The organism is Pseudoalteromonas sp. 19-MNA-CIBAN-0066, assembly GCF_040308705.1.
In the GTDB taxonomy this organism is placed as follows: domain Bacteria; phylum Pseudomonadota; class Gammaproteobacteria; order Enterobacterales; family Alteromonadaceae; genus Pseudoalteromonas; species Pseudoalteromonas nigrifaciens.
The window spans coordinates 1-57,671 of record NZ_JBEONZ010000017.1; the positions used below are offsets into that span (position 1 = coordinate 1).

Genomic DNA, 57,671 nt, shown 5'->3' on the forward strand with positions numbered 1-57,671 from the left:
CCCTTGCGACGATCCCAGCCGCAATCAAATCTAATTCACCTGTTTTTGCTATGCTTTTAGCCGCTGACAAGTCTCGGTTTTGGTAAGTTTCACAAGCCGTACATATAAAAATTAAAAACTGCTTACAAACCAAGTAATAACGCAAACTTAAATAAGAATCAAAACCAATAGTAACATAATGATTTTTATAGAGAAAACTTGCAATAGCTGCAGTTTGCACTACACTGGTCGCAATTGAACTTGTTAAGGTGATCTATCATGAAAGGTAATCAAAAAGTAATCGACGCATTTAATACATTGTTAGCCAACGAATTAGCAGCAATTGACCAGTATTTTATTCATTCGCGCATGTACGATGACTGGGGATTAGCTAAACTTTATGAGCGCCTTAACCACGAAATGGAAGAAGAGAAAGATCATTGTGACTGGTTAATAAAACGCATTCTATTTTTAGAAGGTGTGCCTAACATGACTAAACGTCGTGATTTATTAATTGGCACCGATGTTAAAAGCATGATGCAAAACGACTTAACACTTGAGCTTGAAGTAGTAGCTAGCGTAAAAGACGTAATCGCAATATGCGAAGAACAACAAGACTATCAATCTCGTGCCATTTTAGAAAAACTATTATTTGATACCGAAGAAGATCATGTTTACTGGTTAGAACAGCAACTTGGTTTAATTGATAAGATTGGAACGCAAAATTATCATCAAGCACAAATGGCTTAGTAGGAGTATATAGTATGAAAGGCGATAAAGACGTTATTGCAGCACTAAATAAAGTACTCGCTAACGAGCTTGTTGGTATTAACCAATACTTTTTACACGCACGTATGTTTAAAGATTTTGGCTTTAGTAAATTAGATAAAGCAGACTACAAAGTATCAATTCAAAAAATGAAAAACGCCGATCGTTTAATTGAGCGTATTTTGTTTTTAGAAGGCTTACCAAATTTACAAGATTTAGGCCGTTTACGTATTGGTGAAAACAGCGAAGAAATGATTGCTGCCAATATGAGCTTTGAACTTGATACAATTGATGAGTTACGTAGCGCAGTTAAACTGGCTGAAAGTAAAAAAGATTATATTACTCGTGAAGCCCTTGATCACATTTTAAATGAACAAGAAGAGCAAATTGATTGGTTAGAAACTCAGCAATTACTGATTGAAAATACCGGCTTAGAAAACTACCTACAGTCGCAGCTGTAATAGTAATTAACACGCATAAAAAAAGCAGCTTAAAGCTGCTTTTTTTATATCTAAATTTTGTAATGTAATTTTTAACTAAATTAAGCCACTTGATCCGTTATATCGGCAATTTGAATAAGCTTACGATTAAGGATCTTTTTAGTACAACCACAACACTTACCGCATTGGCTGCCCACTTTAAGCTCTTTAGTTAACTCACGCATGGTTGTTGCACCATCGTCAATTGTTTGTTCAATTTTTTTATCGGTCACACCGTGACATAGACAAATATACATGAATACAAACCACTCTCAATTACATTTAGTAGGTGCATACTAATCTAAATGGTAATGGTTATCAAACACTTTTTGCAGTTAATTATGTTATTTTTTGATCTTATTTTAAGCAGTGCTACACAGGTTAAAATAATCAGCGACTGTTTAAAAAAGTATATGTTCCAAAATTGTATGTCCGTTGAGGCCCTGTATTCAATTTTTAAAACAACCACTGAGCACCTGTACGCTTAAGCTATTCGTTTTAATTACTTATAGCGCTTAATCTATGGTTCAAGATTTACTATCTAAAAGGTTTGTGGGATAATGCGCGTCTCTTAGGGGAGTAGCCCGCTTAGTAATATCAATCGTGTTGGAAAAGTGAGTAATTATAGCCTTGTATATCGCTACAATAACCACGCTTTAATATTATTGGTGTCACAAGTAAACTTATCAACATAATTGCACCTCACGTGCGTGGTAAGTTTGTAATGTTGTAGCAAGCATTATCGGCGAGACCTAGGTAGATAACTATCCTCAAGGCGGGAGATAGCTATTTGCCTTGGTTTAGTGCTCCCGCCTGTAAGTAGTTGTAATGGAAATATTTTTAACCTCAACCGTCACTGTTGCCCTTGCGGAAATAGGCGATAAAACTCAGCTTTTATCGTTACTGCTCGCTGCTCGTTTTCATAATAAAATTGCACTCATTTTAGGTGTATTAGTCGCAACTATTATTAATCATGGCTTATCTGCTTGGTTTGGAGATTGGCTTAGTGGTAATTTTGCTATTGAGTACCTACCTTGGGTTGTGAATATTAGTTTTATTGTGGTTGGCCTTTGGCTGCTGATCCCTGATAAAGATGAAGCCGTGAGCCATAAATACGATCGCTATGGCGCATTTTTAGTCGCTTTTGTATTGTTTTTTATTGCTGAAATTGGCGATAAAACACAAATAGCCACTGTGCTACTTGGCGCACAATATCAATCAGTATTGTGGGTTACTATTGGTACAACTGTGGGCATGTTAATTGCCAACGTACCGGTTATTTATGCAGGTAATGCGCTACTAAAACGCATTCCTTTAAATAAAGTACGAATTATTGCAGCCAGTGTTTTTGTGCTGTTAGGGCTATATGGCATAGCAACTATTTAGGCTCAATACTTTTATTATTAAAAGCCCTCTGCTCATTATCCATAAACGAGGGCTTTTAATTTCACATCAGCTTAAGTATTAAAACTGATATTTAGCCGATAAGTAAACACGTCTTGGCTCACCCGGAAAATGCCCAGTGCGATTTATAAAGCCGCTTGATGCGTACTCTTTATCAAACACATTTTTAATTGATACTTGCCACGTCCAGTTTTCTAACTGAGTTTTCCAGGCCATATTGTAAATAGTATAGGGCTTTACATGGGTGCCATCTAAACTTACTTGCTGATCAACATAATCAAGGCCAGCAGCAATAGATGAGTTAATGCTGGGTAGGTCATAGCGAGTCCATACTCCGGCAGTATTTTGGGGGGCATTGGCAAACTTATCAGAACCAGCAGCTTGCGCTGAAAAGCCTTCGCTTTGCTCGTTTATACGGGTATCGTTATACGCGTAACTGGCCGTTACTACCCAGCTATCGGTTATGTCGCCAACCACCTCTAGCTCAAAGCCATCGCTTTGCACTTCACCTAGCGATTCTAGCTGGTCAATACCCGAATCATTTTGTAGTAAGCTTGTTTGCAAAATATTTTTACGCACAATTTGATAGGTCGCGATATTAATCGCCAAGGAGTCATCAAATAATTTAGTGCGCAAGCCTAACTCTGTAATATAGCTATTTTCTGGGGAGAATGGCCCACCTACTAACTCAGATTGGCTTGCCGCATCTTGCGGCAAAAAGCCTGTACCATAAAGCGCATATGGAAAAAACGTATCGTTAATATTATAACTGGTGCCAATACGCACCGTAAAATCACTATCTGAAAACTCAGTATTGCTGATCTGATCAGTATCTTCAAAGTGATCGTAGCGTAGCCCCGCTGTTATATTCCACTTTTCGGTAATATCTAGTTGATCTTGCAAATAAACCCCGAGCCTTTTAGATTCAGTACTAACAAATCGTGGGGTTATACTTTGTAAGTCGTAATCGGCGCCCGATGTTAAACCATATTGCGGATTGATTAACGATAGTCCAGGTACTGGTCCGCCTTTACTTGCTTGTTTGGCGGTGCGGTATATAGCATCAAATTTAGCAGCATAATAATCTGCGCCTACTAAAAACACATGCTCCATATTCGCAATCGTTGTTTGTGCTATTAAATTAGCAGTTAAACTCAAACCTTGGTTTTCGCGCGCTTGATCTCTAAATTCACGTTCACTCCAATCAACTACACCGTCATTATCGGTATCTAACAAGCCCCACGGTTCGTGATAGTTTTGCTGTTCGGTATTAGTAAAGTAACGCGCTGTTACATCTGTACTAAATATATCATTTAACTCATTTTTATAGGTTGCCTGATACACATCAGCTGACACTTTTTGATAATCGCTTGCTTCGTTATGGTTCCACTCACGATTAGCAATAAAGTCGCCGTTATCATCTACAGGTACGCCACGTAAACGGGCTCCTGCTAAGTCTTGATCTATATTAGTGTATTGCAGCACTAAATTTGACGCATTATCAAAGTCAAAGCGATAACCTAAATCGATAATGGTGTTGTCTTCGCCGGTGTTATACCTAAACGGATTTTGGCTTTCTTTATACACGCCCACTCTGTAGGCTTGTGTTTGCTCGTTGTTTACACTGCCTGTAGATTCAAAAGCACCACTAAAAAAGTCATCATTGCCAAGCTCTAGTTCTACTGTAGTTTTAGCAATATATTGTGGTTTTTTAGTCATGTAGTTAATAATGCCACCTGGATTACCACTACCATAAACCGCGCCACTTGGGCCTTTAAGCACTGCTACTTGCTCAATATTAAATAACTGCGGTACGGCAAAACCATTAAAAGGGTCACCTTTTACACCATCGTATAAAATTTCGTCTTGACGAAAGCCTCTAAATGTTACGCCCGAATAGCTAAAGCCATTAACGCCTGCAATGTTACTATATAAATCAGTAATTTGACGTGCTGCTTGGTCACTAATTAACGCTTGCGGTAATATTTGAATCGATTGAGGTATTTTTTCTAAGGGGGTATCTGTACGGGTACCAAATGCTGACTCGGTTGGCCTATATAACGAAAAAGCACGGCCTACTACTTCTATTTTTTCAATATTATTCTGAGCCGTTACGCTATTGAGCGGTATTGTTGAGGGCGGTGCTGTTGTTGATTGTTCAGCTTCTTCGGCGGCAAATACACTGGCAGAATTAAATATAATTGATGAGATTGCGATAGATAAAAGAGTAAATTTCATGAGAGATAACTAACAATAATACAGTGAACGCATGCTAATGCTAACCACTCTCATTTGCAATTGATTATTCTATATAAATAAAAGCTTTGCCTATGTACTCGTAACGCAATAGCAGCCTTTAGTGTCAGCAATTAATAACTGTGAATTAAACCCAGCTGTTAAGTTACTAATAACAGTTTCTACAAAACCGCTTCCTTGCGAGCACGCTAGTCCTTCGGATAGCGGCCCGGCATAAACAAAGTCCCCATTTTTATCAATAATTACAGCAGCAGGGGTTGCTGGAATGGCTTGCTTAAGTTGTTGTGTAAGTTGCAACTCTTGCACGGCAAGTCCTTTACTTTTTGCAAATGCTTGCAACGTCGTAATGTGCGCTTGTGCTTGCTTAGTACAACCGCAATTTTGCTCTGTAATAATAACAAGCGATGCCACGGTATTACTAACCACTAACTGTTGTTTAAATTGCTCAAACCAATTTTGTTGCTTTAGCATTTGCGATTCATCAAACGGCTTTAGTTGCCCAAGCTGAAAGTACACCAGCCCAGTCACAACCAGTATAAACCACGCGGCAACAACCCCTACAATAAAGTAATTCGACTTACTTAAATTTTGCAATACTTTGCTCTAATACATCAATACTTACGTCAATTAACTGTACTTTAGCTGTTAACTGCTTAACTATTTTTGTGTCTTGGTATTGGTTTTGGCGCATTTTGTCTGTGCTTAGTGCTATTTGCGCCGTATTACCCGCTTGCTCGGCAACTACTTGAGCCACTGAGCTAGTACTGCTTGATACCGCTTTAATTTGTTCACTCATAGATGAAATGTTTTCTTTCATCGTGGTGCTTATTTTTGTTAAGTCGACTACAAAATCAACACATTGGCTCATAGACTGAGTAGATGTGCGGCTATTGCTAACCAAGTCTTTTAAGGTAGCGGCTATTTTAGCCGTAGTTGCTTGGCTATTAGTAGCAAGTGAGCGCACTTCTGATGCGACAACAGCAAAGCCACGACCATGCTCTCCGGCTCTAGCAGCTTCAATTGCCGCATTTAAAGCCAGTAAGTTAGTTTGATCTGCTATTCCCGATATTTCATTAAGTAAACCCGATATTACGTCGCCTGCGCCAACAAGATGATTTATTTGCTCTTCCGTATGATTAAGTAGTGTTAATAGCTCTCTACTTTTACTGTCTGTTTGTGACACTTCTTGCAAGGCATTGGTCGCAGCTTGAGTAATATTATCTACTTGGTGTTTTAATACTTCACTTTCTTGCTCAACAAGTTTAAAGCCATGAGCAACTTGCGCACCAGAACTTGCAATATCGTCGGTTTGTTGGGTGCGCTGATCTGCACCTTCGGTTAACTCGTCGTGCACTTGGATCAGCTCTTGTGAGCTTACCTTTAATGACTCTGATTGAGTTTTTACTTGTTTAATTACATCTGACAAATACTCTAATAAGGTATTAAAGCCGGCTACCGCTTGGCTTTTTTGATCATCAGCACGTAAAGAAAGTTTAATATGATTAGGGTCTTGCATTATTTGCTCTGTCGCTGAGCTTAGCGATAGCCCGGCACTACGTTCGCGCTGCAATGTTTTAGCAATATAGCCTGCAACAAACACTTCAACAATGGCATAACCTGCGTGTATTAGCACTGTTGTAAAGGCAAGCCTATCTGGATCAAACACGTAAAAACCTGTGTTTTGAGTTTGTAGGTAATAAAACGATAAGTGATGTACAGCAACAAACACAATAGCAGTTATAAAAACACGCCATTGCACAAACATAATTAACACCGCCATTAAAATAAATATTTCAAAATGCACTTCAATCAAACCATAGGTTTGTTGAATATGTAAAAAAGAAAACATCATAATGGCTGCAGCGACTACGTGAGGCGTTAAAGCATTATTAGGTTGGGTTTTTAATAGCCAAATTGGTAATAAGCAAAGCGGTAAGCCAACAATAAAGGCCTCGCTCAATGTGCCAAAATATAAACCAACACCTATTGATTCTATAAATAAAAGGCTAAAAATAACCGTAAATAAACGCGCAACACTAGACATAGTAGCCTTAAATTAAGTTTTTTAATAAAATTAAGCGAGGTAATACGTATCAAAGTTTAAAAAAGTTCATCAGTTTACCCCTAACAAGCAAAAAAATGCTGAATATTACACTTAACTTAACAAAGTAGACGAGTTAATTACATTATTTAAATATATTGACCTAATTGAATTGTTATTTACCCAACAAGCTAATAAGTTTATGTACAAGCAAAGCCGGCTATTTAATAATAGGTAATATTTTTTTAAAGTTAGGTGTTGCTGCTTGCTTGGTCCATTGAAAAATAATGCTCTCGGTACTGGAAATGATCGCACCTGCTTGGCGTAGTTGCTCAGTAGCAATTATTTTGTGGTTGTCGTTACGTGAACCTATCGCATCAACTGCAATGATCACCTCATAACCGTACTGCAATAAATCTAAGCATGTTTGCAACACACAAACATGCGCTTCGGTACCAATAACCACGACTTGCGGGCGAGTATACTTAGCGAGTTGCGCTAAAAACCCGGGCTCTGCACAGGCACTAAAGTGGGTTTTATGAAAATAATCTGCTTGTGGCAAAGCATCCTGTAAGGTTTGATTGGTTGCGCCCAAACCTTTTTTATATTGCTCTGTAATAAGGGTCGGTATTTTGTGCACTAAGCTGGCTTGCGATAACTGTAATGAGCACTTTAAAATAGCGCTAAAGTCAGCTATGGCTGGCTCAAGTTTCGTTTGTATATCAATAATTAATAACACACTGCGTAAAGCATCCACATTACTCATTTTGCTCATACTTCCTCCACTGTCCTGTTTAGTGTTAACTGCTTGTAACTAGCTCACTCTAATACGAACACCAAAACAAAGCTACTCTGCTCGCTGTTAGTATTGTTCAACTAGGCTTAAATAAGTTATTAATACACTGATACAACTCATTTTTATTGATGGGTTTGGCTATAAAGTCATTCATACCGGCGTTTAAGCATTTTTCTTTATCTTCGGCAAACGCATTGGCAGTAATAGCTAAAATTAATACGTTTTTACAATCATTTGGCATTTGGCGTATTTTTTGTGTGCATTGGTAGCCATCCATATTGGGCATTTGGCAATCCATTAAAATCAAATCTGCGGGGTAGCTTTCTAAGCAATGTAACGCTTCAAGTCCATCGTTTGCCGTTTTTATCTCGCATCCCGTTGCAATCATCATTTTGGTGATTACTATTTGATTAATTGGATTATCCTCTACGATTAAAATACGTTTTGCCGCTAAATCAGGAACAGAACTGTCGGCTATCTCCTTAACTGGAGCCTGGCTTAGAATGAGTGGGATTTTTATTTTAAAACAGCTTCCTACCCCTTCTTCACTGCGCAGGGTAAGCGAGCCGCCCATCAGCTCAATTAATCGTTTACTAATTGTTAGCCCAAGTCCAGTGCCGCCATATTTTCGGGTAGTGGAAACATCAGCTTGTGTAAATTCTATAAATAAATTTTGTTGTTGCAGCGCAGAAATACCAATACCAGTATCGGTAATTTTAATGAACAAACAATCATCCTCTACAAAGCAATCCATAGTAATTAAACCAGTGTCAGTAAATTTACCCGCATTACTGAGTATATTGTTGATAACTTGAGAAAAGCGTAGTGAGTCTAACGCTATAAATGGCGGTAATTCTGGAGCAATAGTTAGCTTAAATGTAACGTTAGCGCTTAATCCCGAGTTATCAAAAACAGTGGCTAATTGGCGTATTAGTTTTTTAATTTCAGTTGGTTGCACATCTAACTTTAACGCATTAGCTTCTATTTTAGAAAAGTCGAGTATCTCATTTAAAATAAGCAGTAAGTTATGGGCACTTTGTTGGATCATTTGCAGCTCATTTTGTTCATCGGCAGCAATTTTAGAATTTTTTATTAGCAACTGAGTCATGCCCAAAATACCATTAAGCGGAGTGCGAATTTCGTGACTCATATTGGCCAAAAATAATGACTTAGTTTTATTTGCTTTATTAGCAACCCCTACAGCTTTAATTAGCTCTTCTGTTTTATCTTTAACTTGTTGCTCAAGCTTTAAATTAAAGTTTATAAGCTGATTATTCAACGCTTCATTTTTACTGTTTGCGGTGCGTAACTTATTAAAGTTATTAGTCATCTTAAGGGCTAAACTTGCAAACTGTTGTTGTAACTTTTCAACCTCGTACCAGGTATTAGTATGCGAAACTAACCCTACTGTTTGTTCATCGGTTTCGAAGTTATCTATTTGCTCGGTTAACTTTATTATCGGCGTTACTAACCACTTACTTAGCTGCGTAATAAAAACACTGGTTAGTACAATTATAAATAAGATCAACACCAGAGATTGCCCCCACGCTTGGGCTGCAACATTATTGGCATACTTTTTATTCATTAATGTGAAAATACGCCAATGATTTAATGCCGATGTAGTGTCTTTTGAGTAATATTGCTGCGCGTTTGTTGCTGTAAATGCGCTTGTTTGTTTAAGGCTTTGCAGCGCAACTACATCTTGTTTGCTAAGGGTTTGCATCTGCTTAAAGTCATTTAAGGTTGAAAATACTACCTGATTGCTTTTATCTAATATAATTAAGTCGGCTTGGCGCTTAAATAAGGTAGGTTGTAAATCACTAAAGTTTTCAAATAACAATGAGCCTTCTACTATCCCCTTAAATTGCTGGTTATTATAAACAGGGGCCGATATTGCCACTATTGATTGCTGTCCAAACCCTCTTCCTTTAAAAATACCAGAAATAAATCCATTTTGAGAATCAATTGCTTGGTAAAAATAATCGCGATCAGCAACATTAGCAACAGCCTTACCTTTTAACTGCTGTGTTTTTGACGTTGTGGGATAAAAGTAATTTACGTTGGCAAGTTCATCGGTACTTATAGCAGTTATAAACCCAGGATATAACTTCCCTAAAAGCTCAATAGCACTTTGTGGGCTATGCCCTACGCTAATATTTTGTGCGGTCAGTATTACTGCTTTGCGATGGTTTTCTAAATATAAATCTAGGCTTTGCGCTATTTGTTGGGACTTTTCATTTAGTTGTGCGTTTATTTCGTATTCAACCCTAGAGTAATGGTTATTAATAAGCACAATTGAAGTAAGCACTACCACTAAAATAACGAGCAAAGTTACAATATAATTAAGGATTTTATACAAAGAACCATAATGGCGAGACCAAGAATGGCGATTAAAAAAGAAACTAAATAAATCAATTACGCATAAATAAATGGCGGCATTTAAACAATATTTAGCAAGCGCAGTAACCAAAGGTAAAAAGCTAATATTAAGAAAGTAATGCCCAACCCCCCACAGTAATGGCATTGCTACTACAAGCCAAAACAGCATTCCTCTAAAAAATAAAGGCCTAGAATAGCGCAGACAAAAAAAGTACACCCATAGTATCTCTAAACCAAAAACGATTGAAGGCCAAGCATGCCCCCAACGATAAAATATGCCTAGGGTGCTTAAAGTAAACACAACTAACGAATAGCGCCAGCCAAATAATAATAAGCTTAAAAGAACAAAAAATTGCCCTAATAAAAACTCAGAACTATTAATAAATAAGATTGGTAGGGTATTTACAAAAGCAGCGGTAATACCAAATAAACACGACACAATAAAGTTAAAGTAGCGATGCTTACTTGCTAGTAAAGGCATAATTAGATTCCAATAAATTGCTGTTGATTCAATTTGTTCCTACAACAGCTATTATTTAAATATAGCTTAAACTAAGCCATATGCTGCAATTTGCCAAGTTTAATTAACACTACTGCAACTACTTTCAATTTGTAACACACTATTTGTTACATTAAATTTTGAACGCAACAGGTTTTCGACCTTTAAGCGACATGCTTTATCGTGTTTTTCAATGGTGCAGTGTTTTTTTAGCACTATATGCGCACCCACTATTACCGTTTTATCTTTTCGTACTACAGTTACATTATGCACATTTTTTACATGCTGAATTGTGGTAATTGCTTGCTCAACTTTAGCTACTTTAGGGAGTTTATCTTTATTTATATACAGCCCTTTAACGCAACTTATAATAACCTTAATACCGGTGAATAAAACGAATGAAGCAATTAACATGCTCGATAAAATATCGATAATATCCCAACCAGTCAGGTAAATTAACACTCCGGCTATAAAAGTAGAAATAGTAGATATAATGTCAAAAAACGAGTGTAAAAACACCGCATATACATTAATACTCGCTTTACGGCCTTTATATAACACCCAAGCAGCGGCACCATGAAACAAAAAACCAAGCGCGGCAATGGCCGACATTAAAAAGCTATTTATTTCAAGTTCGTTGCCTTCATGATGGTGCATAAAACGCTCGCCACCTTCATACAATATAACCAAGCTAATTGCTAAATATAAAAAGCCATTTATAAGGCCTCCTACTAACTCAGCACGCTGATAGCCATCGTTATAGGTTTTAGCAAAGTGAATCGCCAAGCTCGAGGCAATTAAAGCAATAAATAAAGAGCTGTTATGAACAAACAAGTGCCCTGCATCGGCTAATACTGCTAGTGAGTTGGCGTAATATGCGCCTATTAATTGAATAACCATAAAAGAGCAGGTGATCGCCAAAGCAATTAATAAACGGCGACGGGAAGCTTTATGTGTCGTTATTTCGGTCATGAAATACTTAAGTACCTATACTTAAAACAAAGTAAGCTTCGAAAAAGCTCAACGGGGAATACGTAATGATATACAGTATCAATTATAATACGTAAACCTAATAAACGCACTAAAAAATTGGGAAAATAGAAACTTCTGTACTAAAAGTATTTAAAAAGGTATAAAAATAACAATATATTATAAAAATAATAACGTTTAATGTTTAGCTTGGAGAAACAAGTGAGTGATGACTCAATACTAAAATTGTGGCAGGTTTTAAATAAACTCAGTTTAGCTATTTTATTATACGACAATAAAAATAATACTTATTGTGTTAATACTGCGGCGCAAATTTTATTTGATTTAAAGCATTGCGACAATTTAGATAGCACTGCATTTAATGCTGTCACCCTCCTGAGCGTGCATAATAATAAACATATTGCTATTGAGTCATTATTCGATTCAAAAACTAGCACTAATATACAGCTAAAAAAACAACAACAAAGCATACCGTTAAATATCGCCCTTACCCAATTATCTGATTCTGTTTCTATGTTGTGTTTAGAGCCTTTAAAAAGCGATGTAATTGAGCTCTATAATTTTGATCGGGTTATTTCTGAAATATCAACAGACTTAATCGACATACAAAATGATGATATAGATTTGCATATTAATTTTGCGTTAAAAGCCATTGGCACTGCATTTGCTGCCGATCGTAGTTATTTATTTGAATTTAATACCGACAACGAAACCATTACTAACACCCACGAATGGGTGAATGAAGGCATTGAACCTTTCAAACAAAGATTACAAAATGTGCCAAAAACCGAGCTACCCTACTTTTTTGAAGTAATGAACGCTACGCATTTGTTTCAGGTAAACGATGTTTTAAAATTACCTCAAGCAGCAAACGCTGAAAAAGTTGAGTTTCAGATACAAAAAATACAATCTGTTTTATGCATAGGGCTCCTTTTTGATAAAGAGCTTATTGGTTTTATAGGCTGTGACTGTGTTAATTTTAAGCGCGCATGGACACACATTGATCTGATCAGAATAAAATTAGTGGGCGAAATAATTGCCAACGCATTAAAAAATATAGATTACAAAAAAAAGCTGCAACTAGCCCAGCAACAACTTATTACTGCTAATCAAAAATTAAGTTTATTAGTTAATACTGATGGTTTAACTAATATAGCCAATCGCCGCTGTTTTGATGAAACACTTAAAAGTGAAATACGACGTTGTGCTCGTAATAAGCAATCACTTAGCTTGATTATTTGCGATATAGACTTTTTTAAACGCTATAACGACAATTATGGCCACCAAAAAGGCGATGACGCACTTAAGCTAGTTGCTAAAACACTAAATCAACTTTGCAGGCGCGAGGGCGATTTAGCTGCGCGTTATGGCGGGGAAGAATTTGCAATTATTTTGCCTTCGCTTAACGCAGCAGAGTGCCATCAATTTGTATTATTATTACAACAAAAAATAGCGCTGCTAAACATAGTACATAGCGACTCTAGTGTTGTAAAAACACTCACACTTAGCGTGGGCTTTTATAGCACATATCCAACTAAAAACACCCGCCCCGAAACAATTATTAATAATGCTGATACAGCCTTATATGAAGCTAAAGAAACGGGCCGTAATAAAATTTGTCAGTTTTTTGAAAGTAATTGAATATCACCTTACTAACTATTTTATAGTGAAACCACATCAGCAATGTTACTCTAGCAACGTTGAAATTATAAACAACACAAACAATTCAACTTGTTAACTCTTTATTATTAGAAGGAATATTTACATGGACCCGATTGCACAAGTGCTCAATACAATATTTACCGTTGAAGCATTTTTACTCATTTTTGTTTTAGTACTGCTAAAAAGTAGTGTCAAATTTGTACCACAAAACCGCGCTTGGTTAATAGAACGCTTTGGTAAGTATCAATCAACTAAAGAAGCAGGTCTAAACTTTATCATCCCATTTATTGATCGTATTGCTGCAGATCGCAGTTTAAAAGAACAAGCACAAGACGTGCCTTCACAGTCGGCAATCACTAAAGATAATATTTCGCTTACTGTAGATGGTGTTTTGTATTTCCGTGTGCTTGACCCATATAAAGCAACCTACGGCGTTGATGATTACATATTTGCTGTAACTCAGCTTTCGCAAACAACCATGCGTTCTGAGCTTGGTAAAATGGAATTAGATAAAACTTTTGAAGAGCGTGACGTACTGAACACTAATATTGTCACTTCTATCAACCAAGCGGCAGAGCCTTGGGGTATTCAAGTATTACGTTATGAAATAAAAGATATTGTGCCACCACAATCTGTAATGGAAGCGATGGAAGCACAAATGAAAGCAGAGCGAGTTAAACGCGCACAAATACTTGAATCTGAAGGTGACCGTCAAGCCAATATCAATGTGGCCGAAGGGCGTAAACAAGCACAGGTATTAGGTGCTGAAGGTGAAAAGGCAGAACAAATTTTACGCGCAGAAGGTGAAGCTAAAGCAATTATTGCAGTTGCCGAAGCACAAGCCGAAGCCCTGCGTAAAGTGGGTGAAGCTGCCGATACAGAGCAAGGTCAAAAAGCAATCCAGCTTGATTTAGCAACTAAAGCAATAGCCGCAAAAGAAGCCATTGCCAGAGAGTCATCAATTGTATTGCTTCCTGATAATGCCACCGATGCAAGCTCAATGGTTGCACAAGGTATGGCCATTATTAATAGCTTAAATAAAAAGCATCAAGGCTAATAACTAAATAAAGGAGTCGGTATGGAATTTATTACCCAAAATTTACCACAAACCTTAATGGTACTTGGGGTTCTTGCGCTGATCATAGAAGTAGCCGTATTGGGGCTCTCTACCTTTATATTGTTATTTTTTGGCTTATCGTTATTTATAACCGGGCTGCTCATGAGTATGGGAATATTAGCCGACTCTATGACCACTGCGCTTTGGAGTAATACTCTAATAACAGCTGCAATTTCTATATTGCTTTGGAAGCCCCTAAAGCGGATGCAAAATAATGTTGAGCGTAAACCAGTTAATAGCGACTTTGCAGAGCTGACTTTTGTACTTAACCAAGATGTGACTATTGAAGGGTTAAGTACTCATCAGTATTCTGGCATTAGCTGGCAACTTAAAAGCAAACAGCCCATTAGCGCCGGTACGCAAGTTAAAGTAACTAAAAAAGAAGTTGGTGTAATGTGGGTTCAAAGCATTTAAAAACCTACAGCAATTATATTTTTCTAAACCGTTAAAATAACAATAAACGGGCAATTAAACACTGCCCGTTTATTTTGTTGAGTATTTATAATAAATAATCGCCTACCTCCTCCCTCGCACTTTGCTAACTAAGTTGATAGCATTAAAAAATGATGTAAGGAATATATCGTTATGACAAATCAACATAAACACACTTTGGTTGTTGAAGGGGGTGCAATGCGCGGTATTTTTGCAGCCGGTGTACTCGATGAGTTTTTAAAACAAAACTATCAACCATTTGCACGTTATTTTGGCGTATCTGCAGGGGCTACAAATGTAGCCGCCTATTTATGCAAGCAACCAATGCGCAATTACAAAGTGATCACCGACTATTCATGTCGTCCTGAGTTTATTAATCTTGCGCGCTTTATATTGTTACTACGGCTATCGAATCGGGTAAAGCCCATTACTTAAAAGCCACCAACACCGATATGGTCGAGCAATTAAAAGCGTCTTGTGCTATTCCTATTGCGTATCGCGACTATCCAATAATTAATAATATAGCCATGACCGATGGCGGCGTAGCCGACTCTATTCCCGTTATAAAAGCGTATGAAATGGGTGCACGTGAAATAACCGTTATTTTATCTCAGCCTTTGGGTTATCGTAAAAGGCCAAGTAAAGCACCATGGTTAACTAAAAAAATATATAAAAACTACCCGGCACTTATTAACACAACCCTCACCAGAGCCGATGTTTATAACCAAAGTATTGATTTTATTAATAACCCACCCGCTGATTGCCGGGTAAATATTATAGCGCCACCAGTTAATTTTAAAGTGGGCCGTACCACTAAAAAGCTTGCAACCCTTAACACTGGCTACCAAATGGGTGTAGACGCCGCAAAAGCATTTTTAGCTTAATTCAAAACTAACTTAAGCTATATATTTAAAATTACTGCCCTTTATTTTAAATAAACATTAAAACACTTTAGATATTGTTAATAAGCTCTTATCCTATGGCGGAATTTTGATAAGTGAGTTATGTATTGTTTCTCATGAAATATTATGAGCATTAGCAACTCCCATTGTATTTTTTATTAAGTATTTAGGAACACATTGAACGTGGACATTTTTAACGCAATTATTTTAGGTATTATTGAAGGTATTACTGAGTTTTTACCTATTTCGTCAACCGGGCATATTATTGTAGCAGCGCAATGGTTGGGTATAGAAGCAACGGCTACTAATCAAGCATTCGGCGTAATTATTCAATTAGCCGCCATTTTAGCGGTACTAGCCAACTATAAAGATAAGTTCACTCCAAAACATCTTAACTTATGGATAAAAGTAGCCATCGCATTTATTCCGTTAGGCATTATTGCTTTCATTTTTAGTGACGTAATAAAAGCACTATTTAACGTACCTGTTGTGGGAGTAATGTTTATTGTTGGTGGGGTGATTTTTTTACTGCTAGAGCGCAATTATAAAGAACAAAACTGCACCACTACCGATGTTACTCAAGTGACTTATAAGCAAGCAATATGGATTGGTATAGCCCAAGTATTTGCACTTATTCCTGGTACTAGCCGTGCGGGTAGCTCTATTGTAGGTGCTATGTTGTGTGGCTTAAACCGCAAAGCCAGTGCAGAGTTTTCATTTTTACTTGGCTTACCTGTACTTGCTGCAGCGTCTGGGTATGATTTGCTAAAGCATTATGACTTATTTACTTTTGACGATTTAACCGCCCTTGCTGTAGGCTTTGTTACCTCTTTTATAGTGGCCTATTTTACAATTAAATTATTTATCCGCTTTTTAGAAAACTTTACTTTTGTAAGTTTTGGTATTTACCGCATTGTATTTGGTGTTATTTTATTAACCATAGCTTACGTTTAAAACATTTTTAAGAGAGAAAATAATGAACGAAAAAATAAATCAAGAAGCCCTCCACGCACTTAAAATAGCATTTACCTACATGCCTAAAGCAATCGAGGTGACTAAATACGAGTACGGCGAGCGTTATCAAACCGTACTTGATCATATTGAAGCCGTGCGCGAAACACTCCTCATAAACGATGTAGATCCTGAGGAAGTAGGCGGCGATATAAATCCAGAGTACACACCAAATTCAACCTATTAAATAATCATAAATTGCGTTAGCTTATTTACTATTATTTAACTAGTATATTTACTAAGTATTTTTAACTAGCACTCTAAAAAGTAAGGATCTATTATGAATAACAAAGTGATTGGTATTGTGCTTATTATTATTGGCGTTGCGTTGGCTATTTGGGGGTATGATGTTTATGAAGCAGCTGGCTCACAAGTTAGCCGCGCGCTAAGTGGCGACACGCCAATAGAAGCATGGGCCGGTATGATCGGTGGAGCTGTGTGTATAATAGTCGGCATTACCAGGGTTAAGTAACATACAGCTTATAAACGCTGCATGTTAAAAAACAAAAATAATCAGTGTTTATTTAACCCCTAAATTAAATATAAAAAAAGCCGCCTTTGGAGAAGGGCGGCTTGGGTGAACAAACAGCTATGGGTGTATTTTTGCTGTTATATCAAGAGACGTTTTTTAACTAACCTGATGCAGATTAACTAAATTAAGCTTGCTCTGTTTCATCGCTGTGGCGAATTAAGTAATCAAACGCACCTAAACTGGCTGTTGCACCACTGCCCATAGCAATTATTATTTGCTTAAATGGCGTATTGGTTGCATCCCCCGCACCATAAACGCCTGGGAGTGATGTTGCGCCTTTGGCATCAATTAAAATCTCACCAAATTTGCTCAGTTCAAGCTCGCTGTCTTTTAGCCATTCTGTATTTGGTATTAAACCAATTTGTACAAATATGCCCGCAAGAGTGAGCTGCTTACTGTCGCCACTTACGCGGTCGGTGTAAGTTAAACCGGTTACTTTTTTGCCATCGCCGAGTACTTCGGTTGTTTGTGCACTTTTAATAATAGTAATATTAGCCATACTGCTAGCTTTGCGAATAAGTACTTCGTCGGCACGTAATGTATCGGCAAATTCAAGTACCGTTACATGCTCTACAATATTGGCTAAATCAATCGCGGCTTCTATACCTGAATTACCGCCACCAATTACCGCAACCGGTTTGCCTTTAAATAAGGGCCCATCGCAATGTGGGCAATATGCCACACCGTGGCCACGATATTGTTGCTCGCCAGTCACGTTCATTTCGCGCCAGCGTGCGCCTGTTGCCAGTACCAGCGACTTAGCACTCAGTACCGCGCCGTTTTCTAGAGTAATTTCGTAACCACTATTATTGCGACTAAGCTTAGCTGCGCGTTGATTATGCATTACATCTACATCGTATTCTTTAACGTGCTCTTCTAGTTGTGCTACCAGTTTTGGCCCTTCGGTGGCTTTAATCGAAATAAAGTTTTCGATTGCTAAAGTATCGGCTACTTGTCCGCCAAATCTATCTGCAACAATACCGGTGTTTAACCCTTTTCGTGCTGAGTAAATAGCAGCCGATGCACCCGCAGGCCCACCACCAATAACTAACACGTCAAACTTTTCTTTTTTACTTAACGACTCAGCTTGGCGCTGTGCACCTTTGCTATCTACTTTATTGAGTATGTCGGTTAGGCTTAGTGCACCTTGGCTAAATGGTTCCCCATTTAAATAAACAGCCGGTACAGCTAAAATGTTGCGCTCTTCTACTTCGCCTTGAAATAACGCGCCATCTATCATGGTGGCTTTAATTTTATTATTAGTTGCTGCCATTGTATTTAAAGCCTGCACTACTTGTGGGCAGGTTTGACAACTTAAGCTTATATACACTTCAAAATTAAGCGCTTGGTCGAGCGACTTTATTTGTTCAATGTCCTCGGCTTTTGCTTTACTGGCATGTCCGCCAGTGTGCAACAGCGCTAACACTAAACTAGTGAATTCGTGGCCCATAGGTACACCCGCAAAGGTAATATGGGTGTTTTTAATAGGTGAATGTACAACCATTGACGGACGACGCGCGCTTGTGTCTGGGTTGTTTATTACCGTAAATTTATCGCTTAGTGAGGCTAAATCATTTGCTAAGCTTGCTACTTCTGTTGATTTTTTGCTGTCGTCCAAGGCGATAAGCAGCTCAACAGGTTGAGTAAGCGATTCAAAATGGCTTTTTAATTGATTTTTTATGTTGTTATCTAACATGGCTTAACCCTTTTAGAAAATTTAAACAGCAAGCCTCCCATGCCAAATAATGCATGTGCTTAAACAAGTATATTGAAATAGGAGGCACCAACAAACGGATGTTTATTGATTTAAGGGCAGTTACCTGCCCTTACTAGGTAAATCGAGTACTTAGATTTTACCAACTAGGTCCAGTGAAGGTGCAAGTGTGTCTTCACCTGGCTGCCAAGATGCAGGGCAAACTTCACCGTCGTGAGTTGCAATGTATTGTGCAGCTTGTACTTTACGAACAAGTTCTTTAGCGCTACGGCCAATACCTAAATCGTGAGTTTCGATAATTTTAATTTCGCCTTCTGGGTTCATTACAAATGTTCCGCGAAGTGCTAAGCCTTCTTCTTCGATCATTACGCCAAAGCTACGTGTAATACGCCCTGTTGGGTCGCCAATCATAGGGTAAGTAATTTTACCTATTGTGTCTGACGTGTCGTGCCATGCTTTGTGAGTAAAATGAGTATCGGTAGATACTGAATAAACTTCTACGCCCATTTCTTGTAATTGTGCGTAATAATCTGCCATGTCGCCAAGTTCAGTTGGACATACAAAAGTGAAATCAGCTGGGTAAAAGAAGAAAATAGACCATTTACCAAGTACGTCTTTTTCAGATAATTCTACAAAGTCGCCGTTGTGGTAAGCGGTTGCATTGAATGGTTGTAATTTTGTGTTGATTAATGAAGTGCTCATGGTATTTCCTCATTTATGTTTAATGTATTTAAAAAGTAATCAACGCTATCGTTTTAAACGACCTTCTGCGTTGGCTTGATTAATACTATAAGACTAATGAAGATTTAAATAAAATTGATTGTTTAGATTGATTCAATCAGTTTTTAAGATGGTGGTTTGGCAAATTACTTTTATACGCAATTTTTTAAGGTAGCTATTAGTAATACTGTTACAATAGCCGCGCTAAATACTCACCATATAAACGAGGCGTGCTGTTATGGAAAAATTTATTAACCACATACAACTAGGCTACTTGGGCTTGCTCCCATTTTTAGGCTGTGTTGGTTGGCCACTAATGTTTGGCAGTAACAGTGTAAACTTAGAGTTTTTTACTTTTTACAGCATTGCTATTTTAGCCTTTATGGCGGGTAACTTATGGCGCGCTGGTGAGCAAAGTTACAGTAATGCTATAAAAGCAGTTATTGTAGTTATACCTGTACCGTTTTTATCATTTTTACCAGTTGAATGGGCGCTTGCGTGGTTAGCGGTAAGCTTTTGGTTGGTGCTTATTTTTGAAAAAGCCTCACCGCAATGGCAAAGTTACCATAAAGATTATCAAAAAATGCGTTTTGTACTTACCTCTGTCGTGTTTGTATGCCATATATTTACTATTGGTATGAGCATTTACCCTAACTAATTTAAACTATTGCGCTTAAGGGCACACCATGATTGACCAATTGCGCCAGCAACTTAATACGCTTGGCGAAAACTACGTAGAAAAAAAAGCGGTATTTAAAATTAAAGTTATTCCATTTTTTTGTGCCATTAGTATAAAAAAAGATCATAAAAGTGAAGGCCGTCTGAGCTTTTATTCTAATCAACTCATTGAAATACTTATGGTGGTATTATTTGTTTTGTTTGGCTTATCTATTTACGACATAGACGCTGGCTTTACCCATGGCCCTATTCATATTATGTTCGCAATTTTAATTACCTTTAACCTTATACTTAAGCAAGTGGCCATTGAAGGGTTAAAAACACGTTTAGCCATGCTGCGTTTATATGAGCAACAAGCGCTAAATAATAACGCCGACGTTATCATTGCAAATAGCGATAAAAATACTAAATAACCTGATCTCAAGCAGCTATTTTCAGCGCTAACTGCGTTGAATTTACTTGCAATAGGCCAGCTATTGACGCGTAAATTCGCCAGAGGTTTTCACTGAAAACCTCTGGCTAGAGAAAATTAAATATAAATATGATTCAATACGTTAGTAAATCTCTTAACCAGAGTCCAGGTTAAATAACTTATGTACCTAAATCCCAAATGGAAAATACTCACTGTGGGCGATGGCGATTTATCGTTTTCTAACTCGCTGCATCAGCACCTAAAGCCGAGCTTATTGGTTGCCTCTACGTTTGATGACGCAGCCACTATTGAGCATAAATACCAAGACAATGCACTAAGCACTTTAAAAACCAATAAAGTAACCGTACTTAATAGCTTTGATGTTACAAAACCCCATTGCTGGCAAAACCTAAACGTTAACTTACATAGCTTTGATGTGGTTATTTTTCAATTTCCGCTTGTTCCTGCCTTTGTGGGCCGCGAAGCGTTTGAAAACAATACTCAACAAACCAGTATGAACGTATTTAATCGTGCTTTACTGCACCAATTTATAAAATACGCTAACGAGTATGCACTTAACCCCAATGGCCCAATGCTGTGCTATATCACTTCAAAAGACGTAAAGCCTTATCGGGAGTGGAATATAGAAGGCAGTTTAAATGCACATTTAAACGCTGAGTATTTAGGGCAAATGCCGTTTGATATTAGCCGCTTTGCTGGTTATAAAATTCGCAATGTTGACCGTGATAAACACGTAAAAGACACCAGCGGTATTACCTATGTATTTAGCCCAAAACAGCATAGCGAGTTAAGCTGCCATCTTACTTTGCCGCATTATTTAACCCCAAATCACTGCCCACTTTGTCGTGTTGGCCCTTATATGGCAACCGAGGACGAAAACAAACACTTAAATGCCAAAAAGCATCAGCAAATGCTGCGCCTAGAACACGACTGGCAACAATGGCTTAATGCCTTTTATGCTTAACGCTTAATTTAAGGATTAGCCTGCTTAATTAAATCGGCCGCTTTTTCAGCAATAGCAATAACCGCAGCATTGGTGTTACCGGTTATTATGCTGGGCATAATTGAGGCGTCTACTACACGTAGCCCTTGTATAGCGTAAACTCGCAGCTCATTGTCAACCACTGCAAGTGGATCATTACCCATTTTACAGGTGCCTACCGGATGGTATTCGGTATCGGCCGTTTGACGAATAAATTCAATCAATTGCTCATCGTTATTTATATCAAGCGGGTAAACCATGTCACCACGAATGGCATCAAATGCACTGCTTTGCATTATTTGTAGTGTTTTTTTAAGGCCCTGTAACATCACTTTTATATCGTCGGGATGGCTTAAATAATTAGGATCGATTAGCGGCGCGCTGCGCGGATCACTATCGGCTAACTTAACAGCACCGCGGCTTTTAGGGCGCATAATACTACTATGAATACTGTAACCATGGCCGGTGTGTAATTTTCGGCTGTGATCATCCACTAAACCCAGCACAAACTCTAGCTGTACGTCTGGCGCGGGGGAGTCATCAAATAACTTAATAAATGCATGCGACTCTGCAAAGTTAGTAGTTAAGCACCCTTGGCGCTTACTAAACCAATCTATACAACCTTTTAACACCCTAGCAGCCCCTGGGATACTCAAGCCAAACGTGCCTTTACTGGTTTTTGCTCTATACAAAGGCACCACTGTAAGGTGGTCGTGTAAGTTAGCCCCCACCCCTTCTAATGGTACTATCACCTTAATATTATGTGCGAGTAAATGGTTGCTGGGGCCAACTCCTGAAAGCATTAATAGTTGCGGCGAATTAATTGCCCCGGCACTGAGGATCACTTCGTTATTGGCGTATAAATTAACCACCTGTTTATTACGTTCAATTTGTACACCTTGCGCCATATTATTGTTTATTATTACTTTATTTACATGGCTATTGGTTAATACGGTTAAGTTTGCACGTTTTAAATGAGGAGTTAAGTACGCTTTAGCTGCGCTGCAACGCTCTCCATTATGTTGCGTAACCTGTGAAAGCCTAGCACCTTGCTGCTCGGTTGCATTTATATCGTTATTTAAACTCACCCCTTGCTCAACGCAGGCATTTAAAAAACATTGATTTTCTGGGCTTGGCTCATTCAATTCTTGTACGTGAAGTGGCCCTTGTGTGCCATGTAACTCACTATTGGTAAATGTTTTATTGTTTTCGGCTTTTATAAAGTAGGGTAATAAACTGTCATAATCCCAGCCACTATTGCCATTGGCCGCCCACTGATCGTAATCGTATTTATTGCCTCTAATATACACCATGGCATTAATAGAGCTTGAGCCACCCAATACCTTACCTCGTGGCATAAAACCACAGCGATTATTCAGCTCTTTTTGCGCTACTGTATTGTAATGCCAGCTATTAATACCATAAGGCACACTTGCAGCAACCCCTGCAGGCATTTGTACAAAAGCAGTATTATCGCTAGAGCCTGCTTCAATTAAGCACACACTTACATTGGCATTTTCTGATAGCCGCGAGGCAATAACACACCCTGCACTGCCCGCGCCTACTACAATGTAGTCAAATGTTGTATTCATAGCATGCCTTTTATAATTTTCACAAATTGCCCATAACCATAATACTGCATAGATAAAAACATAAAAACTTGATATTTTTAGACACTCAACAGCAAAGGTTAACTATGAGCAGCTTAATAAGAGCCACGTCTTTACAAGGTATTGATACGCTAATTTTAGAATTTGGCGCAAATGTAACTGCCATTATGCAAGCGTGTAATATTAACGTTGATTTTACTCAGCTCGAAAACCAATATGTAAGCTATCGTTGCTATGCAGCATTATTAGAATACTGCGCACAACAATTTAATTGCCCCAGCTTTGGCTTAAAGCTCGCCAGCCGACAAAGTTTTGATATTTTGGGTTATATTTCTATTGCCGCTAAAAGCGGTACCTATTTAAGTGATGCACTCGATTGGGTGGTTAAATACTTACATTTGCACAGCCCTGCTCTTCGGCTTACGGCTCATCCATTAGAGGACGATAAAAGCTTATTTTTATCGTTCGAAATTAACCTCAACCCGCTACCTAACATTAACCAAGTTACCGAACTAACGATTGGCTTAGCAATGGGAGCGATTAAAAAGCTTAGTAATAACCAATGCAAACCTATCACGGTTTTTTTACCACAAAAGCTCACCACCAGTAAGTATGCTTATAACAGCTATTTTGACTGTAAAGTAATAGAGCACCGTAACAGCGCGGGTATTGTGATTGCGAAACAAGACTTAAGCATAGCACTTGAACAAGGGGAGCTGATAAACGTAGAGGCTGCACGAAACTTTTTAGCTAAAAATAGTCAATACAACAGCCCATTACCCATTCAAGTAAGCGCGTTAATGCGCCCCATGCTGCCTATTTATCAGTGCTCTAATCACACGATTGCTGCGGCGCTTAATATGCATCCACGTACTTTGCATCGCAAACTAGCTAAGCATAATACCAGCTTTGTAAAACTCAAAGATGCCACGCGCCGTGCACTTGCACAGCACTACCTAACACAAGGGCAACTTACTATATCAACCATATCAGAATTATTGGGTTATCAAGAACAAGCCACATTAAGCACCAGTGTTAAACGCTGGTTTGGCTGTTCTCCTCGCGCATTTAGAATAAATAATTGTTAAACTGCGTATCACTTTTTATGAATTTATAGAGTTGAGTATGAATTTTGTTATTGTCGGTACTAATTTTATTAGCGATACCTTATTAAAAGCAGCCAACACCTTAATCGATTTTAATTTATATGGTGTGTGCTCGCGCGCAACAACGAGCGGCGAAGCCTTTTTAGCTAAACACCCAAAAAATACTCAAGCAAAAATTTTTACTTCAATAGAGCAAGTTTGCCAAGACGAGCACGTAGATGCCGTTTATATTGCCGCACCAAATAGCTTACATCAGTTATATGCAGTGCAATGCTTAGCAGCAGGTAAACATGTACTGGGAGAAAAACCAGCAGCGGCCAATAGTGCCGAACTAGCCGCTATTATAGCAACCGCTAAAAAGCATCAATGCTTATACATGGAAGCCATGATGACCACGCATTTACCCAACTTTGCACTGTTGCAACAGGCCATGCTAAAAATTGGTACGCCGCGTAAGTTTATTGGACAATATAGTCAATATTCGTCGCGCTACGATAAATATAAAAATGGCGAGCGCCCAAATACCTTTTTACCTCAATTTGCTAATGGTGCTTTGGTTGATTTAGGCATTTATCCACTGTATTTATTAATAGCACTGTGGGGCGCACCAAATAGTGTACACGCAAGTGGTGTACTCCTTGATACAGGTGTAGATGGCGCAGGCGATGTACTCTTAAATTATCACGATAAACAAGCGGTGATCAGCTACTCAAAAATATCGCAAGGCGATAATATTACCGAAATACAAGGCGAACTTGGCCGCATTCGGATTGAAGCAGTGTCGCAACTCAAAAAAGTAGAGTTTATTGCTAACAACGGTGAACGTGAACTACTTTCGCAGCCTTTTGACGAGCATTTTATGAAATATGAAGTTGATCATTTTATGCAAATGGTGACACAAAAAGCGCCGCAATCGGATATTAATACACACCAGCTTAGTGTTGATGTAATGCATGTACTTGATACCGCTCGCGCGCAATTAGGTGTTGTATACCCAAACGATAAAGCGTTTGAGACAAATTAAACCTTTGCTATAGTGCCTATTAGCCGCTTTATAATATGAGTGTTAGTTTAATAGCTAACACTCATACGTTTTTAACTACTTTTTAGCTTGTGAAGCAACGAGTTTAACAGTCGCAACAACATATGTTTTCTTTAACAATAACAAAGCGTAAGTTGCTTAATATGTTGTTTATCGAATAAGTTTACCTCGAGTATCAAAAACAGGTAGAATGCGCCAAATTTAATAGTGATATACAAGGAAAATAATGCATTCATCTACGAAAGAACTCTTACTCGCTGTTTTTTGTATATTGCTCGCTATGGTAACTATCCAATCTGGTGCGTCGCTTGCCAAGCAACTCTTTCCTATTGTAGGCCCTGAAGGGACTACTGCACTGCGTTTAGGTTTTTCTGCCACTATTTTATGCCTGATTTTTAAACCGTGGAAACACTTACCTGCCGCAGGCCAACGATTTCCTATTTTAATTTACGGCCTGAGCCTCGGCGGTATGAACATTTTGTTTTATTACGCCATAGAGCGTATTCCACTGGGTATTGGCGTTGCACTTGAATTTACCGGCCCATTAGCAGTTGCATTATTTTCATCGCGCCGTAAGCGTGATCTATTTTGGGTAGGCTGTGCTATTGCGGGCATTTTATTATTACTGCCTGATATGAAAGGCCAAGAAAGCCTAGATCCGGTTGGCGTTATATTGGCGCTTGCCGCTGGTGCATGTTGGGCAGGTTATATTCTTTTTGGTAAAAAAACCGGTAATCAAGGCTCTGGTGGTGCAACTGTGGCTATGGGTATGACTATTTCGGCCATTGTACTTGTGCCCTATGGCGGAATTTTGCAAGCCTCTTCATTCAGTTGGGATATTATTCCGTTAGGTATTGCTATTGCAGTACTCTCAAGCGCCCTGCCGTATACCCTAGAAATGATCACTTTGCGTAATATGTCGTCGCAAGGCTTTAGTATTATGATGAGTTTAGAGCCCGCTATTGCAGCACTCGCTGGCTTAGTTATTTTAGGTGAACTACTTAGCATTTGGCAGTGGCTTGCTATTTTATTAGTTATTATTGCCTCGGTTGGCAGCTCAACGTCAAACAGTAAAAAGCAGCCCGCTGCTTAATATTTAATTAAATATTAAGCTACCGAGACACACAAAACCCAGGCTATTTGCTTGGGTTTTGTAGTTAAGTCATTCACTATTTTATAGGGGATGGTTTGCCATGTGGGCTTGAGCGCAAATATTGCTTTGGTGCCTGCACTTGCGCGCCCAACTCGGCCGCAGCATGCCAAGGCCAATGTGGGTTATATAAAATCCCCCGCGCTAAAGCGACACCATCAGCACGTTCATCACTAATAATACTTTCAGCTTGCTGCGCCTCGGTAATTAAACCCACCGCTATCACTGGCATATTAACAACCTGTTTAATGGCGGTTGCAAACGGCACCTGAAAATTCTTAGCAACAGGTATATCTTGCTCAGGGCTTAAACCCGCAGTGCTTACATGAATAAAGTCACACCCTAACGCGTCAAGTGCTTTTGCCAGTTCAATTGATTGCGGTAAATCCCAACCACCATCAACCCAATCGGTTGCTGAAATACGTACACCCACCGCTTTATTGCTTGGAAATGCCGTTCTTACAGCTTTAAATACGTCGAGTAATAATCGCATTCTATTTTCTAGGCTACCACCGTATTGATCATCACGTTTGTTTGCCAGCGGCGATAAGAACTGGTGTAGCAAATAACCGTGTGCGCCATGTATTTCTATTAAATCAAGGCCCAACTCGTCAGCGCGCTTTGCCGCATTAACAAAGTCACTTATGAGCGAATCTATATCATCTTGGTTCATCGCTTTGGGAGTGGGGCTGTTTTCATCATAGGCAATGGCTGATGGCGCAACCGTTTGCCAACCATTGAGGTGATCGGGCATAAGTACCCCACCGCCATCCCATGGTTTATCGGTTGACGCTTTTCGACCTGCATGGGCTAATTGAATACCAATAGGCATTGGGCTGTATTGTCTTACGGCCGTTAAACTTTTTGCTAATGCAGCTTGGGTAGTATCATCCCATAATCCTAAATCGGCGTAACTAATTCGCCCTTCGGGATTAACGGCCGTCGCTTCTAAAATAAGTAAACCCGCTCCACTTAAACTCAATTGCCCTAAATGAATGGTATGCCAGTCACTTGCAGCGCCATTGTTGGCCGAGTACTGGCACATGGGTGCAATAATAATTCTATTATCTAGGCTTAACTTACCAAGTGACAATGGTGAAAACAGCTTTGACATTATAAATCCTCATATAACTGACTCACAGCCACAACTAAATTGTGCTGTTCGTGTTATCAATAATTAAACGTGTATTTATAAAGGTTATGGGGGGGAATATTCATTTTTATAGTGTTTATAAAAATATAAGTAATAACGTTTTAAACTATTCATTATCCAGTTTTTATCTATATTAGGCACAATTATTATTTTGGTTGATTTTAAAGCAACGCCTTTGTTTATTTAATATACAGCGTGAAACACTCAAACTCACCTTTATATTTTTATTCTAAAAAAGTGAATTAAAATTCATATTTTTATTTCCATCACTAAAACCCCCTGATACTATTAGCGCTCATTTATAAACACATTTTATTGAACTAGGATCACTTTTTATGTTTAAACCAAGCCTGTTAACCTTGGCTATTTCAAGCACACTTTCAAGTGTGGTTTTATTCTCTAATACCGCTTCAGCTCAAGAACAAGTGGTTACAAAAAACAAATCACTTGAAGTTATAGAGGTTACGGCAACACGACGCAGCGGCTCTGTACAAGCAGCACCACTTAATATAACCGCGCTTGACGCTGATGTAATGAAAGATCAAAACATTAGTGAACTTGCCGATGTAGCACGCTGGGTTCCTGGTTTAACAATTACTGACCAAGGTGGCCGCGAAGGCTCACCTATTATTGTACGTGGTTTAAATACTAACTCATCGGGTCCAGCGTCAGATGGCGGCACTGTAGCAACATATATTAATGAAATTCCGGTAAGCGTTGATATGCGCCTCGTTGATATTGAGCGCGTAGAAGTACTCATTGGGCCACAAGGTACATTATATGGCGCAGGTACATTAGGCGGCGCCATTCGTTACATGCTAAAAGCGCCAGAGCTTGATTATACCTCAGGCGAAATTTACGGTGATGTTTTTCAAACCCAAGAAAGTGACTCAGTAGGCGGTGAAGGCGGCTTTATTTTCAACTTACCAATTATTGAAGATACGCTTGCCATACGTACTAGCTTAAACCTATATAAAGATCCGGGTTTTGTAGATTACAATTATGTTGTTCGTGAGCCGGGAGTATCGCTTAGCGATCCTGATTGGAGCAATACTGATGCCGTTAACAACAACCTTAAACAAGTAAAAGATGCCAATGGCGAAACAACCACTACAGGGCGTATATCAGTTCGTTATAAAGCGAGTGAGTCTTTTGAAGGTACTCTTAACTATTTTTATCAAAAACAAGACAGCGAAGGTCGTTCAATTGTTCATAGCAACAGCTTAAATGCAAACAATGGCTTAAGCGATATAATTGGTAAGTACGAATCAGCGTATCGTTACGAAGAGCCACGCGTGAAAGAAGATCAATTACTTAGCCTAGAACTCAAAGCAGACTTAGGCTTTGCAGAGTTAGTATCGGCTACCGGTATATCAAGCTTTGAAGCTGAAGGTCAACGCGACCAAACAGATTTACTGATCCGTCTTGATTATGGCTACGAAGAATTTCCAGCATTTTCAACATTTACCCGCGAAATTGATGAAGTAGATACTTTTACCCAAGAGCTGCGTTTAGTATCACAAAGTGATAGCGATTTTAGTTGGATAGTAGGTGGTTTTTATAATAAAAAAGACACAGATGCATCAAGTAGAGAATTTACACCAGGTTTTGATCAGTTTGCGGTTGATAACTTTGGCGCAACTCAACTTAGACCTGATGCACTAGAGTACCTAGAAATAACGAGCAGCAAAGTAACAGAGTCGGCTCTTTTTGGTGAAGTGGGTTATCAAGTAACCGACAAACTAGATATAACGCTTGGTGTGCGCTTTTACGAATACGATGTAAAGTCTAAAGCCGCTTTTGACTTTCCGTTAGCAAATACATTATATGATGGTGCTGGCCCTAACGATATCGCTATTAACTTTGAAGAGAATGCAGCAAGTGATAATGGTAATCTGTTAAAATTTAACGCTAAGTATCAATTTAATGACACCGTAATGGGCTATGTAACGGTAAGTGAAGGCTTTAGAATTGGTGGTTCAAATGGCTTGGTTCCGTGCCCTGATCCACTTCCTGATGATCAACAAACAGGCTGTGGTAAACCAGATGAAATGCTATTTGATGCCGATATAACAACCAATTACGAGCTTGGCTTTAAAAGTACATGGTTTAGAAGTCAGTTACACTTTAACGCTGCACTCTTTAACGTAGATTGGGACAATGCGCAAATTACTGGGGCAACCGCAGTGGGGCAACTGCCTTACCTTTCAAACGCTGGCAGTGCTAACGCAAAAGGCATTGAAATTGCTACTCGCGCTATTTTATCAGACTCATTTAGCGCCTATGCAACATACGCTTACACTAAAGCGGAGCTAACATCAGATGCACCATTTTTATTTAACGCCGACGGGAGTGATGGCGCTGCAGATGGCGATCGTTTACCTGGTTCACCAGAGCATCAGTTTTCATTAGGTATTAATTACCAAACTGACGTGTTTAACGACAAAACATTAGATATAAACTACGGCTTAACTGCGCAAAGTGACGTTATTTCCAAAGTTGGTTTACGTGATAGTGGTGAAGTACTACCAGGTTACAGCTTAAGTAATATTTCTGCTAAGTTAACAGCAGATGCGTGGTCAACTACATTATATGTTGATAATATGTTTAATAAATATGCTGTTACATCGGTGCGTCGCTCAGATGCCGATATTACAAGTGCTAATGGCGCAGAAATACAACGCAACTATGGCCATTACATTAACCGCCCTCTTACGGTAGGCATTAAATTTAACTACAAGTTTGAAATATAATTTAAATTACATTTAAACTGTACTTAATCTATGTCATAAAGGCTCAAATTTATTTGAGCCTTTTTATTTATACGAGCTAACTATGCCCCCTAGCCTAAAACAGTTACATCAAAGCGCCATAAATTACTTAAACCAAGGTGATGTGCAACAAGCACATAAAACTTTAGTTGAACTTGTTACCCAAAAACCAGACTTTGCAGACGGCTATTTTTTACTAGCTATGGTAAACCTACAAGTGGGGCAAATTTACAAAGCCATTCAGCTGATTGAAAAAGCGCAAGGTTTGCAAGAAAGTGTTGAATACACAGCGCAACTGGCAAAATGTTACGCACTTACAGGACAACTACAAAAAGCCAAAACAACCGCATTAAGTGTTGCACTTAGCAAAATAACCAAAGCGCTGGATGCAGACACTTTAGGCGTTGCACTCACACAAGCGGGTTTACACGAACAAGCGATAAATTACTTTGAATACGCGTTAACACTGGCAAATAACAAACAAACTCCGCAAGCACAGTTCTTTTATAACTTTGGTGTTTGCGCTAAGTTTTTAGGCCTTTTTGAGCAAGCTCAAAATGCGTTTGAAAATGCTATTACTCTAAAACCATTACACCACCAAAGCCACTATGCATTGAGCGATTTAACTAAGGCAAGTACGCAAACTAACCATATTGAACGCTTAAAAACGGTTGCTGAACAGGTTACTCACCCCGATGCAAAACTACATATTGGCCATGCTCTAGCAAAAGAATATCAAGATATTAGCGCATTTTCGGATGCCTTTTTAGCACTGCAACAAGGTAAAGCCGATAAACTTAAAAACAGCCCATTTGATAATGAGGGCTCAGCGGCTTTATTTGCACATATTAAAAAATTAAGCCTTGAGCATAACGAGCCAAACGCCTCAGGTAACCCAAGCAACGAGCCTATTTTTGTTTTAGGTATGCCGCGCTCTGGCACCACCTTAGTAGAGCGTATTTTATCAAGCCACAGCGACGTGCAATCAGCAGGGGAGCTGCAAGACTTTGGCTTGTGTGTTAAAAAAATAAGCCAAACCACCTCGCCGCACGTGCTTGATAACCAAACCTTGAGTAGCGCCTATCAAATTAACTTTGAGCAACTTGGCACTCATTACTTAAATGCTACCCGTGTAGTTACAGGCAATAGTAAACACTTTATTGATAAACTCCCCTTTAACTTTTTTTATATTGATTTAATAACCAAAGCATTACCTAATGCAAAAATAATTTGCCTGCTGCGCGACCCAATGGACACCTGTATTGGTAACTATCGCCAACTATTTAGTATTAATAACCCTTATTACGCTTATTCGTTAGATTTACTTGATACCGCTAAATTTTATAGCCGTTTTTATAAACTCATGCAGCATTTTCAAAGTTTGCATAAAAATACAATAAAATTAGTTCAGTACGAGGAGTTAGTAGCGCAGCCCGAAGTGCAAATTAAAGATTTAGTTAAGTTTTGTGATTTAGCGTGGCAACCGCAGTGTATTGATTTTCATTTAAATACAGCGCCGGTTTCTACCGCCAGTAAAGTGCAGGTTCGTCAACCGCTCAACAACAAAGCCATTGGCCGCTGGCGTGCATTTAAACCACATACAAATGAAATGCAGCAGTACTTTAAAGCGCAGGGAATAGGAGTGAAATAACAGCTAAATTACTCAAGGTGAAAGAGAAAGCGTTAAAACAAAAAACATTTGCTTTATACGGGCTCAGGCCGCGATTAAGTTAACCTTTGTTTTATTGAATTTAACTGCAACGGCTTGATGCCTAGCTACTAAACGCTAGACATCAGCTTAATTTAATTAAGTTTAAGCATCTTCGTCAACGTCTCGAATACGATCTAAGCGCTCCAGCTCTTCTTCACGAGCGGCTTCAATTTCTTCAAGTATTGCATCAACATCTGCGGCTTCACTGTTATCTTCAAATTCACCTGTTAAAGTGGAGTTAGCCGTTAAGTTAGCCTCAGAAAACAATGCCCACATTTCTTTGGCGTATTGAGTTTGCAATAAAGCTGGGGCATATTCGCCGTAATAACGGCGCATATTATTAACATCGCGAGCAAACATTGCTTCGGCGCTATTATTCGCTGCAGCATTAACCGCTTGCGGTAAGTCAATAATTACCGGGCCTTTGCTGTCAACCAACACATTAAATTCTGATAAGTCGCCGTGGATAATACCCGCACACAACATTAATTTAATGTAATGCATCATTAAGCTATGCTGCCTAATCGCCTCTTCTTCACTAAGAGCTACATTACCTAACTGCGGTGCAACGTCGCCGCTGTCATCGCACACTAGCTCCATTAGTAACACACCATCAATACAGCCGTAGGTGTCGGGTACACGTACACCGGCACTCGCTAAACGTGATAGCGCATCAACTTCGGCATTTTGCCAAATTTCTTCTTCTAATTGGCGACCATAACCTGAGCGTTTACCCATAGCACGCGCTTGGCGCCCACCACGAACTTTACGGCCTTCTTGATATTGTGCGGCTTTTTTAAAACTACGTTTACTGGCTTCTTTATAAACTTTAGCGCAGCGAATATGATCGCCACACTGCACTACAAAAACATCGGCTTCTTTACCGCTCATAAGCCTGCTGAGTACGTCATCAATTAAACCATCATCAACTAGCGGTTGTAGGCGTTTAGGAATTTTCACAGATTTTCTGCTAAATAAAAGGCGCTAATAACGTTTATTATATTAACTTGGTTATGGTTGTCTAGGAGGTGGTTCAAACGAGGTGTTACCTTTGCGGATTAAGTGCGATTATAGAGTAGTAGCAAGCAGTAATAACATTTAAGTGTAAACTAAGCAGCTACATATATGTGGCTAGAATAAGCGACTCAAGCGTAAAAGCCAACCGCATTTTATAATATTTCAGCTTTTTTAAACAAACTTTAATACTGGCTGCATTTACTGCAATAAAATTTATGCCTAACTACAATAAATAATGGCTATTTAGTATATGCAGTAACGCCAAAACGAGATTTTATTGCTGCAAAGACTTATGCGTTACTTGATATTTTAAAAAAGCACTTCGCTGAAGTCACCTTAGGCACTAAGCACCACTTATAACAATTAGCATTGTTGTTATATATAACAAATGATAACAACCAGTTAAAAATAAAAACGAAAAGAGTTTAAATTTTATTCGACTCTAGTATTGAGTTAAATTAGATAATGTTTACAATATCAATAAGGTGCTGCTTAATTAATATAAAATAAATTTCTCGTTTTTATTAACGCTATGCGCTCAGACACAATAACTATTATTTAGGAACTTTTCTGAGTGACTCCAGCACAACATTCAGCATTATTTGCAGCCCAACAACAGATTATAGAGCAGATCGCATTGGGTGTAGATATACACCTGTGCCTGCATAATATCTGCGAGCAAATTGAAGCAATAATTGACTCTAAAAATGCTAAAAGCTCGATTTTAACTCTAGAGGGCAACCAACTTCGCCACGGTGCTGCGCCTAAACTTCCCCCTGAATATTGCCAAGCAATAGACGGTATTACAATTGGAGATAATGTAGGCTCATGTGGCACTGCAGTGTACACAGAGCAACAAGTTATTGTTAGTAACATAGCTACTAGCCCACTTTGGGCTAATTATAAAACTATTGCATTAGCACATGGTTTGCAAGCGTGTTGGTCTACTCCTATTTTTTCCTCAGACAACAAAGTACTCGGTAGTTTTGCCGTTTATTACACCCATCCAAACGCAGCAACCGCATTAGATTTAAAGCTTATTGAACGCTTTACTCATTTATCGGGCCTAGCAATAGAAAAAGCGCGCTCTGTCGCAAGAGAAAAAGCACTTAGTTTAGAGCTACAACGTTCTAACGATAAATTAAAAGCATTTATTGAGGTGATCCCCGATTTAGGAATCATTTTTGATGAACAAGCGCGGTATATTGAAAGTTATGGTGCTAGCAACGAGTTGCAATGTAATAGCTTAAGTAATGAGCAACGCATAAGCTCGCTACCATTAGGTGATCCTAATAAAGTAATCTCTATCATTACTAAAACACTGAAAACAGAGCAAGTACAACTGTACGAGTACGAACTTAATTGTATGGGTAACCGACATATTTTTGAAGCTAGAACGTCAATTATTAATAACTACCTACTTGATGAGCCAAATAAAAAACATGTTTTATGGATGATACGCGACATTACCGAGCGTAAACTTGCTGAAGAGCAAGTTAAAGAGTTGGTATTTTACGACCCATTAACCACATTGCCTAATCGCCGCATGCTAACTGACACGCTTGAATTGATGATCAGCGAATCTAAAAAGCAGCTTTTATTTGGCACTCTATTATTTTTAGATTTAAATGACTTTAAGCGCATTAATGATTCATTAGGCCATGTTATCGGTGACGAGGTTTTACTAGAAGTTGCTATGCGGTTAAAAACCGTTATTAAAAAAGCAGGTATTATTGCGCGAATTGGTGGCGATGAATTTGTAATTTTACCTAAGCACCTAAGTAGTAATAAAAACAATGCACAAAGCCAGGCAATAGTGTGTGCCAAGCAAATACTCGACTGCTTCAAAAACCCATTTAAAATAAACAACTGTAGTTATAAAATTACCGTCAGTATTGGCATTAGTTTTATTGAAGGCCCAGACACAACAAGCAACGATGTATTAAAGAGGGCCGATACAGCTATGTATAGCGCCAAAAAATTTGGCGGCCATCGTTTTGCGTTTTACGATCCGGCACTGCAACACGAATTAGACTTACGTTTACAATTAGAAAGCGACATTATAACTGCAATAAAAGAAAAGCAGTTTGCGGCTTACTTTCAGCCGCAACTTGATTGCCAAGGTAATATTATAGCCGCTGAGGCATTAATTCGCTGGATACACCCTATAAAAGGCATTATATCACCCTACTACTTTATTCCTGTTGCGGAACAATCTGGTCTGATTGATCAATTGCAAAGCAGTGTATTGTTTGACGCCTGCATGTTAATTAAAACGCTAGAGCAAACACAGCTGCTTCATGATTCATTTTGTGTTGCTATTAATATTAGCGCCTGCCAATTTATAACACATTCCTTATACAACAATATTGTTAGTATTGTAGATGCGTTTGGTATATCTCCTACAAGATTTAAACTGGAGATAACCGAAAGCATTTTACTGGATGACATGGCTGAAAATATTGCACAAATGCCGCAGCTCAAAGCTAAAGGGTTCAAGTTTTCGATTGATGATTTTGGCACTGGTTATTCATCGTTAGCCTATATACACACTTACCCCGTTGATGAGCTAAAAATAGATAAAAGCTTTATTGATAAAATACATGAAGGTAATAGAGGGTCTGCCATTGTAAGTACTATAATCTCACTTGCGCACAACCTTGGCTTTAATGTTATTGCCGAAGGCGTTGAAACCGCAGAGCAAGCTAAAACACTCGCACAACTTAATATTACCGGTATGCAAGGCTATTATATGGCTTATCCTATGCCCGCAGCTGAGTTTATTTCTTGGTTAAAACAACAGCTTAACAGTTAGTAACAGCAAAGAATAAGAAGCGCAGCGCCCCCCTAACCTCTTTATAAATAATTTACTTAAAACTATGTTTGCAAATGTATTTTAGCCTTTTTGAACCTCAAAGTGGTTAAAGTAAACTACCCATCGACGCCACTTCGTGTCGAACAATGGGTTTTCTCGGAGTTTTTTGGATAAAATAACGTGTCTGGTTTTATTTCTAACTGAAACTTACTGTGACACGTTAAAGTTTTATTCTGATTTATTAGCTATTTTTTGTAAATTCTCGTGAATTTTGAATAAAACGATAAGTAGTTCACACCAAATTCTAGCGCCAATTACACCACCAACAATAATACCAAGCCCAGTCCAAAAACCACCACCGTACTGCATAAACATAGTACTTACACCAGAAATTACAGCACCTAGTAACATTAACCAATATACAAAAGTAATGATTTTAGGTGTCAGCATAGATTCAAAGAAAAAAATATCTTTCATTTTTTAGTCCTTTTTAAAATAGTCAGTAAATTTTTATTTCACATCGAGTAGGGTGAGGCTTTTGCCTCATCCCTCTCACAGAGCCGTACGTACGGGCCTCGTATACGGCTCCTGTATTCTTCTATCCCTTCGGCTTATTTTCTAAACGCCGAGTGAGCAAGCCATCCTGTACTTACTTTTTCCATTGAATATAAACCTTGCTCCTCAAACCATTGGTTTGGCATCGCTACATTCGATAATGGACTTAGAGAGTTTCGCCATGAGTTCATTTTGATGAACTTAAATGGCGGCTTTTTCCCTAATTGTTTTAGTCGCTTATGCAACCTCGCTGGGTTTTTCCACAACCTTAACTGAATTGCCCTTAATCGTCGTCTCACCCACCTTGCCAACAAATTTAGCACTCGTTTACAATTGGCTATACTGAAATAATTTACAAAGCCGCGCACCACTGGATTGAGTCTTTTTATTACTTCAATTAAGTTCATGCCACTATTTCGCTTTGTTAACCGTTTAACTCTTTGTTTAAAGCCTTTGAGTTTTGTGGCTTGGATACGCGTCCAATTACTGCCTATCTCCACTCCCAAAAATTTTACGCCTTCACTACTATGCGCTATGTGCGTTTTCTTTTGGTTGACTGTTAACTTTAAGCCTTTTTCGAGTATCTGAGTCGCTACTGTGAGTGCATTCTTGGCTGCTTTTTCTGTGCAGCATAAGATCAATATGTCGTCGGCGTACCTCACTATTCTGTGATTTCGCTTTTTCATTTCTTGATCAAATGCATCTAGGTAGATATTCGCCAACAATGGACTGATAACACCACCTTGTGGACTTCCTACCTCACTCGCTTCCCAATTATTGCCTATCATTACTCCGCTTTTTAAAAACTGTTTGAGCAGTTTTAAGATGCTACCGTCTGTCACTTTGCGTTTGACGCTGCTTATGAGCAAGTCGTGATCGAGTAGGTCAAAACACTTCGACAGATCCATATCAACCACCCACTCACGGTGATATTTACGAATAAATACCGTGGCTTTGCTGATGGCGTCATGACAACTTCGTTTCGGCCTGTACCCATAACTTGATGGGTGAAAGTCGATGTCGAAGAGCGGTTGGAGAATGTTCAATAGTGTTTGTTGTACTATGCGGTCGCGAACTGTTGGAATTCCCAGCAGTCTCACACCACCATCATCTTTCGGTATTTCTATCCGTTTGACTGGCTGTGCGCGATACTGCTTGCTTTGCAGTTCACCTTGCAGTTGTTTCAAGTTTTCTTCTAAATTCAAGGCGAACGCGGCTATGGACTGCCTATCTATTCCGGCCGCTCCTTTCGCTGCTTTCACTTTTTTGAATCCCTTGTACAGGTTATTAATATCTAATAATTGCCCATACAAGCTGTAGTAAACTGTCATCAATTGCCTTTGCTTACGGTATGTCTGTCGTTTCACATTGATGTATAGTGGTGTTCTTCATGAGGACATTAGGTGTGCTAGCCGAATGGCAATCTGCCTAAGTGGTCGCTCATTACTCCCATGCTCGGCCTTCAGTTCTCAGCGTCCACATTCCTGCTTAGCCGTCATCTCTTGCCTATTTCCGTCGAAATACATGTGAGCCTATACGTCGATACTCCTGATTTTCATACACTTAAAGAATACTTCCCCCCTTCGCAATCAATTAAAACTTTTGATTAAAATTGACCCTATCAAACATTCTGTTGATAGTCGGCTTGGTTTTGTCCTCCACACCATTACTGGCTTTCATCGGCCTAGCCTTACTCACTACTACGGGGTCATCTGCCACCTCACACCGACGTTAAACCTTGGGTTTCCCCTTGAGTTTAGGCCACTTATTTACACTAAGTTTAGATGCCAGGCTTCCCCAGTTACTGCACTGGCTCCCTGTTAGAAATCCCACCCTCAAGCACAGTATTGGTCTGACTAAGTATAGGGCGTTGCGCTATTTTGCACGCTGACCCACCAATACTGCCGAAACAGGTTACGGTTAGTTGTGTACCTCTAACTTCTTATGGCTTCCTTCAGACCCCACCGTTGGCCAGTGACGCCCTTGCCATTCAGATTATCTTCCCCTTAGTCAGGGTGATAAGGCATCTTTCAGCCTATCGGGTTTGCCAGCTTCGCTGGGCAAACAAAAAATGAGCGCTTACTAGCCCTCATAGTTATTATCTAGCTAGCCTTAATACTTGAATTCAAGAAAGCTAATTACGCTATTAAATTAAAAATTAGGTGTCGCAGTTACTTATTTAAATTATCGAGTTCTTTTTCTAAGTCTTTCATTGCTTTTTGCGCTTTGAACTCTTCGTAAAGCGCTTCGCGTGAACCGGGATCTAAACGTTTACCTGATTTAGCCACTAGGTTATTAAAGGTATCTTGTGTGTTGCTCATTACTACTAAGGTACAAAGTTGTTTTTTACCATCTAAACGTGCAAATGCTACTTCTTGAGGTATAGCGCCAACAAGACTTTGCTCTGCAACTTGTTTACTTACTTGCTCAAATGTACCACCTACATTTAGCTCATCATTACTTTGCGCTTTACGTTGATATAGACGGTCCATAACACTTGCTTTTACTTGTATTTGCTGCGATAAATCTGCACGCGCTGCTGCAATTGCCTGCGCTCTGTCTGTAGACATACTGCCCGACCAAGGTACACATGACGAAGAAGCTAAACCTTTATCTGATACAGGTAGAAGTACCCAATTTGGTACTGAATCATTTTTAGCAAGCGGTGCTGATTGCGTTTTCTCTGTACTTGAACACGCACCTAACGCCAAAGCGGCGATTACTGGTAATAACTTTTTCATATTTAAATTCCTTTCAATTGTGCTTGATAATATGCGGTGCGTTTAACCACCTTTTGTAAATAATTACGGGTTTCTTGTGCAGGTAAGTTATTCACCATATAGGCATAAATTTTATCTGCCGACATTGCATTAGCAGCAATACTTGCCTGATTTAGTGAGTTTGAGCCGCTGAGAGTTTTAGCTACATTGCCTGGGCCAGTATTATATGCGGCTATGCTCATATACAGTCTTGATTGCTCGTTACGTACATTTTTAAAATAGCGATTACTTAAAATATGCAGATAAGTACTCCCTGCTTCTACGTTATTATCTGCCTTAAATAAATACTCAGGGCTAAGCAATAACGGCTTACCTTGCAAGAAGTTACTTACATCTTTACCCGCAGAGGTAGGCACTATTTGCATTAAACCAAATGCAGGGATAGGTGAGCGTGCCAGTGGGTTAAAGCTCGACTCAGTATGTATTATGGCTAACAATAAGGCTGGCTCTAAGTTATAACGCGCAGCTTGTACTTTTACCTCTGGCAAATAACGCTTTGCTTGGTTTGAAAGCGTATTAGCAGGCAATTTGTAGCTAATTGTCACCCTATCTTTTTGCTTAGTTATTACAGGAGCCTTTGCAGCTAATACCTCTTGTACAATTTCTGTAGAGAGCACTGTTTGCTCAGCTACTTTTTTAGATTTAGTAGCGGTTAGTGGTTTACTTTGCTCAACCTTGTTATTTAAGGGCTTGCCTGTTGAGATAATGCTTTTACTGTTAAGTGTGTTATTTGCTGTAATATAAATTGGATCTTTGGCAAGCGTTTTATCTACGGTTACCTGTGAGAGCTCGTTTAACTGCTCTTTTGCATATTCAACTGCTTGCTCATCGCTTTTGCTACTTAATAACTCAACAACCACTTCACCGCTTTCAAAGTTTACACTGGTGCGTTTATTTAAATCGTCACTATATTTGACCCACACTTTTGAGCTAGGTAGGTTTGGGTCTTGCCATTTCGCAGTTATTTGTTTTAAATAAGCACTCTCAGCATCACGCCAGGCACTCACAAACGCTTCAAACTCTTGCTTTTGTTGTTGTTCGTACTGACTAAACTCACTTTGACGCTGCTTTAAAAAAGCCTCAAATTCGGCTTCATCACTTGTTTTGGCTAGGCTATTTAAGCTTAAAGTAAGGCATGCAATAGTACTTAACCTTAGTAAGTATTTACTTTTCAAGTACACTTTTTATATCCTTATAAATTAAAAGTAGCTGCTTAAATCATCTGCGCTTTGCTGCTCATATTCAGCCTCTGCGGCTAAACCTAAACGTTTACAATCAATACTTTCACACTGTTGCATTAATGAAATGACTTGTTGGTAGCGCATGTCTTTAAACCATACTTGCGCCACAGACACTTTCGCGTCATCAAGTTTAAGTTCATCGGCTACTAAGTATTTATCTAGGTAAGCTAGGCGCTCGCTTTGCGGTGATTGGTCGGCAACAAGTGCAACGGCATCAGATATAGTCGATGGGTGAGCCATTGCTATTTTAAGTAATGCACGCAAGTTATTTTTATCTTGCTGTTTGCCTACTTGCCATGCTGCTCTAATTGCTAAACCTGCCTCGTTTATGTCTGCAGCAGCAGGGGTAACAATACCTGTACAGGTTAGCCATTCTTGCTGTTTTTCTTGCTTATACCCCGTAACCTCAGCTTCAATAAAACTCACCGATTCTGGTAAGGTAATATTAAGCTTATTAGCTAAGGTACTTTTTATAATACTGCGCTCAGGCAGGGTCAATGCATTACGACATGCCTGCTCAAGCGCATTTTTTGCACTCGATTTTAACGCCTTAACTCGGGCGTATTGACCATTAGCCTGACTTTTAAAAAAAGCAGTTTGCTGTTCAATTGTTTGCTCTGAGTCGAAGGTGGCCGAAGCCACCAACGAAAGCGCTAAAATAGATGCTAGCATTAAAGCTCCTCTTCACTCGCTACTTTACCCGAAGCACCTTGTGGATTAGCCGCTTTTTCGTTTAAACCACCCACCGCTTTAATTTTATGACCTGAACGACTCATACCATTTACTGTATTGCCGTTATTGCCTGTCATTTCTTTAGCTGCTTGACGTGCCGTTGCTTCTAAGCTTGGCGCATAAACAGCAACGCTGTACTGCCAAAAGCCGTCATCGCTTGCAAAGCTTTTTACACTCACACCTGGTGGTAATTTACCTTTAGACAATGTTGCATATTCATCAGACATTTTTAATTGGTTTAAAAATGTATTTCTATCCTCTTCTAGCACTTTTACTTGCTGTGGATCATTTAGGTTAGGATCGTCGTATTCAAACTGCTGGGTACCTTCCATTTGCTTTTCGTCAAAGCTACCTTCCCAATATACTTTCTCTCCTTGCATAGTGGCTAAAAGCGCTGAGCGTGCACGCGTTTGCGATTGTGATTTAGCAGCTCCTTTTAATTTACGTGCCACTTTATTATTTTTATTACCACGTATTATTGCCGAACCATAACCTAGTACTATTACTTCTCCGCTATCGGCGTTAGTTAACACTTTTGCGCCAACCGGCGGTAAAACACCTGATTTAACATCACTAATTACTTGTTGAAAAATAGCATTTGGCTCTGTAGTCACAGCAACTGCACCTCGGTTACCTTTTATTTGCGAGCGTGTTTTAGGTGTCGATATTAAACTAACGCGTACTCCTTTTTCTTCATTGTTATCGTACACGTCATAAGTAACAAAACCTGCTAAAGAACCCGATACCGACTCCTTACACGCTTCCATCATATTTGTTTGCTCGTTTGCAACACCCTCAACACCGGTATCTATTACATCCATTGTTGCACTTACTACATTGCCACATTGGTGCTCAACACCTTTCATGTTTTCTATTAATTGCTTTTTAGCAATTAAATAAGCCTGATTATAAGCGCCTCGTTTTGAAAGCAATGTCGCATTCATGTTGTCATAAGTGTTATAGCTAGCACTACCAATTGATAAAATACCAGTACCACTGCCTACTTGAATCATTTTTATGCCGTCTTCATCGTCATCAATCAGCGCTTGATGGGCAACAGCTACAGCTACATTAGTATCTTTTGCAACCACTACATCGCCCGACACTTGGGCTTGATCTGCGTTAGCTACTTGTGCACCAGGGCGAGCTGGGATCATGTCTGTTAAACTAAATTCTTCAGCTGCAATTGCAGGCATAGCTAAAACCATTGCTAATGTTAATATTTTCAATTTCATCATCTGTCCTTATTTGTACCTGAGTGTAAAGTCGTTTTCGATTGTAATTTTAGAAAGTGTTTTTGCGGTAATCGTTGCTAATGCTTGATCAAGTGCATGGGCAAGCTCACCGGTATTACCTTTGTATCTAAGGCTTGCAACTGTATAGTCACTGCGCTTATCGATAGCTACGTCGCTTACACCACCTAAAGTGCTTAATACAGCATGCAATTTTTCTGGTTGCGTTAATTTATTACTTGGCAACAGAACTTCTCTTACTAATCCGCCTCTTGCAACAACTTGAGTAAACGCAGTATTAAGCGTACTGTGCAGTGCTTTTGACTGCGATTCACTGGCTAAATGTACTGCCATTAAATCTTTTTCTACGTAAGGGTCATCAGGCAAAGACATAAATGAAGGATCGTTTTTCCAATTCCCATAAGTGTTGCCAGCTAAATCTCGCACATTAACACTTAAGCGAAGTTGACGATTATTACCACGTTTAATAACATCAGATTGTGCATAAATCACTAAACTCGCCGCACCACCTACTTCAATACCTTGCTCACTCAACCAAACTTTTAACTCTGTTTTTAATGGCTCAGGAGCGATTACTTGTACTCTAGGTGAGCCAATCATACTCAACAATTGCGATGCCTGCTGAATTAGCGGTGCTTTTTCTACTACCGCCATTATCGTAATTTCTACGCCACCATTTTTTAGCTGCTTACTTTGGAGCGTTTGCCACTCTTTAACCAACCCTTCGCTATGACTAGAAAGCTGCTGGCCAATCAACTCCTGCATATTGGTTGACTCATTACCGTCAACAATATTCATACTCATGCTTGACGATTGCGTGTGTTGCTGCGTAAGCCAAACCCCCACCACCTGAGATACAGCTCTTTGTAATGCATCTTGCTCAGCATTAATTAATGCTGTTTTACCTTCTTTTTTCCAGCCTTGACCTATTACTGTCACACTTATATCTTGGGTCGCTTGTTGCCAGCTTTGCTCTTGTATTTCACCTAATTCTTGTGGGTTAAGGCTTACCGTCATGCAAGTGTCGTTACCACTGAGTGTTGGCGCTGAGTAATTTAAAGGAACTGCACCTGCACTCAAGCCTTCGATCATAGTAGTGCGTTGCTGTTCATATAAACTGGCGGCATCATCAGTTAAATTTGTTGTTAAATGCTGCTGTGCGCTTTGCGTTGTCAGGCTTTTATTACCTTTAATAAAACTTATAAGCTCAGCACTGGCCTGCGCTTTTGCACCAGAAATAGCAGTGCCACCTCGTCCATACGCACATGCCTGGGTTTGTAATGTTCCATCCGCTAAAACATCCACTTGTGCTTGTACGCTTAAGGAGCATAACGCTAATAAGCAAAGCTTTTTGATCATGTACGGTTCTCCAAAAATCCAGCTGGTGTGCCTACCGAAACTGCAAATATTTTTGCACCTTTTGCTGGGCGATAAATACCATTTTTAGCTTTACCTTTAACGTCATCTGCAATATCAGAATCTTTCCAGCGGATAATTTCGCCTTGAGCACTGTTACTAGAAGGCATAACACTCGCAACGCCAATTGGCTCCACAAAACCCGCTTCATAACTAAAAACAATCATAGTTTCGTTAGGTAATACCCCGGCATTTTGGCCACGATCAAGGCTAATTTTATTTCCTTTAATACCTAACACTTGTGCTGTTGCAGGCATTTCACTGAGCATACGGGTAAGTAAAATATCAATACCGCGCGAGCCCATATCATTGATTACTGCATTTACATGGGCACTATCATCAAATCGAAAACCATCAACATAACGATTATTTACTCGGTGAAACTTCAATTCTGAGCGTTCGCGCACGTCTTCTGACTTAACGCGGATTTTTCCAAGATTAGGATGCGATAGTTTTTCCCGTGTTTGAGGGTTAATCACCCCAGTGGTAAGCTCTAGCGTGTAATTGGCCCAATCGCTGTAACCCCCTTCGGTTTTTAGTGTTCTGAGTGAATCTATTTTTACAATAAAATCTGGCATTAATGCCCTTACTTCAGCTCTTTTAGCGGCCGCATTTGTACCCTGTTGCTCTAAAAATATTTGCTGTTCTTTGGAAATTGTATCGTCATCGCGAGTAATAATTCTAAAGCGGCTAATACCGGCAAACTGGTTTTCGAGCATAAAGAGTAAATTTTCATTATCGAACTCACGCATTGCATCTACACCAATGCCACTGCCAGCTACTTGAGCTAAGTCAAAATACATACGTACTATGGGCTTTTTCAGTGGGCAGCTTTCGGCCTCATTATTAACATCAAAGGTGCAACGCTCTAGCCCTTGAGTATCAAAATAGGCAGGAATGGTAATATCGTGATCTTTAAAGTCGTAGGCACTTTTAGCAACAACCGCATTCGATGCACGATTACTTACTTTTTCTACTTGCGTACTGCTGCCAGGCTTTGTTTGACAACCAGCTAATAAGGCAAGTGTTAATGCTGACAGAGTTAATTTTTTTACTAATTTCATTATTATTCCTAAATATCAAACAGCCATTGGCTAGCAGGCGCTTTAAGTTGTTGCACTAAGTTTTGAATCACTTTTTGTTTGGCATTTTCACGCGTAGCGGCACTTTCTTGGGCATTTAAATCGTGTTGCAATAACACTTTAAAAGGGCTAGTGCTGCGTGTTAGTGCTAGTGATAAAATGGCTTTTGCAGAGTGTTTAGTTGTAGTTTGCGCGTATTGCCAACGTAATTGTGGACGAAGCCATAGTTGTGTGTCGCCGCTGTGAGGTAATGCGTCGTTTAAAGCAGATTTAATTTCGTGTGCGCTGATTGCACCAATCACATCGCACGCAACTGCATTAAGTGCAATTGACTGTTCGGTTAATAAATTATTCAGTGTTGATTTAATCAACAACTCAGAACCTGATAAATGCTCCAAAACTGCTAACTTTTTTATCGCTTGGTTTAGTAAACCACTATTTTGCAGTGCCCAAATAAAACGTTGCTCAGCATTTTTTTCTGGAGGGGTAATTCGCGATAGTACCGATAAATCAGATTTTAACGTTTTTACTATAACCGACTTTTTAACACCCATTTTTAAAGCAAATAAGTTGTTTTGTGCAACTGCATTTAACTGCTCAATCCCCGTTAATGTAAACGGTAAACTATTGAGTGTTGTTGCTTGCTCAAAATAGCTGGCTAATTTATTGTTTTGCTTGCTCAACAACTGTGTTTGCTGGGTGCTTACATCAACACTGAGTTGGGTTACAATCTCGGCTAAAGCCGCTTGCTTTGCAGCTAAGCGGCTCTCACCAATACCCACCGCAGTAATGTATTCATCACTTTGTTGCGATTGAACTACCCAAACAGGCCAGCTTTGCGCTGAGCTTGTACAAGCAAATGCCAATAAAAAGGCAAAAATGCTTGTTTTCATTAACCTTTCGCTTCTAGCTCTAGCTGTAGCTCATTAATTGATGAAATAGTCGCTTGCTCTAATTCAATAATTTCATTCGCTTCTAATGCTAACGAAAGCTGATCTTTTGCTTTTAACAATGCCACACCAATATCTTTTGGATTTTCTGCTTCATCTTCCTCACCAGCAAACATACCCATCATACTACTGCCAGCACTGAGCGCTAATGCCATCGCTACTTCATTTTTATATTGAGATAAAATATAAGCAGACTTTGCAATTTCAACGGTTAAGTCGGTAGCAAGTGCGACGTTTTGTTGATAAATACTTTCGTTTGCTTGGTTATAGGCGGCAATTTTATGACCAATTTTTTCATCTTTATTTTTTGCACCCGCATCAAATTCAGTTATAGCTGTTTGTAACTCTTCAGGTGTTGCATCTTTGTATGCATATAAAAAAGCTTGAACATCACGATGATTATCAGTAGACGTACGGTACTGACCCATTACTTTATATTGGCGCTCAAGCACCATAGCCGATGCATTTAGAAATTCATTGATGCCTGGCACAATGTCTACCGGGTGTTGGTAACCAAGTGTATCCATGCGTGTAGATAACTCAGCAACAACAGCGTTACGATCTAAGTCACCAGAAGTATCAGCTGTAGACACACAGCCAGCAAAAAGAGGAGCAAAAATAAGCGCAGAAAGGATAGTTTTTTTCATGTGGCAATTCCCTGTACATTTAAAAGGCAAGAAAGCATGTAGCTAAGCCGTTGACTTAATTCATTCTTCCTTGAATACTTTGTTAGAATTACCGAATTTGTTACAAATTGCAATACAGAAAATTAAGAAACTTTTATTGTTTGTAATTAAAATAGCAACAAATGCAACCACAGCAAGGCGTTCAGCTGAGGTTAATACTTTCAGCTCATTTTTACATAATCAATGTTTTTTACCCATTTTAGTAGCTAATAACAAAAGAAAACTACTTTTTTAATATTGTAATGCCGAGTAATTAATCTATTAAAGCACTACCCTAAAGCCAGCCATACACCAACGGCGACCATTAAACTGCCCGCAATGCGATTCATCCACTGGATGTTATTACCGCGCGTTAAAAATAATCGTAAGCTTTTTCCACCTGTTGCATAAGCCAACATACTTAAAAATTCGGTAACCATTATTACACTTAACAACACTAATAGTTGCGGGGCTACGTCATGTTCAATGCTTATAAATGGTGGTAGTAATGAGATCATAAACGCCCAGCCTTTTGGGTTGGCTATTGCAGTTACAAAGCCTTGCGTAAACAGCGACTCGCGACTTACAGCTGTGGCATTGCTGGTATTTACCGACATTTTTCCTTTAGAACGCCACATATTTATACCAATGTAAATTAAGTATGCACCGCCTACCCACTTTAAAATAGCAAACGCCTCTGGATAATTAAGCATAATACTCGCCACGCCTAGCACTGCAGCAACGGCAACACTAGCAACGCCGAGTAGCTCGCCAAGCATCATCCATAAAGTGCGCCGCACGCCAATACTCATGCCTAGCGTCATGGCTAACGTCATACACATACCTGGGGTGATCGAAACAAAAAAGAAGGTGGGAATAAATACCGCGAGTACAGTTATATCAATCATTTAAAACTCGTAATGGGTTAAAGACAAAGTTGTAATAGGTTCTAGGCGAAAGGGTAAAGGAAAAAGAGCTAAGGTGAAAGATAAATGATATGTAATATGACCATTTGTACTCGCTCACATTGAGCCAGTTTTGGTAAGGTTACCTCCCCCTTAAACAAAGTATCAGCCCAAAATAAATTTTACCTATTAGTAAAACATCTCCCCACTTGAAAGCCCTGAACAGCAAGGCTTTCGCGTTATTTATCCTTTATTATGAAAAACAAAAAGCGTCTGAATTTGGAAATTTTATACACTCATATATGGCAAAAGTCTGAGATGATAAAGTGCAAAAATACATTTTGTTGCTCTAAAGTGCGGCGTACATACGCTCACTTTGCATTGGGAAGGTGCTGTGAGATTTAGAGTGGATCTTCTTGCTCTCAAGCATAAACACGTACTTTACTACTGCCTCGGTGTTTGCTCTGCCACTTGCTCAGTTATTACCTTTACCGGCTCGGCAGAGTCATTAAGTAAGTACTTATCTAACCACTGCTCTTGCTTCCACAATACATGCAGTAAGCTTTTACGGGCTCGATAGCCATTTGCTTCTGGGGTAGCATAACTAAACGCGCTTCTTTACCTAAGCCTTTTAACGCGGCGTACATACGCTCACTTTGCATTGGGAAGGTGCCGTGAGATTTAGAGTGGATCTTCTTGCTCTCACAGCATAAACACGTACTTTACTACTGGCTCGGTGTTGGCTCTGCCACTTGCTCAGTTATTACCTTTACCGGCTCGGCAGAGTCATTAAGTAAGTACTTATCTAACCACTGTTCTTGCTCCCACAATACATGCAGTAAACTTTTACGAGCTCGATAGCCATGTGCTTCATGAGGTAGCATAACTAAACGCGCTTCTTTACCTAAGCCTTTTAACGCGGCGTACATACGCTCACTTTGCATTGGAAAAGTTCCAGAATTCGGATCTTCTTGCCCGTGAATCATCAACATTGGCTCGTTAATTTTTTCGGCATGAAAAAAGGGCGACATGTTTGCGTACACATCTTGGGCTTGCCAAAAGTCGCGCTCTTCGCCTTGAAAGCCAAACGGCGTTAAGGTGCGATTATACGCGCCACTGCGGGCAATACCGGTTTTAAACAAGTCACTATGCGCTAATAAGTTAGCCACCATAAATGCACCATATGAATGCCCTGCTATGGCAATATTGTTTTTATCAGCAATTCCTTTTTTAACCAATACATCTACGGCAGCTTGTGCGCTGGCCACTAGTTGCTTTCTAAAGTTATCATTTGGTTCACTGCCCTCAATACCTACAATAGGCATTTTAGGATCGTCAAACACCGCAATACCTTTAGCTAAGTAAGGCATCGGGCCCCAGTAACCAATAGAGGTAAACTCATAAGGCGATTCACGCACTTGAGAAGCGACTGCTTTGTCTTTATATTCAAGCGGGTATGCCCACATTAATACAGGTAATGGACCTTGAGATTTATCATAACCTGGTGGTAAATAAAGTGTGCCTGAAAGCTCAACACCGTCATCTCGGGTATAACGTAATTGCTCTTTTGTTACGCCTTTAAATGCAGGGTAAGGGTGCTCAAAATTAGTAATTTGAGTTAAATTTTGTTTATTTAAATCACGAATAAAAAAGTTAGGTTGCTCTGTTTTAGACTCTCTAATAGTAATAAAACGCTTTCCTTCGTCATCAAGTAACGCACGAACACGCTCATAATAAGGTGCCGCTGATTGCCACAAACGTTTGCTGCTATTAGTTTTTACATCGTATTGGTCTAAAAACGGCACATTACCTTGCTCTGATGCGCCATTACCGCGTAAAAATAGATAGCGTCCGCCAACCACTTTTATTACCTTGCTGCCTAAATCATTGCGCTCATATAGTGCTCTACCAGGGTCTTTGTAGGCATCGTTGTAACTACGCTCTGAAAATAATATGCGGTTTTTATCAGCATCACGTGGGGCAATAATATAAGTACGCACTTGGCGGTCACTAAAGCGCCAATCGCTGAGCATAGCAATATTATCGTTACCCCATTCTATACCCGAATAACGACGCTCTACTTTAGCAAACAGTTTAGGCTCGCGCTTAAACGGTGCACGTAAGCTGTAAATAAAGTCGTGATATTCAACATCGGTTTTCATATCACCACCATCTTGCGCTTCAGCCCAAATAACCTCTGCACCTTGATCGGCTCGCCACTCAAAGTCACGTCTGCCAGTACGTACACTGTCGTAGCCTTGTGGAATATTATCGGCTAATGGTTGTTTTGCCAGCTCAACTAATGAAAAACCACGCATTCCCCATATTTGCCATGTTGTAGCAAAGCGGTTGTATGGAACTTGATACGAAAATGGCTCGTTTATGCTTGCCACTAATATATTGGTTGAGTCGGGTGATACTGAAAATGACTTAAGCAACGCAGGGCGGCCAATCGGTTGCGCATGTCCATCAAGCGTTATATAGGCGAGTTGCCCTTGGCCATAAAACTTAAACTGCGCCTCATCAAACGGACCGGTTAATAAGTTTTGATAAGTACGTGCAGGGGCTTTTTCGCCGCTACTTTGCTGAATAACAGGCACAGTACTTTGACTATCATTTTGTAACCTGGTTTTTCCTAAATTAACGGCTAAATTTGCAACCAAGGCACTGCTATCGGGTAGCCATTCATAGGGGGATGCAGTAAGGACAGAGTTTAGCGCAATTGAGTTTAGCTCATTAGCTTGTTTTGTTTTTACATTGTATAACCATAAACGCGCATCATTTTTTTGCTCAACCACAAAGGCTAAGTACTCACTATTTGATGACCACTTTGGCGCGCGAATAATACCTTGTGGCAAGTTATTAATATTAATAACCGTACCACTTTGTACGTGTTTAATTTGCACCGCACTGTATTTTGCACTTACGCGTGAGCGTGAAAAGTTTGCCGGGTTGAGTTTAATACCCGCCAGTTTAAGCTCCTCTTTTGCCAACTCATCTAACGAAACTACACGTTTGCGCTCAAACAATGCCAGCCATTGGCCATCGTCTGACAAACTACTGGTGGGCGATAACTTAGCATCTACTAATGCAGCAAGTTCAGCCGATGGCGTTTGATATCCTTGCTCTGCATAGCTCATTGGCAGTAATGCAATACAGCCAATAAAGGCAACTAACAGCCTAAAAGCGTTCATGTTTTGTCCTTTAGTAATTATTTAGTTTAATAAAGCTATCTAAACATGTTTTGCCGCATTCATAAAGCATTAAGGTTATACAAAATAGCGTAAATGATTTATCGCCACCCTAACTTAAGCTACACTACAGCGCTATTTATAAAGTGCTGTACACCTAAAAAACAATGCTGATGAATAAAGTAAATGCTGTCATATTTTTTAATATTACCCATTAATAAAAAATGACTTTATAAGCATTGAACTTGTGTAGAACTAGTGCGCTAAATTTACTGTGCTACTACCGTTAATATTGTAATAACCATCACAAAAATAAGCTTACCTGTTTCTATATGGGTAAATTTAAACTTACTAATAAGAGATCCTAGCCAATGAAAAAAGTGCTGGTAATTGGCTACGTATGGCCAGAGCCCAACTCATCTGCTGCAGGCACGCACATGATGTCGTTATTAAATGCCTTTAGAGCCCAAAACTGGCAAGTAGAGTTTGCAACGCCGGCACTGCGCACCGAGCACATGGTCAACCTTGACGACTTTGGTATTAGTAGCCAGAGCATTGCGCTTAACTGCGAAAGTTTTGACGATTACGTTAAAGCATATGCTCCCGATATCGTTATGTTTGATCGTTTTATGATGGAAGAGCAGTTTGGTTGGCGCGTTGATAAGCATTGCCCGAATGCGCTGAAAATTTTAGATACCGAAGATCTACAATGTTTGCGTAATGCCCGCCACGAAGCCCACAAAGGCGAGCGAGAATTTACCACTAACGACTTGCATTCAGACATAGCAAAACGCGAAATTGCAGCCATCTTACGTTGCGATTTAAGCCTTATTATTTCTAGCTATGAAATGAGTTTACTTAATGATGTCTTTAAAATAGAGCCTAGCTTATTACACCATTTACCTTTTATGGTCGATTTAAACACATTGCCCACCAGCACTAAAACCTTTGAGCAGCGCCAACACTTTATGACCATAGGTAACTTTAGGCACGCGCCAAACTGGGATGCAGTGCTTTATTTACAACAAATTTGGCCTCTTATTCGCAAGCAACTGCCTAAAGCTGAGCTGCATATTTATGGATCGTACCCGCCGCCAAAAGCAACTGCACTTAACAACCCTAAATCGGGGTTTTTAATTAAAGGCTGGGCCGATAATGCGTTTGAGGTAATGCAAAGCGCACGAGTATGTTTAGCACCACTGCGTTTTGGCGCAGGTATTAAAGGTAAATTACTTGAAGCCATGATTATGCAAACCCCAAGTGTTACCACTAATATTGGCAGTGAAGGTATGCATAATGAGTTACCTTGGCCTGGAAAAATAGCAAACACCGCCGAAGATTTTGCAAATGCAGCCGTTGAAATGTACAACAATCAAAGTGAATTTGAACAAGCACAACAAGATGGCAATACACTACTTAATACGCTGTATGACAAAGCCCAATTAAGCGCTGCGTTAATTCAAAAAGTCGATTCAATAAGTAGCGATTTAAATGCCCATCGCGAAAAAAACTTTACAGGCCAAATGCTCAAACATCATACAATGCGCAGCACACAATACATGTCGCAATGGATAGCTGAAAAAAATAAAAAATTAGATTAAAAATGACTAGACACACACCAATTAGTGTTTAAAATCGCGCCCATTAAACGTGGGCAAATTTCGCAATTTTGTCTATATTTTTAGCTTAGTTATTTAACCGTTGGCTTAAAAGCATTTGAAAAACGCAACCTTTACAGAAAAACGCAAATTTATCGTTAAATTAGGTAAAATGCTGCACAAATATGGTACGCCCGCATACCGCTTAGAAGCGCATTTAATGGAAGTTGCGACCTACTTAGACCTTAAATCGTCGTTTGTTATGTCGCCTACCTCCGTTACCTTTGTTATTTGGACCGACGGCCACGAAGACGAGTATACCCATGTTGCACGGGTAGATCCTGGCGATCACGACCTAGGCTCACTTGCCGACACCGACGACTTAGTTAATCAAATGCTTGATGGCAAGTTAACCTTGCACGAAGTGGACGAACAGCTAGACATTATTTTTGTTGCTCCTAACTCTTACAATAAACTCACTACGGGCATTGCGTTTGCCACATCTGGTGGTGCGTTTGCTATGTTAATGGGCACCAGTTGGTTTGATGTAGCTTGGTCTGCGTTACTCTCATCTCTTGTATACTTGTTTGTGCTGTGGTCGGGGCGCTCAAAACGTGTCGCCCACATGCTTGAGCCTTTGGTAGCAATTGTATCGTCAATCGTTGCTTGTGCTATTAGTGTTTATTTTGCCCCAGAGATCAATATACGTTTAGTGGTACTGTCGTCCATCATTGTATTTATTCCGGGTTTAGCATTAGCCCTAGGATTAGCAGAACTTGCAGCAAGGCACTTAGTGTCGGGTACAGCACGGGTGATGGACTCATTCATGTTGCTGTTTAAACTCTACTTTGGTGGTTTTATTGGCATAGGTATTGGTTTTGCATTATTTGGACAGGCCGACTTTGTGCAACCTGCGCCACTGCCAGCGTGGACGCCTTGGCTTGCTATATTTTTGCTGTGTAGCAGCCTAATAGTCATATTTAGAACCAAGCTTAAACATGCCGTGTGGTCTATTGCGTCTGGTTTTATTGCTTATGGCACCAGTATTGGCTCTGCTATGTATCTCGATTACACCTTAGGGACCTTTGTTGGCGCATTAGCCGTTGGCATATTTAGTAACTTATTTAATCGCGTGGCCAACGCCCCCGCTTCTATTGTTGCTATGCAAGGCTTAATTGTATTAGTGCCGGGTAGCAAAACCTATATTGGCTTAAACTCGCTTATTGAAGGTCAAGACTTTGTTTATGCAGAACATATAGGCCAGCAAACGTTTTTAATTTTTATGTCGCTAGTAGCTGGGTTAATTTTTGCCAACGTAGCACTGCCACCTAAAAAGAGTTTGTAACGCGCTTTTCTCACCTATCCATTAATTAAAATATACGCCAACATTTGTGATAAAAGTTGGCGTCATTACTTTTATCACCGCTTTATCCATTAACCTTTATAAACAGTGTGTTAATCGCATTTTTTAGCCTATTACATCAGCCTTGCTATACTGCCAAGTTAACGTGTATATAAAGGAAAGTTTAATGTTAAAACTTAGCTTAGTGCTTGCAATGGGATTATCTAGCTCATTGGTAAGTGCTTCAACAGTATTAACGGTTGAAGATATCCCAAAAATTCAATCAGTTATTCAAACCAGTATTAGTCCAGATGGCGATAATGTCGCTTTTACTCGTTCGGTGCCGCGTGAGCTGTACGTTGATGAAAATGGCACTAACTACCGTGAGCTGTATGTGGTTAACGACAAAGGTGTAGAGCGCCCTTTTATTACCGGTTCGGTTAGTATTAGCAGCATTCAATGGTCTAACAACAGTAAAACCATCTACTTTTTAGCAAAATTAAAAGATGACAAATTTACCGCGCTTTATCAAATTCCGGTTGATGGCGGCCAAGCACATAAAGTACTGTCATTAAAAGATACCTCTATTTCAAGCTACGCACTAAGCCCTGACAATAAACACCTCGCTATTTTGGCAATGCCAGCAGCTGATAAATCTGATAAAGAGCTTAAAAAATTAGGCTTTATGGCAGAGGTATACGAACAAGGTTTAAAAAACAAACAGCTGTTTATTGCTGATTTAAAACAAACCGATAAGCCACTTTCACCTGCCGCGCTCAATGTAGCTAACTATGTTAGTGATGTTAACTGGGCTGCCGATGGCAAAAAGCTACTGGTTAAAACTCAGCCTACTGCGTTAATTGATGATAAGTACACAAAATCACAATGGCACTTGTTTGATATAGCAAGTAATCAAGTAACTATGTCGTTTGCCACAGAGGGTAAACTTGGTACAGCAGAGCTTTCTCATGATGGTCGTTATATCGCAATTTTAGGCGCACAAGATAAACACGATCCTGCTACTGGTCGCTTATTTTTAGCCGATACAAAAAGCGGTAAAGTAGATGAGTGGTTACCCAACTTTAGCGGCCACGTAGCCGATATTGAATGGCAGAATAAACGCAATACCTTAAACTTTATTGCCAATGTAGGCACCCAAAGCTTTGTCGGCAGCATTAAAACCTGCAGCAATAAATACAAAAAAATAGTTAAAGAAGGTCAATTTATTGCCTCAAGCCTAAGTATCTCTGCTTCAGATAAAACCTTAGCGCTGCGCGCCAATACCGCAAAACATCCTAACGAAGTGTTTATTGTTCGTAGCAAAAAAGCAGAGCGTTTAACCGATTCAAACACGTGGCTAAACGACAAGCGCTTTGCCAAGCAACAAACAATTAATTTAAAAGCCCGTGACGGCGTAGAAATTGATGGTGTACTTGTGTATCCGCTTGATTATAAAAAAGGGACACGTTACCCATTAATCATGTCGGTACATGGCGGCCCTGAAAGCCATGACAAAGACGGTTGGTTAACTAACTACTCACGTCCTGGTCAAATGGGAGCAGCTCGTGGTTACGCTGTATTTTATCCAAATTATCGTGGCTCAACGGGTAAAGGGGTTGATTACTCTAAACTTGGCCAAAATGACTACGCAGGCAAAGAGTTTGATGACTTAGTAGATTTTAAAAACCACCTTGTTGATATGGGTTTAGTAGACACTAAACGTGTTGGTATTACTGGTGGCTCATACGGCGGTTATGCTTCTGCGTGGGGCGCAACAAAATTAACTGAGCACTTTGCTGCCAGCGTAATGTTTGTTGGCGTATCTAATCAATTATCTAAGTTTGGTACTACCGATATATCTAACGAAATGAACCTAGTACATGCTCGTTCATACCCTTGGGATAAATGGCAATGGTACTTAGAGCGCAGCCCTATTTATTGGGCTGGACAATCTAAAACACCATTATTAATTATGCACGGTAAAGACGATCCTCGTGTACACCCAGCGCAATCAATGGAGCTATACCGCTACATGAAAGTGCAAGGTAAAGACGTGCGTTTAGTTTACTACCCTGGCGAGGGCCACGGTAACCGTAAAGTAGCAGCTCAGTACGACTACAGCTTACGTTTAATGCGTTGGATGGATAACTACCTGATCGATGGCAATAAAGACATGCCCGCGTTTGAAATTGACCACGCAGCTAAACTTAAAGCAATAAAAGACGCAAATAAATAGCTAGCTAAATACGGTTATGAATAAGTAAGTTATTTTATTACAGGGCTAGTAGCAATATTAGCCCTTTTTGTTGTTAGCTTTATACAGTGCATAGTAATTTTTACACACCTCTCAAATAATCTCTTTGTAATAAAAACAAAACCCCTTGTATTACAGTGTATTAAAAATGGCCTTATATTTGCTTCATATTATTTAAACAATGAGTAAAGTAGGAAATAAAATGAATATTTTTGAAGCACTACGCGCCGATCATGACATACAGCGTAAGTTAGTAGATGCGCTTATTCAAACTCATGGTGATACAGATGAGCGTCAAAAGTTAATGCTTGAACTAAAAACACAGCTAAAACAACATGCAAAGTTTGAAGAGCGTTATTTTTATAACCCACTGATGTTTGAAGATCTAACCCATGAAAAAGCCCGCCATAGTGTGGCAGAACATCATGATATTGATGAATTAATTGAACAACTTGAAGAAACCGATAGGAGTTCACCAGCGTGGTTGGTTGCTGCTAAAAAACTCCATCATTTAGTGCATCATCACTTAGATGAGGAAGAGCACGAAGTATTTCAACTAGCCGGCAAAGCACTAACCGAAGGGCAAAAAGAAAGCTTAGCTGAGCACTACAACGATGCAATGCACTAACTGCATGCAGTAACTACTTTATACGCTATAACTTTAACTTTGATACACTCCCTTGTGTACTATTTGGTTATAAGCCAAGCGGCTTATAACCAATTTTTTATGTATTACTTTATAGTAAATTTTACGTCTTGGTCGCGCAGTAAATACAACGCAAAACACGCAGCCGACATTGGCCATGCAGTAAAGAATACTAAGTTGTTAAAGCCATCTATGTACTGGTTGTACGATGAAAGTGTAGACAAGCCATGCATTACAAAAATGATTCCGTAAGTAAGTCGCTTTTTAATACCCGCCAAAAATGCTAAGACTAAAACTAATTGCAGCGCACCTAACACATACGCCACTATATCTGTTGACCCACTAATGCCATAAAACTTTTCAAAAATACCGGCGCTATGTGCCGGATTCACAAATTTATCCAGCGTCCACATTATCATTACAATAAAATTTAGCTGGTGTGAAACACCCTTTTTTAACACGGAAAAAAGAACACATATAATGAAAAGTGTGCAAAAACACGATTGATGCTTACCTTCAATGAGTATGGGTTACAACTTTTATGTAATTTCATGGTGCGCACTATCCTAGTGCTAGGAGCGTTTACGCGGTTGAGTCGTTTTAAATTCATTAAACCAATATACAAAAAAGCGCTGCAAATATGCAGCGCTGTCATTACTTAACGGTTGTTTATTTAAACTTTGTACTTAAAATTAAAAGAAGCCGAGCGGATCTTCGCTGTAGCTTACTAATAGGTTTTTAGTTTGTTGGTAGTGACCCAGTGCGAGTTTGTGGTTTTCGCGACCAATACCTGATTTTTTATAGCCGCCAAACGCGGCATGAGCCGGATACATGTGGTAGCAGTTAGTCCATACTCGGCCTGCCTCAATTTTACGCCCCATACGATACGCTTGGTTCATGTTGCGGCTCCAT

Annotated in this window: 48 protein-coding genes and 3 pseudogenes (1 of these 51 running past the window's edge); 23 read left to right on the top strand and 28 right to left on the bottom strand. The window is 39.4% G+C overall.

All coding sequences use genetic code 11. The annotated features are described in order from the left end of the window. The coding region (locus tag AAEZ18_RS10985) for a hypothetical protein (protein ID WP_352255431.1) at positions 1 to 220 on the bottom strand (220 nt) is incomplete at its 3' end. Between the two features lie 38 nt (positions 221 to 258). On the opposite strand from AAEZ18_RS10985, the gene bfr (AAEZ18_RS10990) reads away from it, so the two are divergent. Both bfr (AAEZ18_RS10990) and bfr (AAEZ18_RS10995) read left to right on the top strand, forming a co-directional pair. Next, positions 259 to 729, top strand: a complete 471-nt coding sequence (bfr, locus tag AAEZ18_RS10990) for a bacterioferritin (protein ID WP_011329914.1) — start codon at positions 259 to 261, stop codon at positions 727 to 729. A 14-nt stretch (positions 730 to 743) separates the two neighbouring features. Beyond that, positions 744 to 1,208: a bacterioferritin gene (gene bfr / locus AAEZ18_RS10995; protein WP_011329913.1), complete on the top strand. Its 465-nt coding sequence runs from the start codon at positions 744 to 746 to the stop codon at positions 1,206 to 1,208. Positions 1,209 to 1,288: 80 nt separating this feature from the next. Here bfr (AAEZ18_RS10995) and AAEZ18_RS11000 read toward each other — a convergent pair whose 3' ends face one another. Beyond that, positions 1,289 to 1,483 carry a (2Fe-2S)-binding protein gene (locus tag AAEZ18_RS11000; protein WP_011329912.1) on the bottom strand — a complete coding sequence of 65 codons (195 nt, stop codon included), beginning with the start codon at positions 1,481 to 1,483 and terminating at the stop codon, positions 1,289 to 1,291. 571 nt (positions 1,484 to 2,054) lie between these two features. Here AAEZ18_RS11000 and AAEZ18_RS11005 point away from each other — a divergent pair. Beyond that, positions 2,055 to 2,612 (top strand): TMEM165/GDT1 family protein, encoded by a 558-nt coding sequence (locus AAEZ18_RS11005; protein WP_086994541.1) that lies wholly within the window; start codon positions 2,055 to 2,057, stop codon positions 2,610 to 2,612. A gap of 78 nt (positions 2,613 to 2,690) precedes the next feature. Here the strand turns inward: AAEZ18_RS11005 and AAEZ18_RS11010 are convergent, their stop codons facing one another. The 6 genes from AAEZ18_RS11010 to AAEZ18_RS11035 form a co-directional block, all read right to left on the bottom strand. Then, entirely contained in the window at positions 2,691 to 4,868 is a 2,178-nt protein-coding gene (locus AAEZ18_RS11010; RefSeq protein ID WP_350594729.1) for a TonB-dependent siderophore receptor, read from the bottom strand. Between the two features lie 90 nt (positions 4,869 to 4,958). Further along, positions 4,959 to 5,480, bottom strand: coding sequence for a DUF6436 domain-containing protein (locus AAEZ18_RS11015; RefSeq protein ID WP_011329908.1), 522 nt, complete (start codon positions 5,478 to 5,480; stop codon positions 4,959 to 4,961). Continuing rightward, positions 5,464 to 6,930, bottom strand: a complete 1,467-nt coding sequence (locus AAEZ18_RS11020; RefSeq protein WP_089369183.1) for a methyl-accepting chemotaxis protein — start codon at positions 6,928 to 6,930, stop codon at positions 5,464 to 5,466. The genes AAEZ18_RS11015 and AAEZ18_RS11020 overlap by 17 nt, the downstream gene beginning before the upstream one ends. Before the next feature lie 217 nt (positions 6,931 to 7,147). After that, positions 7,148 to 7,702: an isochorismatase family protein gene (locus tag AAEZ18_RS11025; RefSeq protein WP_011329906.1), complete on the bottom strand. Its 555-nt coding sequence runs from the start codon at positions 7,700 to 7,702 to the stop codon at positions 7,148 to 7,150. A gap of 97 nt (positions 7,703 to 7,799) precedes the next feature. Continuing rightward, positions 7,800 to 10,583, bottom strand: a complete 2,784-nt coding sequence (locus AAEZ18_RS11030; protein ID WP_350594731.1) for a response regulator — start codon at positions 10,581 to 10,583, stop codon at positions 7,800 to 7,802. Between the two features lie 99 nt (positions 10,584 to 10,682). Further along, the gene (locus tag AAEZ18_RS11035) at positions 10,683 to 11,573 is read right to left on the bottom strand and encodes a cation diffusion facilitator family transporter (protein ID WP_011329904.1); all 891 of its coding nucleotides are present in this window, start codon (positions 11,571 to 11,573) and stop codon (positions 10,683 to 10,685) included. A gap of 219 nt (positions 11,574 to 11,792) precedes the next feature. Here AAEZ18_RS11035 and AAEZ18_RS11040 point away from each other — a divergent pair, with 219 nt between their 5' ends. From AAEZ18_RS11040 to AAEZ18_RS11070, 7 genes and pseudogenes are all read left to right on the top strand, one after another. Further along, entirely contained in the window at positions 11,793 to 13,232 is a 1,440-nt protein-coding gene (locus AAEZ18_RS11040; protein WP_350594733.1) for a sensor domain-containing diguanylate cyclase, read from the top strand. Positions 13,233 to 13,356: 124 nt separating this feature from the next. Beyond that, positions 13,357 to 14,310, top strand: coding sequence for an SPFH domain-containing protein (locus AAEZ18_RS11045; RefSeq protein ID WP_011329902.1), 954 nt, complete (start codon positions 13,357 to 13,359; stop codon positions 14,308 to 14,310). A 21-nt stretch (positions 14,311 to 14,331) separates the two neighbouring features. Continuing rightward, positions 14,332 to 14,784: an NfeD family protein gene (locus AAEZ18_RS11050; protein ID WP_011329901.1), complete on the top strand. Its 453-nt coding sequence runs from the start codon at positions 14,332 to 14,334 to the stop codon at positions 14,782 to 14,784. Positions 14,785 to 14,955: 171 nt separating this feature from the next. After that, positions 14,956 to 15,686, top strand: a pseudogene (locus tag AAEZ18_RS11055) (patatin-like phospholipase family protein). A gap of 201 nt (positions 15,687 to 15,887) precedes the next feature. Beyond that, positions 15,888 to 16,658 carry an undecaprenyl-diphosphate phosphatase gene (locus AAEZ18_RS11060; RefSeq protein ID WP_011329899.1) on the top strand — a complete coding sequence of 257 codons (771 nt, stop codon included), beginning with the start codon at positions 15,888 to 15,890 and terminating at the stop codon, positions 16,656 to 16,658. 22 nt (positions 16,659 to 16,680) lie between these two features. Continuing rightward, positions 16,681 to 16,902, top strand: coding sequence for a hypothetical protein (locus AAEZ18_RS11065; RefSeq protein WP_011329898.1), 222 nt, complete (start codon positions 16,681 to 16,683; stop codon positions 16,900 to 16,902). A gap of 93 nt (positions 16,903 to 16,995) precedes the next feature. Continuing rightward, entirely contained in the window at positions 16,996 to 17,187 is a 192-nt protein-coding gene (locus AAEZ18_RS11070) for a DUF3185 family protein (RefSeq protein ID WP_011329897.1), read from the top strand. A gap of 184 nt (positions 17,188 to 17,371) precedes the next feature. Here AAEZ18_RS11070 and ahpF read toward each other — a convergent pair whose 3' ends face one another. Beyond that, positions 17,372 to 18,943 (bottom strand): alkyl hydroperoxide reductase subunit F, encoded by a 1,572-nt coding sequence (gene ahpF, locus AAEZ18_RS11075; protein WP_086994560.1) that lies wholly within the window; start codon positions 18,941 to 18,943, stop codon positions 17,372 to 17,374. Positions 18,944 to 19,093: 150 nt separating this feature from the next. Beyond that, positions 19,094 to 19,663: an alkyl hydroperoxide reductase subunit C gene (ahpC, locus tag AAEZ18_RS11080; RefSeq protein WP_011329895.1), complete on the bottom strand. Its 570-nt coding sequence runs from the start codon at positions 19,661 to 19,663 to the stop codon at positions 19,094 to 19,096. Positions 19,664 to 19,919: 256 nt separating this feature from the next. On the opposite strand from ahpC, the gene AAEZ18_RS11085 reads away from it, so the two are divergent. From AAEZ18_RS11085 to AAEZ18_RS11095, 3 genes are all read left to right on the top strand, one after another. After that, positions 19,920 to 20,339 (top strand): DUF3429 domain-containing protein, encoded by a 420-nt coding sequence (locus tag AAEZ18_RS11085; protein WP_011329894.1) that lies wholly within the window; start codon positions 19,920 to 19,922, stop codon positions 20,337 to 20,339. A gap of 28 nt (positions 20,340 to 20,367) precedes the next feature. Then, positions 20,368 to 20,772: a hypothetical protein gene (locus AAEZ18_RS11090; protein WP_011329893.1), complete on the top strand. Its 405-nt coding sequence runs from the start codon at positions 20,368 to 20,370 to the stop codon at positions 20,770 to 20,772. A gap of 180 nt (positions 20,773 to 20,952) precedes the next feature. Beyond that, positions 20,953 to 21,756, top strand: coding sequence for a class I SAM-dependent methyltransferase (locus tag AAEZ18_RS11095; RefSeq protein WP_350594735.1), 804 nt, complete (start codon positions 20,953 to 20,955; stop codon positions 21,754 to 21,756). A gap of 8 nt (positions 21,757 to 21,764) precedes the next feature. Here the strand turns inward: AAEZ18_RS11095 and AAEZ18_RS11100 are convergent, their stop codons facing one another. Further along, a complete protein-coding gene (locus AAEZ18_RS11100) occupies positions 21,765 to 23,366 on the bottom strand; it encodes a GMC family oxidoreductase (protein WP_350594737.1) in 1,602 nt (533 codons plus the stop codon). A gap of 104 nt (positions 23,367 to 23,470) precedes the next feature. Here AAEZ18_RS11100 and AAEZ18_RS11105 point away from each other — a divergent pair, with 104 nt between their 5' ends. From AAEZ18_RS11105 to AAEZ18_RS11115, 3 genes are all read left to right on the top strand, one after another. Continuing rightward, positions 23,471 to 24,472, top strand: a complete 1,002-nt coding sequence (locus AAEZ18_RS11105; RefSeq protein ID WP_350594739.1) for an AraC family transcriptional regulator — start codon at positions 23,471 to 23,473, stop codon at positions 24,470 to 24,472. 37 nt (positions 24,473 to 24,509) lie between these two features. Further along, the gene (locus tag AAEZ18_RS11110) at positions 24,510 to 25,514 is read left to right on the top strand and encodes a Gfo/Idh/MocA family protein (RefSeq protein WP_011329887.1); all 1,005 of its coding nucleotides are present in this window, start codon (positions 24,510 to 24,512) and stop codon (positions 25,512 to 25,514) included. 244 nt (positions 25,515 to 25,758) lie between these two features. Further along, the gene (locus tag AAEZ18_RS11115) at positions 25,759 to 26,625 is read left to right on the top strand and encodes an EamA family transporter (RefSeq protein ID WP_350594742.1); all 867 of its coding nucleotides are present in this window, start codon (positions 25,759 to 25,761) and stop codon (positions 26,623 to 26,625) included. A gap of 76 nt (positions 26,626 to 26,701) precedes the next feature. On the opposite strand, the gene AAEZ18_RS11120 is transcribed toward AAEZ18_RS11115, so the two are convergent. After that, positions 26,702 to 27,796 (bottom strand): NADH:flavin oxidoreductase/NADH oxidase, encoded by a 1,095-nt coding sequence (locus AAEZ18_RS11120; RefSeq protein ID WP_350594744.1) that lies wholly within the window; start codon positions 27,794 to 27,796, stop codon positions 26,702 to 26,704. 374 nt (positions 27,797 to 28,170) lie between these two features. Here AAEZ18_RS11120 and AAEZ18_RS11125 point away from each other — a divergent pair, with 374 nt between their 5' ends. After that, positions 28,171 to 30,588 (top strand): TonB-dependent receptor, encoded by a 2,418-nt coding sequence (locus AAEZ18_RS11125; protein WP_350551950.1) that lies wholly within the window; start codon positions 28,171 to 28,173, stop codon positions 30,586 to 30,588. Between the two features lie 82 nt (positions 30,589 to 30,670). Then, positions 30,671 to 32,257, top strand: a complete 1,587-nt coding sequence (locus AAEZ18_RS11130) for a tetratricopeptide repeat-containing sulfotransferase family protein (RefSeq protein ID WP_350594745.1) — start codon at positions 30,671 to 30,673, stop codon at positions 32,255 to 32,257. A 162-nt stretch (positions 32,258 to 32,419) separates the two neighbouring features. Here AAEZ18_RS11130 and AAEZ18_RS11135 read toward each other — a convergent pair whose 3' ends face one another. Beyond that, on the bottom strand, positions 32,420 to 33,277 hold the full coding sequence (locus AAEZ18_RS11135) for a PA4780 family RIO1-like protein kinase (RefSeq protein ID WP_350594747.1): 858 nt from the start codon (positions 33,275 to 33,277) through the stop codon (positions 32,420 to 32,422). A gap of 631 nt (positions 33,278 to 33,908) precedes the next feature. Between AAEZ18_RS11135 and AAEZ18_RS11140 the strand changes: the two genes are divergently transcribed. Continuing rightward, positions 33,909 to 36,149 (top strand): sensor domain-containing phosphodiesterase, encoded by a 2,241-nt coding sequence (locus tag AAEZ18_RS11140; protein ID WP_350594748.1) that lies wholly within the window; start codon positions 33,909 to 33,911, stop codon positions 36,147 to 36,149. Between the two features lie 228 nt (positions 36,150 to 36,377). Here AAEZ18_RS11140 and AAEZ18_RS11145 read toward each other — a convergent pair whose 3' ends face one another. The 13 genes and pseudogenes from AAEZ18_RS11145 to AAEZ18_RS11200 all read right to left on the bottom strand — a co-directional run bounded on the left by AAEZ18_RS11145 (position 36,378) and on the right by AAEZ18_RS11200 (position 50,922). Further along, a complete protein-coding gene (locus AAEZ18_RS11145) occupies positions 36,378 to 36,626 on the bottom strand; it encodes a DUF4282 domain-containing protein (protein WP_086994598.1) in 249 nt (82 codons plus the stop codon). A 134-nt stretch (positions 36,627 to 36,760) separates the two neighbouring features. Then, a complete protein-coding gene (ltrA, locus tag AAEZ18_RS11150) occupies positions 36,761 to 38,035 on the bottom strand; it encodes a group II intron reverse transcriptase/maturase (protein WP_197183001.1) in 1,275 nt (424 codons plus the stop codon). 840 nt (positions 38,036 to 38,875) lie between these two features. Beyond that, the gene (locus AAEZ18_RS11155; protein ID WP_086994601.1) at positions 38,876 to 39,445 is read right to left on the bottom strand and encodes a hypothetical protein; all 570 of its coding nucleotides are present in this window, start codon (positions 39,443 to 39,445) and stop codon (positions 38,876 to 38,878) included. A 2-nt stretch (positions 39,446 to 39,447) separates the two neighbouring features. Continuing rightward, positions 39,448 to 40,665, bottom strand: a complete 1,218-nt coding sequence (locus tag AAEZ18_RS11160; RefSeq protein ID WP_193038771.1) for a murein transglycosylase domain-containing protein — start codon at positions 40,663 to 40,665, stop codon at positions 39,448 to 39,450. An 18-nt stretch (positions 40,666 to 40,683) separates the two neighbouring features. Next, on the bottom strand, positions 40,684 to 41,397 hold the full coding sequence (locus AAEZ18_RS11165; RefSeq protein WP_086994608.1) for a hypothetical protein: 714 nt from the start codon (positions 41,395 to 41,397) through the stop codon (positions 40,684 to 40,686). Further along, positions 41,397 to 42,692: a hypothetical protein gene (locus tag AAEZ18_RS11170; RefSeq protein WP_193038780.1), complete on the bottom strand. Its 1,296-nt coding sequence runs from the start codon at positions 42,690 to 42,692 to the stop codon at positions 41,397 to 41,399. The genes AAEZ18_RS11165 and AAEZ18_RS11170 overlap by 1 nt, the downstream gene beginning before the upstream one ends. A 9-nt stretch (positions 42,693 to 42,701) precedes the next feature. Beyond that, entirely contained in the window at positions 42,702 to 44,069 is a 1,368-nt protein-coding gene (locus tag AAEZ18_RS11175) for a hypothetical protein (RefSeq protein ID WP_193038772.1), read from the bottom strand. Continuing rightward, positions 44,066 to 45,190: a hypothetical protein gene (locus AAEZ18_RS11180; protein WP_193038773.1), complete on the bottom strand. Its 1,125-nt coding sequence runs from the start codon at positions 45,188 to 45,190 to the stop codon at positions 44,066 to 44,068. The genes AAEZ18_RS11175 and AAEZ18_RS11180 overlap by 4 nt, the downstream gene beginning before the upstream one ends. A gap of 8 nt (positions 45,191 to 45,198) precedes the next feature. Beyond that, complete coding sequence (locus AAEZ18_RS11185) at positions 45,199 to 46,101, bottom strand: LPP20 family lipoprotein (protein WP_086994620.1); 903 nt, start codon at positions 46,099 to 46,101, stop codon at positions 45,199 to 45,201. Next, positions 46,101 to 46,805, bottom strand: a complete 705-nt coding sequence (locus AAEZ18_RS11190) for a hypothetical protein (protein ID WP_208835065.1) — start codon at positions 46,803 to 46,805, stop codon at positions 46,101 to 46,103. Before AAEZ18_RS11190 ends, AAEZ18_RS11185 begins: the two co-directional genes overlap by 1 nt. Positions 46,806 to 47,113: 308 nt before the next feature. Then, entirely contained in the window at positions 47,114 to 47,731 is a 618-nt protein-coding gene (locus AAEZ18_RS11195) for a LysE family translocator (RefSeq protein WP_086994626.1), read from the bottom strand. A 441-nt stretch (positions 47,732 to 48,172) separates the two neighbouring features. Beyond that, positions 48,173 to 48,402, bottom strand: a pseudogene (locus AAEZ18_RS19930) (alpha/beta hydrolase family protein); the annotation flags it as partial. 51 nt (positions 48,403 to 48,453) lie between these two features. Next, entirely contained in the window at positions 48,454 to 50,922 is a 2,469-nt protein-coding gene (locus AAEZ18_RS11200; RefSeq protein WP_350594753.1) for an alpha/beta hydrolase family protein, read from the bottom strand. Positions 50,923 to 51,290: 368 nt separating this feature from the next. On the opposite strand from AAEZ18_RS11200, the gene AAEZ18_RS11205 reads away from it, so the two are divergent. The 4 genes from AAEZ18_RS11205 to AAEZ18_RS11220 all read left to right on the top strand — a co-directional run bounded on the left by AAEZ18_RS11205 (position 51,291) and on the right by AAEZ18_RS11220 (position 56,741). Next, on the top strand, positions 51,291 to 52,520 hold the full coding sequence (locus tag AAEZ18_RS11205) for a glycosyltransferase (RefSeq protein ID WP_086994632.1): 1,230 nt from the start codon (positions 51,291 to 51,293) through the stop codon (positions 52,518 to 52,520). Positions 52,521 to 52,635: 115 nt separating this feature from the next. Continuing rightward, positions 52,636 to 53,862 (top strand): threonine/serine exporter family protein, encoded by a 1,227-nt coding sequence (locus AAEZ18_RS11210; RefSeq protein WP_041454906.1) that lies wholly within the window; start codon positions 52,636 to 52,638, stop codon positions 53,860 to 53,862. A gap of 184 nt (positions 53,863 to 54,046) precedes the next feature. Then, a complete protein-coding gene (locus AAEZ18_RS11215) occupies positions 54,047 to 56,095 on the top strand; it encodes a S9 family peptidase (protein ID WP_350594754.1) in 2,049 nt (682 codons plus the stop codon). A gap of 220 nt (positions 56,096 to 56,315) precedes the next feature. Next, entirely contained in the window at positions 56,316 to 56,741 is a 426-nt protein-coding gene (locus AAEZ18_RS11220; protein WP_011329866.1) for a hemerythrin domain-containing protein, read from the top strand. A 104-nt stretch (positions 56,742 to 56,845) separates the two neighbouring features. Here AAEZ18_RS11220 and AAEZ18_RS11225 read toward each other — a convergent pair. Both AAEZ18_RS11225 and exaC read right to left on the bottom strand, forming a co-directional pair. Continuing rightward, a pseudogene (locus AAEZ18_RS11225) lies at positions 56,846 to 57,187 on the bottom strand (hypothetical protein); the annotation flags it as partial. 264 nt (positions 57,188 to 57,451) lie between these two features. Then, positions 57,452 to 57,671, bottom strand: the final stretch of a protein-coding gene (exaC, locus tag AAEZ18_RS11230) for an acetaldehyde dehydrogenase ExaC (protein ID WP_011329851.1). 1,301 nt of this gene lie beyond the right edge of the window; 220 of the gene's 1,521 nt are visible here — the last part of the coding sequence; the start codon falls outside the window, past its right edge — the gene reads right to left on this strand; it ends in the stop codon at positions 57,452 to 57,454.

Bases quoted from the DNA above. Each gene is read 5' to 3' on its own strand.
- bfr (WP_011329914.1), top strand. From the start codon at position 259: ATGAAAGGTAATCAAAAAGTAATCGACGCATTTAATACATTGTTAGCC.
- bfr (WP_011329913.1), top strand. From the start codon at position 744: ATGAAAGGCGATAAAGACGTTATTGCAGCACTAAATAAAGTACTCGCT.
- AAEZ18_RS11000 (WP_011329912.1), bottom strand. From the start codon at position 1,483: ATGTATATTTGTCTATGTCACGGTGTGACCGATAAAAAAATTGAACAA.
- AAEZ18_RS11005 (WP_086994541.1), top strand. From the start codon at position 2,055: ATGGAAATATTTTTAACCTCAACCGTCACTGTTGCCCTTGCGGAAATA.
- AAEZ18_RS11010 (WP_350594729.1), bottom strand. From the start codon at position 4,868: ATGAAATTTACTCTTTTATCTATCGCAATCTCATCAATTATATTTAAT.
- AAEZ18_RS11020 (WP_089369183.1), bottom strand. From the start codon at position 6,930: ATGTCTAGTGTTGCGCGTTTATTTACGGTTATTTTTAGCCTTTTATTT.
- AAEZ18_RS11025 (WP_011329906.1), bottom strand. From the start codon at position 7,702: ATGAGCAAAATGAGTAATGTGGATGCTTTACGCAGTGTGTTATTAATT.
- AAEZ18_RS11030 (WP_350594731.1), bottom strand. From the start codon at position 10,583: ATGCCTTTACTAGCAAGTAAGCATCGCTACTTTAACTTTATTGTGTCG.
- AAEZ18_RS11035 (WP_011329904.1), bottom strand. From the start codon at position 11,573: ATGACCGAAATAACGACACATAAAGCTTCCCGTCGCCGTTTATTAATT.
- AAEZ18_RS11045 (WP_011329902.1), top strand. From the start codon at position 13,357: ATGGACCCGATTGCACAAGTGCTCAATACAATATTTACCGTTGAAGCA.
- AAEZ18_RS11050 (WP_011329901.1), top strand. From the start codon at position 14,332: ATGGAATTTATTACCCAAAATTTACCACAAACCTTAATGGTACTTGGG.
- AAEZ18_RS11065 (WP_011329898.1), top strand. From the start codon at position 16,681: ATGAACGAAAAAATAAATCAAGAAGCCCTCCACGCACTTAAAATAGCA.
- AAEZ18_RS11070 (WP_011329897.1), top strand. From the start codon at position 16,996: ATGAATAACAAAGTGATTGGTATTGTGCTTATTATTATTGGCGTTGCG.
- ahpF (WP_086994560.1), bottom strand. From the start codon at position 18,943: ATGTTAGATAACAACATAAAAAATCAATTAAAAAGCCATTTTGAATCG.
- ahpC (WP_011329895.1), bottom strand. From the start codon at position 19,663: ATGAGCACTTCATTAATCAACACAAAATTACAACCATTCAATGCAACC.
- AAEZ18_RS11085 (WP_011329894.1), top strand. From the start codon at position 19,920: ATGGAAAAATTTATTAACCACATACAACTAGGCTACTTGGGCTTGCTC.
- AAEZ18_RS11090 (WP_011329893.1), top strand. From the start codon at position 20,368: ATGATTGACCAATTGCGCCAGCAACTTAATACGCTTGGCGAAAACTAC.
- AAEZ18_RS11095 (WP_350594735.1), top strand. From the start codon at position 20,953: ATGTACCTAAATCCCAAATGGAAAATACTCACTGTGGGCGATGGCGAT.
- AAEZ18_RS11100 (WP_350594737.1), bottom strand. From the start codon at position 23,366: ATGAATACAACATTTGACTACATTGTAGTAGGCGCGGGCAGTGCAGGG.
- AAEZ18_RS11105 (WP_350594739.1), top strand. From the start codon at position 23,471: ATGAGCAGCTTAATAAGAGCCACGTCTTTACAAGGTATTGATACGCTA.
- AAEZ18_RS11110 (WP_011329887.1), top strand. From the start codon at position 24,510: ATGAATTTTGTTATTGTCGGTACTAATTTTATTAGCGATACCTTATTA.
- AAEZ18_RS11115 (WP_350594742.1), top strand. From the start codon at position 25,759: ATGCATTCATCTACGAAAGAACTCTTACTCGCTGTTTTTTGTATATTG.
- AAEZ18_RS11120 (WP_350594744.1), bottom strand. From the start codon at position 27,796: ATGTCAAAGCTGTTTTCACCATTGTCACTTGGTAAGTTAAGCCTAGAT.
- AAEZ18_RS11125 (WP_350551950.1), top strand. From the start codon at position 28,171: ATGTTTAAACCAAGCCTGTTAACCTTGGCTATTTCAAGCACACTTTCA.
- AAEZ18_RS11130 (WP_350594745.1), top strand. From the start codon at position 30,671: ATGCCCCCTAGCCTAAAACAGTTACATCAAAGCGCCATAAATTACTTA.
- AAEZ18_RS11145 (WP_086994598.1), bottom strand. From the start codon at position 36,626: ATGAAAGATATTTTTTTCTTTGAATCTATGCTGACACCTAAAATCATT.
- ltrA (WP_197183001.1), bottom strand. From the start codon at position 38,035: ATGACAGTTTACTACAGCTTGTATGGGCAATTATTAGATATTAATAAC.
- AAEZ18_RS11155 (WP_086994601.1), bottom strand. From the start codon at position 39,445: ATGAAAAAGTTATTACCAGTAATCGCCGCTTTGGCGTTAGGTGCGTGT.
- AAEZ18_RS11165 (WP_086994608.1), bottom strand. From the start codon at position 41,397: ATGCTAGCATCTATTTTAGCGCTTTCGTTGGTGGCTTCGGCCACCTTC.
- AAEZ18_RS11170 (WP_193038780.1), bottom strand. From the start codon at position 42,692: ATGAAATTGAAAATATTAACATTAGCAATGGTTTTAGCTATGCCTGCA.
- AAEZ18_RS11175 (WP_193038772.1), bottom strand. From the start codon at position 44,069: ATGATCAAAAAGCTTTGCTTATTAGCGTTATGCTCCTTAAGCGTACAA.
- AAEZ18_RS11180 (WP_193038773.1), bottom strand. From the start codon at position 45,190: ATGAAATTAGTAAAAAAATTAACTCTGTCAGCATTAACACTTGCCTTA.
- AAEZ18_RS11185 (WP_086994620.1), bottom strand. From the start codon at position 46,101: ATGAAAACAAGCATTTTTGCCTTTTTATTGGCATTTGCTTGTACAAGC.
- AAEZ18_RS11190 (WP_208835065.1), bottom strand. From the start codon at position 46,805: ATGAAAAAAACTATCCTTTCTGCGCTTATTTTTGCTCCTCTTTTTGCT.
- AAEZ18_RS11195 (WP_086994626.1), bottom strand. From the start codon at position 47,731: ATGATTGATATAACTGTACTCGCGGTATTTATTCCCACCTTCTTTTTT.
- AAEZ18_RS11200 (WP_350594753.1), bottom strand. From the start codon at position 50,922: ATGAACGCTTTTAGGCTGTTAGTTGCCTTTATTGGCTGTATTGCATTA.
- AAEZ18_RS11205 (WP_086994632.1), top strand. From the start codon at position 51,291: ATGAAAAAAGTGCTGGTAATTGGCTACGTATGGCCAGAGCCCAACTCA.
- AAEZ18_RS11215 (WP_350594754.1), top strand. From the start codon at position 54,047: ATGTTAAAACTTAGCTTAGTGCTTGCAATGGGATTATCTAGCTCATTG.
- AAEZ18_RS11220 (WP_011329866.1), top strand. From the start codon at position 56,316: ATGAATATTTTTGAAGCACTACGCGCCGATCATGACATACAGCGTAAG.